At 70.5% G+C, this 57671-nt stretch carries 42 protein-coding genes (2 of these 42 cut by a window edge); 17 read left to right on the forward strand and 25 right to left on the reverse strand.

Annotation, left to right across the window (positions count from 1 at the left end):
- A protein-coding gene (gene cglD, locus NR810_RS22170) for an adventurous gliding motility lipoprotein CglD (RefSeq protein WP_257455233.1) crosses the window boundary here: on the forward strand, positions 1–2585 show its 3' portion. Its footprint begins 1015 nt before the window's first position; 2585 of the gene's 3600 nt are visible here — the last part of the coding sequence; the start codon falls outside the window, past its left edge; its stop codon occupies positions 2583–2585.
- 131 nt (positions 2586–2716) lie between these two features.
- Positions 2717–3478: an SDR family NAD(P)-dependent oxidoreductase gene (locus tag NR810_RS22175; RefSeq protein WP_257455234.1), complete on the forward strand. Its 762-nt coding sequence runs from the start codon at positions 2717–2719 to the stop codon at positions 3476–3478.
- 8 nt (positions 3479–3486) lie between these two features.
- On the opposite strand, the gene NR810_RS22180 is transcribed toward NR810_RS22175, so the two are convergent.
- Together NR810_RS22180 and NR810_RS22185 are read right to left on the reverse strand one after the other, a co-directional pair.
- The gene (locus NR810_RS22180) at positions 3487–3966 is read right to left on the reverse strand and encodes a heme-degrading domain-containing protein (RefSeq protein WP_257455235.1); all 480 of its coding nucleotides are present in this window, start codon (positions 3964–3966) and stop codon (positions 3487–3489) included.
- A gap of 4 nt (positions 3967–3970) precedes the next feature.
- Positions 3971–5920, reverse strand: coding sequence for a PAS domain-containing hybrid sensor histidine kinase/response regulator (locus NR810_RS22185; protein ID WP_257455237.1), 1950 nt, complete (start codon positions 5918–5920; stop codon positions 3971–3973).
- A 386-nt stretch (positions 5921–6306) separates the two neighbouring features.
- Here NR810_RS22185 and NR810_RS22190 point away from each other — a divergent pair, with 386 nt between their 5' ends.
- Positions 6307–9252, forward strand: a complete 2946-nt coding sequence (locus NR810_RS22190; protein ID WP_257455238.1) for a DEAD/DEAH box helicase — start codon at positions 6307–6309, stop codon at positions 9250–9252.
- Between the two features lie 16 nt (positions 9253–9268).
- Here the strand turns inward: NR810_RS22190 and NR810_RS22195 are convergent, their stop codons facing one another.
- Positions 9269–9928 (reverse strand): HAD hydrolase-like protein, encoded by a 660-nt coding sequence (locus NR810_RS22195; protein ID WP_257455239.1) that lies wholly within the window; start codon positions 9926–9928, stop codon positions 9269–9271.
- An 85-nt stretch (positions 9929–10013) separates the two neighbouring features.
- On the reverse strand, positions 10014–11408 hold the full coding sequence (hemG, locus tag NR810_RS22200; protein ID WP_257455509.1) for a protoporphyrinogen oxidase: 1395 nt from the start codon (positions 11406–11408) through the stop codon (positions 10014–10016).
- Between the two features lie 215 nt (positions 11409–11623).
- Here hemG and NR810_RS22205 point away from each other — a divergent pair, with 215 nt between their 5' ends.
- Positions 11624–12088, forward strand: coding sequence for a hypothetical protein (locus NR810_RS22205; protein WP_257455240.1), 465 nt, complete (start codon positions 11624–11626; stop codon positions 12086–12088).
- Here the strand turns inward: NR810_RS22205 and NR810_RS22210 are convergent.
- Complete coding sequence (locus NR810_RS22210) at positions 12066–17081, reverse strand: hypothetical protein (protein ID WP_257455241.1); 5016 nt, start codon at positions 17079–17081, stop codon at positions 12066–12068. The two genes, NR810_RS22205 and NR810_RS22210, sit on opposite strands and share 23 nt — an antisense overlap.
- A gap of 116 nt (positions 17082–17197) precedes the next feature.
- Between NR810_RS22210 and NR810_RS22215 the strand changes: the two genes are divergently transcribed.
- Complete coding sequence (locus NR810_RS22215; protein WP_257455243.1) at positions 17198–19030, forward strand: vWA domain-containing protein; 1833 nt, start codon at positions 17198–17200, stop codon at positions 19028–19030.
- A 101-nt stretch (positions 19031–19131) separates the two neighbouring features.
- A complete protein-coding gene (locus tag NR810_RS22220; RefSeq protein WP_257455245.1) occupies positions 19132–20385 on the forward strand; it encodes a GAF domain-containing sensor histidine kinase in 1254 nt (417 codons plus the stop codon).
- Here NR810_RS22220 and NR810_RS22225 read toward each other — a convergent pair.
- Genes NR810_RS22225 through rdgC form a run of 3 tightly spaced genes read right to left on the reverse strand, consistent with a single transcriptional unit; the run spans position 20368 to position 22647 of the window.
- On the reverse strand, positions 20368–21309 hold the full coding sequence (locus NR810_RS22225; protein ID WP_257455246.1) for a hypothetical protein: 942 nt from the start codon (positions 21307–21309) through the stop codon (positions 20368–20370). The two genes, NR810_RS22220 and NR810_RS22225, sit on opposite strands and share 18 nt — an antisense overlap.
- 17 nt (positions 21310–21326) lie before the next feature.
- On the reverse strand, positions 21327–22001 hold the full coding sequence (locus NR810_RS22230) for a hypothetical protein (RefSeq protein WP_257455247.1): 675 nt from the start codon (positions 21999–22001) through the stop codon (positions 21327–21329).
- Complete coding sequence (gene rdgC, locus NR810_RS22235) at positions 21988–22647, reverse strand: recombination-associated protein RdgC (protein WP_257455248.1); 660 nt, start codon at positions 22645–22647, stop codon at positions 21988–21990. The genes NR810_RS22230 and rdgC overlap by 14 nt, the downstream gene beginning before the upstream one ends.
- Before the next feature lie 159 nt (positions 22648–22806).
- On the opposite strand from rdgC, the gene NR810_RS22240 reads away from it, so the two are divergent.
- Together NR810_RS22240 and NR810_RS22245 are read left to right on the forward strand one after the other, a co-directional pair.
- Positions 22807–23898: a hypothetical protein gene (locus NR810_RS22240; RefSeq protein ID WP_257455249.1), complete on the forward strand. Its 1092-nt coding sequence runs from the start codon at positions 22807–22809 to the stop codon at positions 23896–23898.
- 159 nt (positions 23899–24057) lie between these two features.
- The gene (locus NR810_RS22245) at positions 24058–24801 is read left to right on the forward strand and encodes an Imm52 family immunity protein (RefSeq protein ID WP_326522515.1); all 744 of its coding nucleotides are present in this window, start codon (positions 24058–24060) and stop codon (positions 24799–24801) included.
- On the opposite strand, the gene NR810_RS22250 is transcribed toward NR810_RS22245, so the two are convergent.
- From NR810_RS22250 to NR810_RS22265, 4 genes are read right to left on the reverse strand one after another with little or no spacing between them, the layout of a single operon-like run.
- Entirely contained in the window at positions 24770–25684 is a 915-nt protein-coding gene (locus tag NR810_RS22250; RefSeq protein ID WP_257455251.1) for an ATP adenylyltransferase family protein, read from the reverse strand. The two genes, NR810_RS22245 and NR810_RS22250, sit on opposite strands and share 32 nt — an antisense overlap.
- Entirely contained in the window at positions 25681–25947 is a 267-nt protein-coding gene (locus NR810_RS22255; RefSeq protein ID WP_257455252.1) for an acyl-CoA-binding protein, read from the reverse strand. The genes NR810_RS22250 and NR810_RS22255 overlap by 4 nt, the downstream gene beginning before the upstream one ends.
- 32 nt (positions 25948–25979) lie before the next feature.
- The gene (locus NR810_RS22260) at positions 25980–26969 is read right to left on the reverse strand and encodes a hypothetical protein (RefSeq protein WP_257455253.1); all 990 of its coding nucleotides are present in this window, start codon (positions 26967–26969) and stop codon (positions 25980–25982) included.
- Positions 26970–27005: 36 nt separating this feature from the next.
- The gene (locus tag NR810_RS22265) at positions 27006–28502 is read right to left on the reverse strand and encodes an amino acid permease (RefSeq protein WP_257455254.1); all 1497 of its coding nucleotides are present in this window, start codon (positions 28500–28502) and stop codon (positions 27006–27008) included.
- 141 nt (positions 28503–28643) lie between these two features.
- On the opposite strand from NR810_RS22265, the gene NR810_RS22270 reads away from it, so the two are divergent.
- From NR810_RS22270 to NR810_RS22285, 4 genes are all read left to right on the forward strand, one after another.
- Positions 28644–28949, forward strand: a complete 306-nt coding sequence (locus tag NR810_RS22270; protein WP_257455255.1) for a hypothetical protein — start codon at positions 28644–28646, stop codon at positions 28947–28949.
- Between the two features lie 105 nt (positions 28950–29054).
- The gene (locus NR810_RS22275; RefSeq protein WP_257455256.1) at positions 29055–30287 is read left to right on the forward strand and encodes a TolC family protein; all 1233 of its coding nucleotides are present in this window, start codon (positions 29055–29057) and stop codon (positions 30285–30287) included.
- Entirely contained in the window at positions 30284–31474 is a 1191-nt protein-coding gene (locus tag NR810_RS22280) for an efflux RND transporter periplasmic adaptor subunit (RefSeq protein WP_257455257.1), read from the forward strand. The genes NR810_RS22275 and NR810_RS22280 overlap by 4 nt, the downstream gene beginning before the upstream one ends.
- A gap of 12 nt (positions 31475–31486) precedes the next feature.
- Entirely contained in the window at positions 31487–34600 is a 3114-nt protein-coding gene (locus NR810_RS22285) for an efflux RND transporter permease subunit (RefSeq protein ID WP_257455258.1), read from the forward strand.
- Positions 34601–34624: 24 nt separating this feature from the next.
- Here NR810_RS22285 and NR810_RS22290 read toward each other — a convergent pair whose 3' ends face one another.
- The 3 genes from NR810_RS22290 to NR810_RS22300 are packed head-to-tail and all read right to left on the reverse strand — an operon-like array spanning position 34625 to position 38945.
- Complete coding sequence (locus NR810_RS22290) at positions 34625–36322, reverse strand: sodium:solute symporter family transporter (protein ID WP_257455259.1); 1698 nt, start codon at positions 36320–36322, stop codon at positions 34625–34627.
- Complete coding sequence (locus NR810_RS22295; RefSeq protein WP_257455261.1) at positions 36319–36462, reverse strand: hypothetical protein; 144 nt, start codon at positions 36460–36462, stop codon at positions 36319–36321. The genes NR810_RS22290 and NR810_RS22295 overlap by 4 nt, the downstream gene beginning before the upstream one ends.
- Positions 36459–38945: a PIG-L family deacetylase gene (locus NR810_RS22300; protein ID WP_306818410.1), complete on the reverse strand. Its 2487-nt coding sequence runs from the start codon at positions 38943–38945 to the stop codon at positions 36459–36461. Before NR810_RS22300 ends, NR810_RS22295 begins: the two co-directional genes overlap by 4 nt.
- A 146-nt stretch (positions 38946–39091) precedes the next feature.
- Here NR810_RS22300 and bshC point away from each other — a divergent pair, with 146 nt between their 5' ends.
- From bshC to bshA, 3 genes are read left to right on the forward strand one after another with little or no spacing between them, the layout of a single operon-like run.
- A complete protein-coding gene (bshC, locus tag NR810_RS22305) occupies positions 39092–40720 on the forward strand; it encodes a bacillithiol biosynthesis cysteine-adding enzyme BshC (protein WP_257455264.1) in 1629 nt (542 codons plus the stop codon).
- Complete coding sequence (gene bshB1, locus NR810_RS22310; protein ID WP_257455265.1) at positions 40717–41514, forward strand: bacillithiol biosynthesis deacetylase BshB1; 798 nt, start codon at positions 40717–40719, stop codon at positions 41512–41514. The genes bshC and bshB1 overlap by 4 nt, the downstream gene beginning before the upstream one ends.
- Before the next feature lie 5 nt (positions 41515–41519).
- The gene (gene bshA / locus NR810_RS22315) at positions 41520–42683 is read left to right on the forward strand and encodes an N-acetyl-alpha-D-glucosaminyl L-malate synthase BshA (RefSeq protein WP_257455266.1); all 1164 of its coding nucleotides are present in this window, start codon (positions 41520–41522) and stop codon (positions 42681–42683) included.
- Between the two features lie 2 nt (positions 42684–42685).
- On the opposite strand, the gene NR810_RS22320 is transcribed toward bshA, so the two are convergent.
- The 9 genes from NR810_RS22320 to NR810_RS22360 all read right to left on the reverse strand — a co-directional run bounded on the left by NR810_RS22320 (position 42686) and on the right by NR810_RS22360 (position 53167).
- Positions 42686–43531 carry a DUF2911 domain-containing protein gene (locus tag NR810_RS22320; protein WP_257455267.1) on the reverse strand — a complete coding sequence of 282 codons (846 nt, stop codon included), beginning with the start codon at positions 43529–43531 and terminating at the stop codon, positions 42686–42688.
- Between the two features lie 82 nt (positions 43532–43613).
- Positions 43614–46736, reverse strand: a complete 3123-nt coding sequence (locus tag NR810_RS22325) for an efflux RND transporter permease subunit (RefSeq protein WP_257455268.1) — start codon at positions 46734–46736, stop codon at positions 43614–43616.
- Positions 46737–46752: 16 nt separating this feature from the next.
- On the reverse strand, positions 46753–48351 hold the full coding sequence (locus tag NR810_RS22330) for an efflux RND transporter periplasmic adaptor subunit (protein WP_257455270.1): 1599 nt from the start codon (positions 48349–48351) through the stop codon (positions 46753–46755).
- Positions 48348–49631: a TolC family protein gene (locus tag NR810_RS22335; RefSeq protein ID WP_257455271.1), complete on the reverse strand. Its 1284-nt coding sequence runs from the start codon at positions 49629–49631 to the stop codon at positions 48348–48350. Before NR810_RS22335 ends, NR810_RS22330 begins: the two co-directional genes overlap by 4 nt.
- An 18-nt stretch (positions 49632–49649) precedes the next feature.
- Positions 49650–50639: a M56 family metallopeptidase gene (locus NR810_RS22340; RefSeq protein WP_257455272.1), complete on the reverse strand. Its 990-nt coding sequence runs from the start codon at positions 50637–50639 to the stop codon at positions 49650–49652.
- Positions 50636–51028 carry a BlaI/MecI/CopY family transcriptional regulator gene (locus tag NR810_RS22345; protein ID WP_257455273.1) on the reverse strand — a complete coding sequence of 131 codons (393 nt, stop codon included), beginning with the start codon at positions 51026–51028 and terminating at the stop codon, positions 50636–50638. The genes NR810_RS22340 and NR810_RS22345 overlap by 4 nt, the downstream gene beginning before the upstream one ends.
- A 35-nt stretch (positions 51029–51063) precedes the next feature.
- Positions 51064–52290, reverse strand: a complete 1227-nt coding sequence (gene chrA / locus NR810_RS22350) for a chromate efflux transporter (protein WP_257455274.1) — start codon at positions 52288–52290, stop codon at positions 51064–51066.
- A 27-nt stretch (positions 52291–52317) separates the two neighbouring features.
- Positions 52318–52632, reverse strand: a complete 315-nt coding sequence (locus tag NR810_RS22355; RefSeq protein ID WP_257455275.1) for a type II toxin-antitoxin system RelE family toxin — start codon at positions 52630–52632, stop codon at positions 52318–52320.
- 109 nt (positions 52633–52741) lie between these two features.
- Positions 52742–53167, reverse strand: coding sequence for a hypothetical protein (locus NR810_RS22360; protein WP_257455276.1), 426 nt, complete (start codon positions 53165–53167; stop codon positions 52742–52744).
- A gap of 69 nt (positions 53168–53236) precedes the next feature.
- On the opposite strand from NR810_RS22360, the gene NR810_RS22365 reads away from it, so the two are divergent.
- Complete coding sequence (locus NR810_RS22365; RefSeq protein WP_257455277.1) at positions 53237–54298, forward strand: LIC_10091 family protein; 1062 nt, start codon at positions 53237–53239, stop codon at positions 54296–54298.
- Between the two features lie 23 nt (positions 54299–54321).
- Complete coding sequence (locus NR810_RS22370; RefSeq protein ID WP_257455279.1) at positions 54322–55188, forward strand: formylglycine-generating enzyme family protein; 867 nt, start codon at positions 54322–54324, stop codon at positions 55186–55188.
- Positions 55189–55198: 10 nt separating this feature from the next.
- Here the strand turns inward: NR810_RS22370 and NR810_RS22375 are convergent, their stop codons facing one another.
- Positions 55199–57671, reverse strand: partial view of an ATP-binding protein gene (locus NR810_RS22375; protein WP_257455280.1) — the 3' portion only. It continues 884 nt past the right edge of the window; only the last 2473 of its 3357 coding nucleotides appear in the window; its start codon lies beyond the right edge, outside the window; its stop codon occupies positions 55199–55201.

Here is a 57671-nt window from a genome sequence, read left to right on the forward strand (position 1 = left end):
GCGATTGCGGCCCGAACAGGTACCCCGATGCGGACCTCGACGGGGTGCCGGATTTCATCGAGGACGCCACGGGGACGAACAAGCTGAACCCGGACACGGATGGCGATGGGCTGAAGGACGGTCTCGAGGATCGCAATCACGATGGACGCGTGGGCCCCAACGAGACGGATCCGCGCAAGAAGGACTCCGATTGTGACGGCCTCCTGGACGGTGCGGATCAGGGTGCCTTCCGCGGTGAGGACCTGAACGCCAACGGCACGCGTGAGCCGGCCGTGGAGACGGACCCGACCCGCCCGGATACGGACCTGGACGGCATCCTCGATGGCGTGGAGCGCGGCATTCCCGCCGGGGCGGCGCCCGACTCCACCTGCGGCTACCCCGGTGATGCGGACCCCTCCATCACCACGGACCCCACCAACGCCGACACCGATGCCGATGGCATCCCGGATGGGGCCGAGGACACCAACCAGAATGGCCGCGAGGACCTGGGCGAGCTGGACCCGCGTGACGGCAGCGACGGCGCGTCCAACACGCTGCCCGGTCAGGCCTGTGCGCCCCAGAACCTGCGGCAGGTGACCTTCAAGGATGACAATGGCGGTGATCTCCGCCTGGCGCTCCGGCCCTCCTTCCAGGAGGTGCGGCAGCTCCTCGTGGGCGGCAACGGCCGCGGCTTCATCGGCTATGACGACACCCACAAGGTGGCCTTCATCGCCTACAAGCGTGGGCAGGCGGGTACCTCGACGACGGCGGTGGGGGACGAGGCGTACGTGCGCGGCCAGCTCAGCCCGGCCGTGACGTCGTCCACCGTCACCACCCAGACCTTCACCACCTGGGATGGTCATCCGGCGGTGCTGGCCAACTATGACCAGCTCGCGACCACCAACCTGCGCGACTACGCCAACGCCGTGGCCAACACGCTCGTCGGCTCGGGGGCGGGGGTTCTGTCGGGTGGGGCGGGCGTGAACGGGCCGTACAAGATCCAGGCGCAGTACGTCCACCGTTCCAACCAGAGCGTCGTGGTGGTGCTGGCCATCACCCCCGCCAACCGCTTCGTGGAGCCGGGGCTCTTCGTCATGGGTGACACCGCGAAGGGCTCGGCACTGGCCCAGTTCGGTGACACGGATGCGCAGCAGTGCGAGGTCTTCACCTCGGGCAACGGCGTGACCGACTTCCTCTTCGTGGTGGACGACAGCGGCTCCATGGAGGCGTCCCAGAGCTCGCTGGGTGAAGCCGCCACGGCCGTGGCCAACCGGCTGGCCAACTCCCAGCTCGACTGGCGCATTGGCATGGTGACCACGTCCTACACCCAGACCGGCTATGGCATCCCCAACGCTGGAGTGTTCCGCGGCTTCACCCGCGACATCAATCAATTCAAGGCGTGGCTGCAGAGGAACGCGCCCTGCCCGGACACCACGGCGCTGTGTTGGGTTGGCGTCAGCGGCTCCTCCGACGAGAAGACGCTGGCCAGTGCGCGCGGCGCGGTGGACTACATGGCCAACGCCAGCACCCCCACGGACAAGAAGTATCGTCCGGGTGCGAAGCTGGTGGTCATCATCCTCACCGACGTGCGTGACACGAACGACCTCACCCCCGTCAGCACGTACATCAACTACTTCAAGGGCGCCAACCCCACCGGCCAGCTCATCCAGATGCACGGCATCGTCTGCGACGCGGCCGGTGGCGAGTGCTACCCGGGAGAGCCCGTCAACGACCAGCGGCACGTGGAGGTCATCCAGGCCACGGGCGGCATCATGGGCAGCATCCGCAACAGCACGTCCCTCCAGGCCACCATCAACGCCATCTTCGACAGCGTGATCGCCGCCTCGGGCCACCGCACGCTCAAGGCGCCCATTGGCGCCTCGGTGCGGGTGGCGTTGGAGTCGGTGTTGGATCCCTCGCTGTGCAACGCGAGCGACCTGCCGCGCAGCCGCGTGAACGGCTTCGACGTGGACGGTCTCAGCCGGGCGCTGTCCTTCTATGGCGCGTGCCGTCCCGCCGTGGTGGGCACGACGAAGGGCGCCATTTCCTACCGGTACTGGACCGACCGCACGCCGAACAAGGATGGCTCGCCGCCGCCGTGCTCGACGGACATGGCCTATTACGACCCGAGGGAGCCGGACTTCTGCCGGGGCAGGCTGGCGTGCGACCTGGCGTCGGGCCAGTGCGCGTGCCCCTCCGACTGCGGGGGAGGTGGCTCGCCCGGCAAGGTGTGCAACACCGACCCTGCCGTGTGTGACTTCACCTGTCCCTCGGACTGCAATGGGCAATGCGGCCGCTTCGAGGAGTGCAATCCCAACACGTGTGCCTGTCAGTGCGTGCAGAGCGCCACCTGCCAGCCGGGCATGCGGTTCGACCCGGCGGTGTGCGGCTGTGTCTGTGACACCGCGGCGCTCGGGTGCGGGCCGACGTACCAGGCGGACCCGAACCTGTGCGCCTGTGTCTGCAAGCCGGACTGTGGTGGCTGCGGGACGGGTCAGCAGTGCAACGCGGACTTCTGCCGGTGCGAGGACACGGGTGCCTCCGCCGCGGACGCGAGCGCGTTGACGTGTCTGGACCCGCTCGCCGCCTCCCCGGTGGGGCGGTAGGGAGCGGGTAGGGGCGCCGGAGGCTCTGTTCACCTCCGGCGCCTTCGGGCCGTGCGGCGCACTCCGCGCGACGCCTTCGCTGGTGGCATCCGAACCCCTGCGCTAAGCCTCCGCGCCAGGGGAGGGTGTTCATGACGGAGATGCCTTATCGGACGGCGCTGGTGACGGGCGCCTCCAGCGGTCTGGGCCGGGGTCTGGCGTTGTGGTTCGGCAAGCGCGGCGTGAAGGTGTTCGCCGCCGCGCGGCGCCTCGACAACCTCGAGGCCCTGGCCCGGGAAGCCCGGGTGTCCGGCGCCGACATCGAGCCCGTGGCGCTGGATGTCTCCGAGGCGGAGGCCACGCTCGAGCGCGTCCGTGAGCTGGACGACGCCTGCGGCGGGTTGGATCTGGTGGTGGCCAACGCGGGCGTGGGGGGACAGACCGACGCCCGGAACTTCCCCTGGGAGCACGCGAAGCGGATCATCGACGTGAACGTCACCGGGGCCGTGGCCACGTTGTCCGCGGTGCTGCCGCGGATGGTGGAGCGCAACCGCGGACACCTGGTGGGCGTCTCCAGCCTGGCGAGCTGCCGGGGCCTGCCCCAGAACGCGGCCTATTCGGCCTCCAAGGCCTTCCTCAATACCTTCCTGGAGAGCCTGCGGGTGGATCTCCAGGGCACCCGGGTGCGCGTCACCTGCATCAAGCCCGGCTTCGTGAAGACGGAGATGACGGCGGGCATCCGGCACTTCATGCCCTTCCTCCTGGAGTCGGAGCCGGCCGTGGAGTTGATGGGGCGGGCCATCTCGCGCGGAGCCGCCGAGTATGGCTTTCCCTGGCCCATGGACCGTGCCGTCGGCCTGGCGAAGCTGGTGCCCAACTTCCTCTTCGACGCCGTCGCGAGCCGGGTGCTCTGAGGCGGGCGCTACGTGTCCCGGCGGGGCTGGCCCGCCAACCACTCGCGGAGCACGCCCACCACCAACGCGTGGTCCTCCTCCTGCGGCAGCCCCGACACGGTGATGCTGCCGATGCAGCCCGTCCCCCGCAGCAGCAGGGGGAAGCTGCCCCCGTGGTCCGCGTATTCAGCGGGGTCCAGATGGGGTTTGCCGGCCAGGCTCGTTCCCTTGCTGGCGTAGTAACGGCCCATGTAATACGAGCTGTGCCAGAAGCGGGTCACCATGTTCCGCTTGCGCCGCACCCAGTCGTGGTTGTCGGGGCGGCTGCCGGGGAGCGCGCATTGCAGCACGCAGAGCCCGGCGAGCGTCACGTCCACCACCACGGGAAGGCGCTCGCGCCGCGCGCGCTCGAGCAGCCGCAGTCCCAGGGCGAGCGCGTCCTCGTGGCCCAGGTGGTCGAACTGCAACGCCTCCTCCTCTTCCAACAACTGCTCCAGCAGTCCAGTCATGTCCCTACTCCTTCCGCGCTTCCTCCAACGCCCTGATCATCGCATCCAGCTCGCCGTGGATGGTGTGAAGGGTGGCATGGATGCTGTCCGGCGCGCGCTCCTTCTCCGCGAGGAGCTTCTTGCCCTGTTGCAGGGCCGCCTTCAACGCATGGGCCTGCATCAGCTCCAGGGTCACCTTGATTTTATGGGCATGGAAGGCGAACTTCTCCAGGTTGCCCGTCTCGAGCGCCTCCTGGAACTCGCGCTTGTAGACCTTGTAGCTCTCGAGGGTGATGGTGCTCAGCTCCACCAGGGCCTGACGGTCGCCCGCGGTCAACCGCCTGAACTTCTCGAGGCTGAAACCCGGCGGGGGACGCACCGGGTCCACGGCTTGTTCCTGCTGCTCCTCATCGGAGCGGCTGGCCGCGGTGGTTGACGAGGGCCGGAAGCCGTACAAGGTGATTTTCGTGAAGAGCTCCTCCGGCTTGAAGGGCTTCCCGATGAAGTCGGTGAAGCCCGCGGACGCGAGCCGGTCTCCCAGGCTGATCCTGGCGGAAGCGGAGAGCGCGAGGATGGGCAGCCGCTTGAGCCGCTCGGAGGGAAGACTCCGGATGAGCCGGGTGGCTTCGAAGCCATCCAACCCGGGCATCTGCAGGTCCATCAGCACCAGGTCGTAATCGCGCCCGGTGATCTTCTCCAGGGCTTGCCGGCCATCTCCCACCACGTCGAATTCGATGCCCCACTTCCGGAGGAAGCGCGAGAGGACGAACACGTTCACTTCATTGTCTTCCGCCACCAGGATCCTGCGGCCCTGGAGCGACCGTTCGTCCGGAGGGGTCTCCGCCGTGAGCCTCGCTTCCCCTGGTTCCTCTCCAATCATCAGACGCAAGCGGAAGGAGAAGGACGAGCCCCTTCCCGGTGTGCTCTCCACGACCATCCGGGTGCCATACAGCTCCAGCAGCTTCTGGCTGATGGTGAGCCCCAGGCCGGTGCCCCCGTATTTCAGATTGATGTCGTAGCTGGCCTGTGTGAATTCCTCGAAGATGTGGGGCAGGCGCTCGCGCGCGATGCCGATGCCCGTGTCGGTGACCCGGAACTCGAGGGCGGCGGAGTCGGGGAACAGCTCGCCCAGCCGCAGCTCCACCGTGACGGCTCCCTTCTCCGTGAACTTGATGGCGTTGCTCACCAGGTTGGTGAGGATCTGCCCGAGCTTGAGTGGATCTCCGACGACGTAGGCCGGCACCTGCTCGTCGATCTCCACCCGGAGGGGCAGGTTCTTCTCCTCGGCCTTGAGCCCGAGGCCGTAGACGGTGTCGTAGAGCAGCTGGCGGACATCGAAGCTCCGCTCCTCCAGCGTCACCTTGCCCGCGTCCATCTTGTTGAAGTCCAGGACGTTGTTGATCAGGTTCAGCAGGCTCGCGGAAGAGAAGCCCAGGATGCGGACATACTCTTCCTGTTGGGGCGAGAGTTGGGTGTCCCCCAGGAGGTTCGAGATCCCCATGATGGCGTTCAGGGGAGTGCGGATCTCGTGGCTGATCATGGACACGAAATCCGTCTTGGTCTTGATGGCCTCCTCGGCCTTCCGGCGGGCCAGCAGCAACTCCCGCTCGTACTTCTTGCGGTCGACGAGATGGAAGAGGGCGGTCCGGTTCAAGAGGGGTCTGCCGTCCGCGTCCTTCTTCTGGATGGAATTGAGCAGGAACGACAGGGAATGGCCGTCCCTGTGTTTCAGCTCGAGGTTGATTTCATTGACGAAACCCTGCATCCGCAGCAGGGGGGCGTAATACGTCTCGTAGAAGATCTTGCACCCGACGGTCAGCAGATCCTGGAACCGTTTGCCGGAGAGGAGCTCCTCGCGCGAGTAGCCCGTCCAGGTCAGGAATGTCTGGTTGAACCTGATGAAGGTTCCATCTGGACGCGTGGAGACATGACCACAAGGCGCGCTCTCATAAAGCTCCTCGGCGCTCTCCTCCATCAGGCCCTCACAGGAAGGCCCGCATGGCGGAGATGGTGCTGATCGCAGCCGTAACCATGGGCGAAGATCAGCGCCTTCCTACCTTTTCCGAGGAGCTTGACGTTGTTCTTCTCGAGGGCGCTCATGTATCCGAGGGTCTAGTTCCCAGGTACCATTGCGTGGCTGGGAAAACTCTTGGAGAATACCCGGTTCGCGGTGGCGGCTGATGCGGGTGCCGCGCGCGAGTGGGGGCATTGTCCCAAACTGGGCTTTCATCGCCTGGGTCGAAGTCCTCCACGCCCGTTTCCGGGGTGGGGGAGGGGGCGGCCTCCTGTCCCTTGTGCCCCCCGGTGGGCACATCGGCGTTGCGCGGCGCCCCCCTCGGAGCGTAGGGAGTCGCATCTCCCATGTCCGCGACCGCTCAGCTGCTCGAAGCCGTTCGAAAGGAAGCCCGCCCCGGAATCTGGTCCAACGGGGTGAACCTCGCCCGCGCCGGTGCCGTCTCGCTCCAGGCCCAGACCGCGAGTGAAATCGAGCTGAGGGTGAAGACAGCAGGGCGTCCGGTCCCCCTCACGGTCATCCTGTACCCGAGCGACGAGGCCTGGGAGTGCGACTGCCCCGGCCGGGTGGATCCGTGCGAGCACGTGGTGGCGGCCGCCATCTCCATCCAGCAGGCGGAGAAGCAGGACACCCCGATGGAGTCCACCGCGAACAAGTGGTCGCGCGTGGTGTACCGGTTCTCGCGCGTCCCAGGAGGGTTGGAGCTCCACCGCGCGCTCGCCCACGCCGATGGGACCGAGGAGCCCCTGGAGGACACCCTCGCCTCCCTGCTCGCCAGGCCCGCCCAGGCCGCGAAGCTGCAGGTCGAGCAGTCGGACCTCCTCGCGGATCGGCTCCTGGAGCGCCGCACGCGCGGAGCGCTGCCTCCCGAGCGGCTTGACGCACTGCTCCAGGTGCTCCAGCAGGCGCGCAACGTCCTGCTCGACGGGCGGCCCGTCGCCGTCTCGGAGGAGGCCGTCTTCCCGAGGGCGGTCGCCGAGGATCGTGGCGCGCAGCTGGTGGTGACGGTGACGAAGGACCCGCGCGTCACCGAGGTCGTGAGCCCGGGGGTCGCCCTGTGCGGTGATGCGCTGGCGCGCCTGGGGGAGACCTCGATGACCGGGCCGTGGCTGCAGAACCTGCCGATCGTCCGCACCTTCGCGCCCGAGCAGATGGGGGAGATCTCCTCGAAGGTGCTCCCGGATCTGGGCCGCCGCATGCCGGTCGAGGTCCGCAGTCGGCGCCTGCCGCCCATCGACCGCGAGATGAAGCCGCGCATCCTGCTGGAGCTCAACCAGCTGGAGTCGGGGCTGTCCATCCTGCCCACCCTCGTCTACGGGGCGCCGCCGTCGGTGCGCGTCGACAACGGCCGGATGGTCTACCTGCGCGGGGCCGTCCCCCTGCGGGACGAGGCGGCCGAACAGCGGCTCATCCACCAGCTCCGGGACGAGCTGAACCTGGTGCCCGGCCGGCGGGTGACGGTCCAGGGCCAGGAGATGGTGCGCTGGGCGGACAAGCTGCGGCGTTGGCGCGGGGACCTCGCCGGAGACTCGGCGGGCGTGGTGAGCCCGGACGTCAAGCTCCGGCCCTCGCTCCGGGTGGAGTCCTCCACCGGGCCGGGCATCCCCGAGGTGCGCTTCACGCTCGAGTTCCAGGTGGAGGGCGGCAAGGGCGAGGCGCAGTCCGTGGACGCGGCGGCCGTCATCCGCGCGTGGAACGAGGGGCTGGGACTCGTTCCCCTGGAGGGTGGCGGCTGGGCGCCCCTGCCCCGGGCCTGGCTGGACAAGCATGGCCAGCGCGTCGCGGACCTCCTGGCCGCGCGTCAGGCGGATGGCCGGGTCTCCAATCACGCCCTGCCGGAGCTGGGCGCCCTGTGTGAGTCGCTCGAACAGCCGCCTCCGCCGGGACTCGACCGGCTGGCGCCGATGATCGAGGGCTTCGAGAAGCTCCCGCCCCCGGCCCTGCCGGCGGATCTCTCCGCGACGCTGCGCCACTACCAGCAGCAGGGCGTGAGCTGGCTCGGCTTCCTCCGGAGCGCGGGGCTCGGCGGCATCCTCGCCGACGACATGGGCCTCGGAAAGACGCTCCAGACCATCTGTGTGCTGGGGCCTCGTTCGCTCGTCGTCTGCCCCACCAGCGTGCTCCCGAACTGGGCCGCGGAGCTCAAGCGCTTCCGCCCGTCGCTCAAGGTGTGCGTGTACCACGGGCCCGGCCGTGCCCTGGACGAGTCCGCCGATGTGACGCTCACCACGTACTCCATCCTGCGGCTGGACGCGGCCGTGCTCGGGGCCCGCACCTGGGAGGCCGTCGTGCTGGACGAGGCCCAGGCCATCAAGAATCCGGAGAGCCAGGTCTCGCGCTCGGCGTTCGGCCTCAAGGCGAACTTCCGGCTGGCCTTGAGCGGCACGCCGCTCGAGAACCGGTTGGAGGAGCTCTGGAGCCTGATGCACTTCACCAACCCCGGCCTGCTCGGGGGACGGAGGCAGTTCGAGGAGAAGACGGCCCGGCCCATCACCGAGGGCAACGCCGAGGCGGCGGATCGGCTGCGCAAGCGCATCCGGCCCTTCGTCCTGCGGCGCCTCAAGCGGGATGTCGCGCCCGAGCTGCCGCCGCGCACCGAGTCCGTGATGCACGTGTCGCTGGATGAGCGCGAGCGCTCCGTCTACGACGCCGTCATGGCGGCGACCCGCAAGGAAGTGGTCGCGCTGCTCAACGAGGGGGGCAGCGTCCTCAAGGCGCTGGAGGCCCTGCTCCGGCTGCGTCAGGCGGCCTGCCACCCGGCGCTCGTCCCGGGCCAGCAGGCCAACACGTCGTCCAAGGTGCAGACCCTCGTGGAGGCGCTCGGCACCGCCGTGTCGGAGGGGCACAAGGCGCTGGTGTTCTCTCAGTGGACCTCGCTGCTCGATCTGGTCGAGCCGCACTTCAAGGCGGCGGGGATTGCCTTCGAGCGCCTGGATGGGTCCACGCCCAACCGCGGGGAGATCACCACGCGCTTCCAGTCACCCGAGGGCGCGCCGGTGCTGCTGATGTCGCTCAAGGCCGGCGGCACCGGTCTGAACCTCACCGCGGCGGACCACGTGTTCCTGATGGATCCGTGGTGGAACCCGGCGGTGGAGGCCCAGGCGGCGGATCGCGCGCACCGCATCGGTCAGGAGCGTCCGGTGATGGTGTACCGCCTGGTGTCGCAGGGCACGGTGGAGGAGCGCATCCTCGGACTCCAGGAGAAGAAGCGCGCCCTCTTCGAGGCCGCCCTGAGCGAGGCGTCGGCCGCCACGGCCATCACCCGCGAGGACCTGCTCGAGCTCTTCTCCTGAGGGAAGGGCCCGTTCGTCAGGGATGCGCCGCTGGCGCCGGTTCCGACCAGCGGCCCAGGCACTCGGCGACCTCCGCCGGGTGCTCGGCGATGTAGTCCGGCCCGGCCTGCTTCAGCAGCTCCTCGGCGTCGGCACCCCACCGCACGGCGATGACCCTCACGCCGACCTGCTTGCAGGCCACCACGTCCCTGTGCTCGTCGCCCACGTAGACGATCTGCTCCGGCCGGAGCCCCGTCCGTTTCAACAGCGCGCGCAGCCGGCGGGCCTTGCCGAAGACTCCTCCACCACAATAGAGGTCCTTCACCCACTCCTCGGCCGAGTGCCGCTTCAGGAAGGCCCGGATGTTCTCCTCGTCGTTGCTGGACAGGATGAGGAGCTCCAGCCCCCGGCTCCTCAGCTCCTTCAGCAGCTCGGGGACGCCCTCGTTGAACTCGATGGACTGCATCGCGCTCCGGAAGCTCCTGCCGATCCGCACCCCCATCCAGGGCAGCATGTAGAGCGGAACCCCCAATCGCTTGCACCGCTCGCGCACGGTCATCTCGCGCAGCTCCGGGAGGATGTCGGCCGTCATCTTGCCGTAGCGTTTCTTCTCGGCGATCTCGTTGTAGAGCGCGATGGCCACGTCCAGTGAGTTCGCCAGCGTTCCATCGAAATCGAACACGACATGTGTAATCACGGCTCCACCCCCTACCCGGTTCGTCTTTCGTGGGCGGGACACTCCCCCCACGAGGACGCTCGGGAACTGTACGAAGGCGACACGCTCAGGCCTGCTGCTGGGAGCCCAACCCCAGGGCGCCGCCCGTGGGCGCTACCCGGGCCGCGAGCCGTTCCGCGAGTGAGGCGGCGTCGCGCACACAGTCCGCCATGCTGATGCCGCGATAGGCATTGCCGGTGAGGTGCAGCCCCGGCCAGCGGGCCACGGCCCGGTCGATGGCGGCCAGGCGCTCCTCATGGCCCACGCTGTATTGGGGCATGGCACACGGCCAGCGCACCACGTCGGTGACGACGGGCTCGGCGCGCACCCCGGTGATGTCCGCGAGCTCCTCGCGCACCAGCGTGACGAGCTCCTCCGGGGGCAGCGAGGCCAGCTCCGGCTGCCGCGGCCCGCCCACCATGCACGTGTAGAGCACCCGCTCCCCCTCGGCCCGCCAGGGGAACAGGGTCGAGGAGTGGATGGCCCCGAGCAGCCTCCGCTTCTCGCTGGCGGGCACGAGGAAGCCCGCCCCCTCGGGTTTCGGCACGGACTCCGGGGCGAAGCCCACGTGCACCACCGCCACCGGAGCGTAGGAGATACCCCCCAGCAGGGAACCCAGCTCCGCGTCCACCTCGCGCAGCAGTCCGGCCGCCGTGTTCGCCGGGGTGGACACCACCACCTGCGAGGCCTCCAGCTCCGTGCGCTCCCCCTGCTCGCGCACCACCACGCGCCAGCCTCCCGGGATGGGGATGAGCCGCTCCACGTGGACCCTCGTGCGGGCGATGGTCGCCAGGCGCCGGGTGAGGGCGTCCACCATGCGTTGCAGCCCTCCCCGGAAGGAGCACAGCGTGCCGGGGCGGGACTCCTCCTCGCGCTCGGAGCTCCCCCGGACCAGCCCCAGCAGGCCGCCGCGGGGGCTCCGCTCCAGCTCCGCCAGACGCGGCATGGCCGCTCGCGCGCTCAGCGTCTCGAGGTTTCCCGCGAACAGCCCGCTCTGGACCGCGTCGAGCACCACGGACGTGGCCGTGTGTCCGGAGTGCCGGTGGCCGAAGCGGGCGAGCGACTTGTTCGCGTCACGGGCGGCCCGGCGGGTGAACAGGTTTCCCAGCACGCCCGCGCCGAGGACGGAGGAGGGGGTGCGATGCAGGGCTCGCAGCCGGCCCCGGGTATAGATGTAGTGCTTCCGGGCCGCGTCGGTGGCCGGCTGGATGAGCGCCTCGACCCCGAGGGCCCGGGCCAGCTCGCGCATCGAGGGCTCGTGGTCGAGGAAGCTGTTGGGCCCGTTCTCCAGGAGGAAGCCGTCGCGGACGTGCGTCTGGATGTTGCCTCCCAGACGGGGGGCGCGCTCCAGCAGCACCACCGGGATGCCCCGCTGCCTCAGGTGGAAGGCGGCCGCCATCCCACTGAGTCCTCCTCCGATGATGATGACGCTCATGGGCCGGCTCCTCGGGTCTTCTCTGATTTCGATACCAGCCGGGGCCATGTACGCGGAATCGCCACGGGGGGCAGATGACCAGGATCAACACTGGCGCATGACGGGGTGTGTCATGGGTTTATATGAATTCCTGGAAATCCAAGTCAAGCCCAGTCGCTCGTCGCGGGAGCGGGCACACCCGGGCGGGCAGGAGGGCGCCTGAGGGGAATCCGGAGCACCGGACCTGGTGTAGAGGAGGACGCATGGCCGACAAGCGTCGCTTCGACCTCTTCGCCCAGTTCATCACCGAGCGTTTCGCCGCCCCCCGCATCTTCGACATCGCCGGAGGGCAGGGACGGTTGAACGAGGCCCTCTCGCGGCTGGGGCGCACGGTCACCACGTTCGATCTGCGACACAAGCACCTGCCCGTGCGCTACGCCCAGCGCATGTTCACGCTGGAGGAGCCGTGCGAGTGCGACCTGCTCGTGGGCATGCACCCGGACGGGGCGACGCGGATCATCATCGAGTACGCGGCGAAGTACCGGCTGCCCTTCGCCGTGGTGCCGTGCTGCTCGGACAACAGCATGCCGTACAACCCGTGGCGGCGGCACCTGGCGGACCTGGCGCGCGAGCGTGGCTTCACCTCCGTGGAGGAGCATGCCCTCCCCATGGAAGGCCGCTCGCTCGTCGTGCTCGGGGAGTTCGCTAGTCCCAACCCCGGAGCGTGACGCGCACGCGCCGGACGAGCAGCTCCAGCTCCTGGCGGCGCAGGGTGGCCAGCACCCGGCCTCCCACGATGGTGAGGCCGGTGAGCGTCATCACCACGAAGCCGATGCGGTGGTCCCTCAGCCCGGCGTGGACGAGCGTGGCCGCCACGTCCAACGTGAGGAACAGCGTCCCCAGCGCCAGGTAGGCGCGGATGTGCAAGGCCATGCCCGCGGCCACGCCCAGCAGGCACACCGCGCCGAACACGAGGGCATACGTCCCATCCGCCGCCTGTCCGAGCTGGAGCGTCAGCTTCGACGCCGCGGGCACGTACAGCAGCAGACCGCCCACGATGCGCACCGCGTTCCTCGCCGCGTGCGGCAGACTGCTCGTGAAGAGCTGCCCCAGCATCAGCAACAGCATGCCGAGCGGCGCCAGGTAGACCTCGATGCCCTCCATGTCCACCGAGAGCGCGCCGATGAGGAGCGCCACGTTGCAGGCGGTGGCCGCGAGCGAGCCGAACAGCCGGCTGCGCTCCACCGCGCCCAGCACCGCGTACAGGAGGCCCGAGCCGCCCGCCAGCAGCGCGGCCTCGCCCGTGGCCTCGCTGGGAAGCACCAGGGCCATGCCCACGGGTAGCAGCGCCGCGAACCGGCGGGTCGCCTTCTCCACCGGGGCGACGCCCGCCCGCCGCGCCAGCACCGTCACCCCCACCAGCGCGAAGCCGAGCGCCAGGGCGAAGAGGGCATCGTGCTCGGGACGCAGGCCCCGCGCGTAGAGGGCCCTCACGAGCGCGTACACGCCCACCACCGCCACCTGCACGAAGTACACGTGCCGGCCCGTCCGCTCGCGCCACGCGCAGTGCAATGACACGGCCACCGAGAGGCCGATGGCCGCGCCCGCCAACGGGAGCGCCCGCTCGTCCGGTGTGCTCACCCACGCCGCCACCAGCGCGAGCTGGCCACCCGTCACGATGAGCCACAAGTCCCGGCCCCATGCGAGCCCCCGGGCCACGTCCTCGCGTCCGGTGCGAATCCATCGGTTGGCGGCATGCGCGAGCGCCGCCACTCCCGCCAGGCCGAGCGCCAGCGCCGTCCCGTGCCGCGAGAGGAGGGCTTCGTACGCCGCGGACCTCCCGGCTTCGTCCGCGCCCCCCAGGAGTCCCACCGAGAGGCCCGTCGCGGCGGCGAGCCCCGCCATCATCGAGGCCCACCCCGCGCCCAGCTTCGACAGCGCTCCCTTCCACTGGTACGCGCCGGTGAACAGCGCGGCGGCGACGAGCGCCGAGGTCACCGGCAGGGCGGCGGAGCTCGTCCAGAGTCCACCGAGTCCGTAGAGGACGTCGAGCAGCAGGCGGGGAACGGCCATCAGCGGGTTGGCCTTGCCACCGCTGGCCAGGGCGTACACCGCCGCGTTCAGGGCGAAGAACAGCGCGCCCAGTTGCGCACGGGCCCGCGCCGCACCCTCGTCCATCCCACGCCAGCGGGCCACTCGCGGGCTCAGCGCCACCAGCAGCAACCCCACGAGGGCGAGCACCGGCCCCGGCCACGCTCCGATGGTGGGCTCGCGGTGCGCCAGGGCATGGACGACCAGGAGGATGCCCATTCCCGCCACCAGCCGCGCCCGGCTCTTCGCCCGGCCCGCGATGAGCACCAGCCCGGAGGCGAGGGTGAGCACTGCCGCCTCCAGCCCGGGCTGGAGGAACGCCGCCGCGAAGACGAGCCCCGCGGCGATGCCCGACCAGTGGTGCAGCGCCTGCGTGAGCTGCTGGCCGAAGGAGTCGGGCTCGTTGCCCAGGAGGGCTCGGAGGATGTCGAGCCGCTTTCCTAGTGGAGACAGCACCAGCCCCGCGCTGGCGTACACGAGCCCCGCGGCGGCGACACCCGCGAAGGCCCGGTACCACAGTTGGGGCACCGTCTCTCCCGAGGTGAGCCAGGCCTCGGACGCGAGCCATCCGAGGCTCTGGGCGGCTTCCATCAACCCGGCGCGCAGCCACTGCCCGCCCGGCGGAGTGAACGCCACCAGCGCATGTCCGAGCACGGTGCGATGGACGGCCCACAGCGCGGCCCCTGGAATCCCCAGGAGCAGCCCCAGCCGGACGAGGCCCGGGGCCCTGAAGGAGAAGGAGAGCAGCAGCACCAGGAGCGCCGCGCCCAGCGGCATGAGCGGTGGCACCACCGTCAGCGCGCGGGATAGGAGCGGCCCGCCGACGATCCAGGCCTGCACCGCGAGCACGGTGCCCAGCGCGGCCACTCCGGCGTGCGGAACGAGGTGGTACAGGCGGCCCTGGCGCTCGTTCTCCAGGCGGCGGGCGAGCCACGGCCCGAAGCGCCGGGTCACGAGCGCCAGCAGCCAGAGTCCCACGCCGATGAAGGGGAGGCGCAGGGCCACCACGTCGGGCGGCAACGGCCGGCCCGCGCGGTTGAGCACCGCCGTGAGGGCGATGAAGAGCCCCGCGACGGCGAGCGTCACCACCGCGCCGCGCAGGTGCCACGTGACGAAGCCTCGCGTGAGGAAGGCGAGCACCGCGCTCCCCGTGAGGAGCGCGCCCGCGAGCACGGCATGGGAGCGCGTGACTTCGTCGGGCGCCGGCATCCAGTTCACGAGCATGACGAGGGCGAACGTGGCCGCCAGGAACGATACGGCGGCGAAGCCATCGGTGTAGAGCGGGCGGCCCCGCTCGGCGAACGGCAGCTCGAGCCACCCGATCAGGGGCCGTCCCTTCCTGGCGGGAGTGGTGGGCTCGGACCCCCGGCCCCGCAGCGCCGCGAGCGCGGAGAAGCCGAACGCCACCAGCGCGAGGAGCAGGGCCCGGTCGGAGAGGACCGGTAAGTTCCTCAGCTCGACGAACTGCACGACCGAGAACGCGAGACCCCATGCGGCCAGGGCGCTGACGAGCCGGCTGCGGTCCCGTCCCACACGCAGCAGGAGGAGCACCGAGGCGAGGAGGGCCGGAGCGCAGAAGATCGCGACATTCAGGAGGCCCACGCCGGTGTCCAGGAGCTCCGGAAGGGTGTCCCCATCATGGGAGCCGATCTGCACGCCCGGGAGGGCGCGCAAGACGGCCAGCGTGGCCATCGCGAGTGACAGGTCGTCCAGCGGGAGGAGCTCGAGCGTCTTGCCGTTGCGACGCATCCACGCTTCCTGGATGAGCCCGGTCACGGCGTAGAGACCCGAGGCCAGGGTGAGCGCGGCCACCAGGGTCCAGGTGTAGGCATTCGCCCGCGAGGCCTCGACGGCGCAATAGACGAGCGCGGCGCCTCCCAGGTAGTGCATGGCCCGCCACCGATGACCGGCGACGAGGTGCGCGGAGACAGCCACCAGCGCGCCCGCCGCGGCCTTCGGCCACATCGCTCCCGAGCCCCAGACCGAGGTGGCCAGCGAGGTGAGTGGCAGCGAGGCCAGCGAGAGCACCACGCCCCAGACGCCCAACCAGACGCGGAGCGAGCCCTGGGGACTCAGCCGCGCGATGGGCAGCAGGCCCGCCCCCACCGCCGCGAGGCCCACCATCCACCAGCCCGCCTCGGAGGGCATCTCCAGGCGCGCCAGCAGCACGCCCGCCAGGGCCATGGCGAGCACGGCCGGATGGACCAGCGCCCGGCGCCTGGATTCCAGCACGAAGAAGACCAGCGCCGCCGCCGCGGGTGTGAAGGCCGAGGCCACATCGACCCACCGCTCCACCCCGGGCGGCACGGAGAAGGCCGCGAGCGCCCCGGCGAGCGCGCCACACGCCACCACCGCGTGCGCGAGCGTCTCCACGGCGGGGGCCGCTCGGGGATGGGCCTCGCGTACCGGGGCACGGGTCGCTACTCCCGCCACCACCGAGGCGAGCGCCACCGCCCAGAGCGTCATCCCCGCGAAGAGCGGGCTCCCCGGCACCAGGGCATCGAAGCCCGACGGTGCGCTGGCGACGGAGAAGACGGCCAGGGCGGCCGCTCCATAGAGGCCCGTGGTGAGGACGGACAGCCCGGCCCGGCCCGAGGTCTCGCGGCTGGCCCGCCACGCCGCCGCCCCGAGCGCCGCCACACCGCCGAAGGCACAGAGGGTGCGCGTCCAGGGCGCATCGTCCAGCCCCATCAGGGGGAGCCCCGCCAGCAGCGAGGGGAGCAGCGCCACGCCGAGTGACACCGTGGAGGCCCCATACAGCAGGCGGCCCGCGGGCCTCAGCGTGAGCAGGCACAGGCCGGCGGCCACCGCCGAGACGGCTCCTCCCAGCGCCGGGTGCAGGCCCATCAGCGAGGACAGCGCGACGAAGACCACGGGCAGCAGCGCGAGGCCGATGCTCGCGAGCACCCGCCCGGCCGACGCCGAGCGCCGGGCGAGGAACACGCCGAGCCCGATGAAGCCCGCGTGGTAGGCGAAGAGGGCGCCCGTGACGAGCAACTGGCGCGGCACACCTCCGAGCGCGCGCCACGCCTCGCGCACGCCCATGAGCGAGCCACCGAGCACCAGCACCGCGCCGAGGAACCACCAGACGTACTCGTGCAGCTTCGGAGCCTCTCCTCGCGCGTCTCCGGCGTCATCGAGCGCCACCATGGCATCCAGCCCGCCGCCGAGCGCGCCCGCGTCCACGCGGTGGAAGAGCGCCTGCCCCGACTCGGAGGCGAGGCCGACGTCGAGCTCCTCGTCGTCGGACGCGCGCTTCGCTTCCCGCTCCGCGCGCGCCGCGTTCTCCAGCGCCTGGAAGAACGCCTGGCCCCAGCCTGGCCGCCAGTCCTCGAGCTGCTCCAGCTTCCCGGCGAGCGCATCCGCCTTTCGTTCCAGGGTGCTCGCGTCCTCGAGCAGCGGCACGGCGGCGCTCGCGGCGGGCGCTCCCGCGAGGGACTCGGTGAGCCGGGACGCGGTGCGCTCGTCGAGCAGCCGTGTGGCGTGCCAATCAGAGATCCGCCGTCGCAGCTTCTCCTGGACGAGCGCGTCGAGGTGCTCCGGGGTGGCGGGTACGAGCCCGGTACCGCAGCTCGGGCAGTTGGTTCCGGCGTCCGTGGCACGGAGCTCGGCACAGGCCAGGCAGATCAAGGTGCCCCCCTCTTCTTGGCACGCGGGTCCGACCTGGTGGGGCGGGTAGGCCCGAAGTGACTCATGACAGACAGGGAGACTAGGCTGTGTCGCATACTTCACGAAAGGGCCCGCCCATGAAGGCCACCTATACCCTCAGCCGTCCGGTGCTTCCCGTTGGTACGTCCTCGAAGATCGACCTGGTGGTGTCGTTCCAGGCCGATGCCCCGGCTGCGTCCACGCGGCGCCCGCTCAACCTGGGCCTCGTCATCGACCGCTCGGGCTCCATGGCGGGTGCTCCGCTGAAACACGCCCTGCAGGCCTCGCGGCAGCTCGTGGAGCGGATGGGCCCGGAGGACTGGCTCTCCATCGTCACCTATGACGACGCGGTGTTCTCGGTGCTCGCGCCCACGCGTGTCACGGACAAGGCGGCCATCGGCGCGGTGCTCTCCAGTGTCCGCGCGGGCGGGTGCACCAACTTGAGCGGTGGCTGGCTCAAGGGCGTGGAGCACGTGGGCGTCAACAAGTCCCCGGAGCGCGTCAACCGCGTGCTCCTGCTCACGGACGGCCAGGCCAACATGGGCATCACCGACCCGGGCGCCCTCGTCTCCACGGCGCGGCAGAAGTCGGCGGACGGCATCATCACCACCACGCTGGGGTTCGGCTCCAACTTCAACGAGGACCTGCTCATCGGCATGGCCAACGCCGGTGAGGGGCACTTCTATTACATCCAGACGCCGGAGGACGCCGAGGGCGTCTTCGGCATCGAGATGGAGGGCCTCGGTTCGCTCGTCGCGCAGAACCTGGAGGTGACGCTCAAGCCGGCGCCCACGGTGAAGGTGGCGAGCGTGCTCAACCGCTACCGCTTCGAGTCCCGGGGCCAGGAGGTGGCGGTGGGGCTGGGCGATGTGTACGCCACCGAGGCGCGGCAGCTCGCGGCGGAGCTGTCCGTGGACGCGGGGAGCGCCAGTGGCCCGGTGACGCTCGCCACGCTGGTGTTTCGGGCGCAGGCGGTGGTGGAGGGGGTCATCCGGGAGATCTCGGGCGAGGTGCCCATCGTCGCGAACCTGGCCTCGGCCTCGGAGTCGGCGGCCGTGTCGGCGGACAAGAACGTGCTGGCCCAGACGAGCCGCCTGCGCATCGCGCGCGTCAAGGACCAGGCCGTCGAGCTCGCCGACAAGGGGGACTTCGGCTCGGCCTCGCAGCGGCTGCGGCAGGTCATCGCCGAGGTCTCCGCCCACCTCGACAAGGCCTCCTACGACATCGCCGAGGAGGTGGAGCAGCTCGCGCACTACGCGCAGCGCCTGGAGTCGAGGAAGTACGACCCGGTCATCCGCAAGGAGATGAGGGATCAGTCCTACCAGGCGGGCACGCGCAGCCGTGGCGATCTGGCGCTGCGCGGGACGGCGGGTGGCTCGGCGGACAGCCTGGAAGCGGTGTCCAGCGCGGGCATCGGTGTCCTCCTCAAGTGCGTGCGCGAGGGCGGCAAGCTGCGCGTCCATGCCGCCTCCGAGGGGTACGACCCAGGCTTCAACGTGCAGTTCCCCCGGAGCGTGCGCGAGGAGGGCGTCACGTACGTGGTGGACAAGCTGGAGCCGTCGGGGGACGGCACGTTCTACCGGGTGGGCGGCACCATCAAGCGGCTGGTGATGCCGGGGCAGGAGCGTGGCGCCCGCCCGGCGGAGGGCGCGAAGAAGAAGGGCAAGCCCACCGCGTCGAAGGTGACGGGCTCGGCGGCGGATCTGCCCACGACGAACACGGTGGGCACCGGCGTGCTCGTCCAGTGCGTCAAGGAAGGGAGCAAGCTGCGCGCCCGCGTGGTGTCCGATGGCTACGACCCCAACCTCAACATCCGCTTCCCGCGCGACATCCGCGAGGAGAACGTGCTGTACGTGGTGGAGGAGATCATCACCACCGGCAACGGCGGCTCGTACATCGCCTGCGGGGACATCCACCGGCTCGTCCAGTGATGCTCCGCCGCACGCCTTCCAGGAGGGTCTGAAGCCCACACGGAGAGTGTGTGCCCCCCTGCCCGGTGTTCATCGCCTCCGGGGTACACACCTTTTGTTTCGTGTCCTCGGAACGACCCCAGAGCGAGAGTGGGCGGCGCGACCTGCTCCTGCAGGCGCTCGAGAAGTTGCTCGAGCTCCAGGGGGCCGAGCTCCGCCCGACGATGGACAGCGCGGCCCAGCTCCTGGTGGAGCTGCTCCATGCCGACAAGGTGGACGTCTTCTTCCTGGAGCCAGAGACCCAGACGCTCGTGGCCAGGGGCATCAGTGACACCCCCATGTCCCGCAGGCAGAAGCGCCTCGGCCTGGACCGGCTACAGCTCGCCAATCGAGGCCGGACCGTGGAGGTCTTCGAGACGGGACGGTCCTGGCACACGGGCCATCAGGACGAGGACCCCGAGGAGCTGCCCGGCATCAAGTTCGGGTTGGGTGTCCGGTCCGCCATCGGGGCGGTGATCGAGGTGGGCGGGGAGCGGCGAGGCGTCCTGGAGTGCTCCTCGGAGAAGCCGGAGTTCTTCTCCAAGGATGACCTCCGTTTCCTGGAGGCCGTGGCCCGGTGGGTGGGCGTGGTGGCGCACCGCATCGAACTGGTGGAGCAGTTGACGAAGGCCGCCACCGAGCGGGGCCGCCGGCTCGCCGCCGAGGAGCTCATCACCGTCTTCGCGCATGACGTGGGCAGTCACCTGTTCTCCCTGCGCGCGCGCATCGATCTCATCCGCCGGCGGGCGGTCCGGCAGCGGGCGGTGGACGACATCCGGGACGCCGAGGCGGCGGCCGTGAGTGTGGTGGCCCTCACTCGGATCACCTCGGATCTGCTCGACGTGGGCCGGCTGGAACAGGGGCTCTTCTCCCTGAACCCGCGGCCCCTGGACGTGATGCTGCTGGTGGAGGATGTGGCGACGACCGCGACGGCTCCCGGGCGCGAGGTGCGATTCCGGGGGCCGGAGGAGCTCGTCCTCGTGGCCGACCCCGACCGTCTTCGTCAGGCGCTTTCCAACCTCGTGGCCAACGCGCAGAAGCACTCGCCCTCGGGGCTGCCCGTGACAGTGGAGGTCGAGAGCCGGACGCGCACGGACGGCACCTGGGCCGTCCTCGCCGTCGTCGACCAGGGCGCCGGGGTGGCTCCCGATGTGCTCCCCAGGTTGTTCGAGCGTTTCACCCGCGGTCCCAAGTCGTCGGGATTGGGGCTCGGGTTGTACCTCGCACGGCAGATCGCCCTCGCTCACGGAGGGACGCTCGAGGTCCACTCGTCACCGGGGAAGGGCGCGCGGTTCGAGCTCTCCCTCCCCATGTCTCCGTCAGAAACCGATACGTAGAACCAGGCTCGCGGCCCGCCGCAGCCCGTCCAGGCGCCGGGCGGACGCGGGAGGCGCCTCGGCCGGCACCGTCCAGTCGAAGTCCCGGAGCCGCGCGAGGAAGCCCTGCCGTACGCAGCCCTCCAGGCTGAAGACGTGGAGGTCCTCCGTCCACCGCCGCGCCAGCCGCAGGTCCCGGGTGAATTCCTCCCAATCCAGCGGGGGCACCTCGATGAGACCCGGCACGTCCACGCCGCCTCCGGTGACTCCCACCCCGATGGAGCGCGCGTCCGGGCCGTAGCTCCACGCCAACGCCGGGCCATGGGGCCGCACGAAGCTGGAGTAGAGCATCAGCACCTCGCGGTCGGCCTCGAGGTCCAACACGCCGCCCAGGCGCTGCAGGAGGGTAGAGCCCGCCCGGCGCTCGTCCACGATGAGGGGGAGCTGGTAGCTGTCCACCCGGTACCCGTCCGCGCGGATGCGGGCCATCAGGGCGCCGTACCGGGCCCGGGCCTCGCGCAGCTGCCCGCCGCGTCCGAGCCGGGGCAGCAGCGCGGGCAGCAGGCGCCACCGGCTCGCCAGCAGGCGCCGCATGTCGTGGATGTCCGGCTCGATGTCCAGGCCCACGCCGTCCCAGCGCAGGCAGTGCCCGGCCGTCCACGCGCGGAAGGCCTCGTAGCGGGCCTCGGCCTGGGGGGCGTTGCCCAGGTGGAACCAGTAGCCCTCCGCCTTGGGCAGCAACTGCCAGGCGATGACGGGCACGCCGGCCTCGTTCAACCGCCGCACCACGGCGGCGCGCTCCGGGCCGAGATCGAGCACCCCGAGGCTGACGCTGGCTCGCAGCGCCAGGAGGTGCTCGACGACGGCCGGGCCGGCGAAGAGGGCCACCAGCGGCTCCGGCTCCAGCTCGCAGAAGAAGGTGAGGCGAGGCGGGGCGGGAGCCACGGTGTCCCTCCGTCAGCTCAGCCGCGCGCGGCGCGGGCCAGCTGCACCTTGGTGGCGCGGGGGGCCTCGTCCTCGCCCTTCATCCAGCTCTTCATCGCCGGGACGACCTTCTTGCCCCAGTTGCGGCTCGCGCGCACCTCGAGGAAAGCCTGCACCAGGGTGTCCACCATGCCGGAGAGCTGCTCGGTGAGGTAGAGGCGCTCCAGCAGGCGGTCATCCTCCTCCTCGGCCATGAGCTCCGGCAGCTTCGCCGCGCGGATGTCGAGGAACTCGGCGTCCAGCGTCACCTCGTACACCTTCTCGCCGTGGGTGAGGCGCAGCCGCGCCTGGTGGACGAGCAGCCCGCGATCCAGCGAGTGCTTCACCTGCTCCGAGTACGGCGCGAGCGCGCCCCGGGCGGACATCTCGGTCACGTCGCCGCTGATGCCCTTGAGGGTGCATCGGCCGGTGTAGAGCACCACGAGGCCGGTGTTCTCGAAGTCCACCAGCGCGTCGCCCGACTCCGAGCGCCACAGCAACCAAGTGAGGAACTCGCGGCCCAGGTAGGCCCGGCCGCGCAGCAGTTGCTCTCGGGCCTTGTCCTTTTCGACTTCGGCTTCGTCTCGCGTGTCCTCCTCGGTGGCGGCACCGTCGACACCCGTGTCGCCCCGCATGAAGGCCGCTTCGATCCTCGCCTGCTCACGCTTCCCCATGGGCCACCTCGCTGCTCGGAATCTCGTTGTTGGCGATCTCCACGCCGATGAGCTCCGGGGTGGGGATGAGCGCGTCGTCGGGGATGCCGGCGCGCGCCGCCAGCGAGGCGGGCACCAGCGGCTGGAGCTTCACCTCGAAGGCCGTCTCCATGGCCAGGAGGATCTCATCCACCGCCTTGCGCGAGGCGGCCCAGAGCTGCACCTGGCTCGTCTTCAGGTTCCAGCTCACGTCGTGCACCTTGGTGGTGGGCACGGCGCGCTGGCGCAGCATGTGGCGGAGGGAGGCACGGTTCTCGGCCTTCTCGCCCCGGGTGGGGGCCCGGCCGTTCTGCTTCTCGAAGGCGGTGGCCCACTTGTCCAGCTCGGCCTTGAGCACCGGCGCGGGCACCTTGACGGTGTCGACGCGGAAGCCGAACAGCGCGTACTCGCCATAGAGGACGCTGCCGGTGGAGAAGTCCACGGACTCATGGTTCTCCAACTCCACGAAGCCCGCGGCCCGCTCGTCCTCGGTCTTCTTGAGGTCGATGGGCTCGAAGGCCCCGGACTTCAGGCCCTTGGCGAGCCAGCGTTTCACATCCGAAGGAGCGTTCCCCGTCGGCTCGGACCGGAAACGCGAGAAGGTGACTGCACCACTGAGGACAGGCATGAAGCCCGGCAACATGGGCAAGCCGGGCGCCGCCGTCAAGGTACTGCTGGTGTGGCCCTCGGCCGCCCCTGGCGTGCCTCGTGGCGTGGCTGTCAAAACGGCCGGGCTGCTGGTACATCGCCCGTCTCTCCCGTGGACGACTCCCGAGGAACCCCCTCCATGTCCAGCATCCTCGACAGCCTGCCGGTCCTCTACCGCGACCTGTTCCCCGACTTCTTCCAGAAGGAGATTCCCGTCGAGACGAAGGCCACGTGCGCCTCGTGCGCCATGTGCCAGACCTCGGGCCCGGGAACCGTCGAGTCCGTGGATGGGGTGAGCCGGCTGTTCCGGCCGGACACCAAGTGCTGCACCTACTACCCCAAGCTGCCGAACTACCTGGTGGGCGCGCTCCTGTCGGACGCGCGGGACGAGCTGGACGAGGGGCGGCGGCGCGTGGAGGAGAAGATCGCCAGCCGCGTGGGCGTGACGCCGCAGTGGGTGAGGCCCTCGGCGCGGTACAACCTGCTGTATCGCAACTCGCGGCAGTTCTTCGGCCGGGCGGCGTCCATGCGCTGTCCGTACTACGAGCTGGAGCAGGGGGGCTGCACCATCTGGCCCTACCGCGAGGCGGTGTGCTCCACGTTCTATTGCAAGTACGTGGCGGGGGCCGACGGGCGGAAGTTCTGGATGACGCTCAAGACGTACCTGGCGCTCGCGGAGATCCAGCTCTCGCGCTACGCCGTGCTCCAGTTGATGCCCGAGTTCATCCTGGCCGGGAAGGACAAGCCGGACCTGTCGGAGACGCCGACCGTCGAGGACCTCGACGACAAGCCGCTGGCGGCGAAGGAGTACGCGGCGCTGTGGAGCCGGTGGGCGGGCCGTGAGGGCGAGTTCTACCGGGGTTGCTTCGACATCGTCCGGGGCCTGTCCGCGGAGCAGATGGAGAAGATCATGGGGCTCGATGGAGTCATCGAGCTGAAGGTGTTGGAGAAGAGCCACCGGGACGCGGTCGCGCCCGCGCTGCCGAAGGTGCTCAAGCTCAACCCCGAGGCCACCGTGAAGTGGCTCCCGGATGGGAGCGTCGCGCTGGGGGCCTACAGCGAGTACGACGCCGTCGCGCTGCCGGGGATTGCCTACGGACTGCTCGTGGAGTTCACGGGCCGGGAGCCCGTCGAGGCGGTGCGCCAGCGCCTGCGCCAGGAGAAGCAGGCGGACCTCCACGAGGACATCCTGCTGGAGCTCTACCGGCACCGGATCCTCATGGAGGCCTGAGCGGCTGGACGCATGGGCCTGCTGGGTTCACGTGAGGGGCCGCGCCCGACTCCGGGCCTCTTTTTCCTGATGGCGCTGGTGTTGCTGGGGGGTTGCGCCACGGGCCGTGCGCCCACGCGGCCGGATTCTCCTGTCTGGGTAGCTCGGTGAGGAGTACGCATGCAGGAGCGGTACTACGTAGGGGCGTATTGGGGACCTCGCCAGGAGACAGCGTTGGAGTGTGCCCAGCGCGCGGAATTGTTCTTTCGCATGCTGGCGCGGTGTGACCCCTCTTTTACGCAATGGTACAGGGCGGGTCGTGGCTTCCCCCGCGAGCTGCCGGGCTACCCGGTTCCGCTAGATGTGAAGGAATTGGAGAAGCTCCTGCTGAACAGCAGGAATCGCACGGATGTTGGCAAGAAGGTTATCGAGGATCTGGGGTTCAGCCGGATCCTGTGGAATGCCAAGAAGGCCGCTACCGAAATCCATCTGTCTTGCGGCAAATACTCGCCGTGGGGCGGGCCCAATGTGTGCCTGCTCTATCCCACTCTCGAGAGCGAGGTGCGGGAGCGCCTGCTGCGCGCACCCGTGCTGACAGGGGTGCTCACCAGCATGGTCAAGGCGTGGGACCCCGACTTCGCCATGGTCACTTCGGGCGAGATGGTGAGCCTCGTCGAGAAGCGGAAGCAGAAGTGGGAGGTGAGGATGGGCTGGTTGACGTACCTGTCGCGCCGGCTGGGTACGCTGCCGCCGCTGCCCGCGCCCGTGCGCATCGAGCCGGTGGACGAGTTGGGGTGGCTCCTCGTCCTCTCTCCTGAAACCATGACGGCGAGCAACCCCGAGCACGTGGCGTTCACCGCTCACGTGCGCGAACTGTTGGACCGCGCGGGTCTCATCGCGCTTCCGGATCCGGCGGCTCCGTAGACGCGGGCCGCGACACCTGCCGCAGCAGCTCCAGCGGGCCGAGGGCCCCGACCTGCTGCATCTGCTCCTGCGTCTTGACGAGCAGCGAGCCGGCGAAACCCAGGGCGTTGACGTTGATGCCGTGGGCCTCGGCGCGCGGCCTGGGCACCAGCAGCATCCAGTCCCGCGTGGCGAGCAGGTTGTACGGAGACAGCTCCTGCTTCATTCCCAGCGTGCCTCTCAGCGCCTCGTAGGCCTCCAGCATCCGTGCCGCGTCCTCGCCGGGCACACCCTCCCAGCGCCCGAGGCCCGTCACCGCGTGGGCGAAGCCCAGGGCCGGCACCGTGGTGACGTGGCCCCGCGCGGGCGGCGGTGAGAGCAGCTTCTCCATCGGCGCGCGCAACCCCTCGGGGCCGAGCGGCGGCGTGAGCTGGAGGTGCTTGTGTCGCTGGCTGGCTCCGGACGTCTCGCCCGAGTTGTAGAAGGCCAGCCCGTCCAGTCCCTCCATGCAGAGCGCGAGCGCCTCGAAGTCGGCGAACGTGAGCGGCGACTCCTGCTCCTCGAAGGCGCGCGTCACGATGAGCAGGTGGTGCTCGACGACGTTGAACTTGTTGAGCAGGCACAGGTGCGTGGGCGTGACATCCCCCACCGTGAGGTCCGGCTCCGGGTTCTCGAAGGGATCGAACCCGGGGCGGGGCGGCTCCTGCTTCCGGCGCTCCTTGAGCTGCACCCGGCCGAGCACTCGCACCTGGAAGGGCACCCCGTGGTGCTCCACGGTGTGGCACTCGGTCGCGATCGGCTGGAGGGCGCCGGTGGCCAGCCCGTGCCGGGTCGTGCTGACCATCCGGGACCACAGGTCCTCGGGACGCAGGGGCGGCCGATGAGAGGCGGGAGGCGTTTTCATCGCGACGCAGATTGCAACAGCCGCTCCACCAGCGCCACGTACTGCTGCATGGCCGCCTCGCGCCCCAGGCCCTTGCGGCCCGCCCAGGCGTCGTACTTGGCGCGGCCCTTGATATCGAGCATCCCCGGGCGCTTGCCCTGGACGTCACCCTCGGTGGCCTGCTTGAAGAGCGAATACAGCTCCAGCAGCGAGTCGTTGGAGGGGCGGGTGGTGAGTGTCTTCACGCGCTCCTGCGCGGAGCGGAAGTCATCCTCGAGTGCCATGGTGTGTCTCCTGGTTTCGCAACGGGGTGGCCTTACTTCACCTGTGTCAGCTCTTCCAGCCAGCGCGCGAAGGGCTCCGAGGCCACCACCGGCGCCAGTCGCCCGCGCAGCGACTCCCGGCCGAGCTTCTGGAAGGTCTCGAGCAGGCCGAGTGTCCCGAGCACCTCGCGCACCGGGCGCTTGCCGTCCCGCTCCATCGCGCGGGTGAGCCAGCCCTCCAGCTCCGCGGTGACGTCCCTGGAGCCCAGCCACTGGGAGAGCGCCTTGCGCACCACCGCCGCGCCGCCGGGAACGTCCGCGCGCGACAGCTCGCGCCCGAACCGCTCCAGGGGCAGGCCCAGGATTCCGTCCAGGATGGCCACGCGCATCTCCGCCTGCTCCGAAGCCCGGCCCGGATCGCTCAGCGCGTCGGCGAGCTGCTGGAAGATGCCGGTCAGCGCCGAGTCGGTGAAGTCGCGGGCGCGCTTCTCCACCTGGCGTTCGATCTCATCGGAGAGCGCGCTGGCGATGCCACCCAGCGCCCCTCCCGAGCCCTTCGCCTGCTCGGCCGCGAGCTTCGCCAGGCCGGAGAAGCCCTTGGCGATGCGGTTCTCCGTCACGGGGGCGCTCACCTTGCGGCTGAACTCGATGAGCACGTTGAGCAGCAGCCCGCGCGCCAGGGCGCGCACGGGGGGCCGGTCCAGCACCGCGAGCACCATCGCGCGGTCCGGCGAGTAACGGCGCGAGGCGAGCTCCGCCAACCCCTTGGCGAGCTCCGGGGGCACGGCCTCGCGCACGGTCCGCTTCTCCTGGGTGAGCTGGAGGTGGAGGTGCTCGAGGGCGGAGGCGAGCTCCCGATCGGCGGTATCGGAGGCGAGCCACCCCTCGAGGGCGGCCTTCAGCGCGCGCGCCAGCAGGGGAGGGGGGAAGAGCGTCTCGAGCGGCTGGGACAGCTCGTGCTCCACGACGAGCGCGGCGAGGCGATCCAGCGGGCCATCGGGAGAGGCGTCCTGGAGTCGAGCGAGGAGGTCCTGGGTATTCATGGGCGTGTGCGATCTACCATCAACCATTCAACGGTTTCAGAGCGGTCCGCCGAGGTCGGCCGGTGGTGGCTCGGAGGGGGTTGTCTCTCCACGCGCGAGGCGCGAGTGCTTGTGGCCATAGCCGAAGTAGATGAGGAGCCCGAGCGCCATCCAGCCGAGCAGCCGCAGCCACGTCGCCACCCCCAGGCCCACCATGAGGGTTCCGCAGGTGAGGACGCCGAGGATGGGCACCACGGGCTTGAACGGGGTGCGGAAGGGCCGGGGAAGGTCCGGCCGCCGGTAGTGCAACAGGAGGATGCCCCCGCAGACGACGATGAAGGCGAACAGGGTACCGATGGAGACCAGCTCCCCCAGCAGGCCGATGGGGAACAGCCCCGCCACCGCCATGGACACCACGCCGGTGATGAGGGTGGCGATGTAGGGGGTGTGGAAGCGCGGGTGCACGCGGCCGAAGAAGTGGGGGAGCAGGCCGTCGCGCGCCATGGCGTAGAAGATGCGCGGCTGTCCCATCAGCATGACGAGCACCACCGAGGCCAGTCCGGCGATGGCGCCCAGGCTGACGATGGGCCTCAGCCAGGACAGCGCGGGCCCCGCGCGGGCGATGGCCACGTACACGGGCTCGGCCACGTTGAGGGTGTGGTAGGGCGTAAGGCCCGTCAGCACCAGCGACATCAGGACGTACAGCAGGGTGCAGATGGCCAGCGAGCCCAGGATGCCGACGGGCAGATCCTTCTGCGGGTTGCGCGTCTCCTGCGCGGTGGTGGAGACCGCGTCGAAGCCGATGTAGGCGAAGAAGATGATGCCCGCCCCCGACAGCACTCCGCTCCAGCCGAACTGGCCGAACTTCCCCGTGTTCTCCGGCAGGAAGGGCGTCCAGTTGGCGGGCTCCACGTAGAACGCGCCGAAGCCGACGACGAGCAGGACGACGCCCACCTTCAGGAAGACGATGATGTTGTTGATGCGCGCCGACTCGCGGATGCCGATGACGAGCACCCCCGTGAGGAGCGCCACCAGCAGCACGGCTGGCAGGTTGATGATGGCTCCGGTGGCGTGGAACAGGTGCCCGCCCGGCTCCACGTCGAAGGGGGCGCTCGTCAGCTCCGGCGGCAGTTGCAAGTGCAGGTAGTCACGCAGGAAGGCGGTGAAGTAGCCGGACCAGCCCACCGCCACGGCCGAGGAGGCGAAAAGGTACTCGAGCATGAGATCCCACCCGATGAGCCAGGCGACCAGCTCTCCGAGGGTGGCGTAGCCATAGGTGTAGGCGCTGCCAGCCACGGGGATCATCGCCGCGAACTCGGCGTAGCACAGCCCCGCGAAGAGGCAGCCCACTCCCGCCAGCACGAAGGACAGGACGATGGCGGGCCCCGCGTGTTGCGCCGCCGCCGTGCCCGTCACCACGAAGATGCCCGCGCCGATGATGGCGCCTACTCCCAGCAGCATCAGGTGGACGCCACTGAGCGTGCGGTGCAGCTCGTGCGTCTGTCCTTCCTCACCTCGCAGCTGGGCAATGCTCTTCTTCGACCAGATGCCCATGGGCGGCACTCAACCCCGCTTTTCCCTCTCACGAAAGGAGAAACGGGCCGCCGCCTTCATCCAGGTTTCTGCATGACATTTCCGTGCCCCATGAAGGGTTGTACGCGCGGACTCTTTGCCGACGTGCTACAAGGGCTCCCGGTGCTTCGGATCTGGTTCTTCCTCTCGCTGCTGCTGTTCGCCCCGGTAGGGGGTGGCCTGGTGCCGCCCGCCAGTCCGGGGGTCGTGTGCACGCAGCGCTGCGAGGATGATGACGAGCGCGGGCAGTGCGCTCCGGATTGTCTCGATTGCACCTGCTGCTCCCACCTGCGCCAGGTCGTCCTGACGCCCACCCTCTCGAGCCTCCCGAGGGCTCCGAGGCCTCCTCCCGTCGAGCACGAAGAGGACGAGCCCACCTCCGTCGAGGTGGGGGACATCCTGCACATTCCAATAGTCGCCCTCGCGTAAGGCCCTGTCCGTCTCCCTGCCTCGAGCGCCATCGGGAGAGGTGTGCCCCGGTTTTCCCCGGTGCCGCCTCGTCCCCGACGCTCGCCTTCATTCGCGAGGTTCTTTGTGTTCCATCGTCTGACGACGGCGGCCCTCGGGCTCGCCGCCGTGCTGCTCTGTCCGCGTCCGGGTGCGGCCCAACCCGTGTCCGAGCTCACCCTGGAGGAGGCCCTGGCCCTGGCCCGCCAGCGCGCCCCCGCCCTGCTGGAGGCCGCTGGCCGCGTGGCCGAGGCGCGAGGGCCCGTCGCGGGTGCCTCGCCGCTGTTGCATGGCAATCCCACGTTGGAGGTCGAAGCGGGCCCCCGCACCCAGGCCACCGGAGCGCGGGCTCTGGATGTCGCGGTAGGGCTTGCTCAGCCCATCGAGTTGGGCGGGAAGCGGGGGGCGCGCCTCGATGCGGCTCGTGCCGGCCTCGCCCGGGAGACGGCCCTCCAGCAGGACACGGAGCTGCGGGTGCTCGGAGAGGTGGCGGGCACCTTCCTGCGGGCATTGCATGCCCGGGAGCGGCTGCGCCTGGCGCGAGAGGCGGAAGCGGCCGCCCGGGACGTCTCCCAGTCCACCCAGCGGCGCTTCGAGGCCGGGGACGTGCCCGTGGTGGACGTCAACGTGGCGCGCGTGGCCCTGGCCCGGGCCCGGGCGGACGCGGCGAGCGCCGAGGGAGACGAGGCGGCACTCCTCGGGGAGTTGAGCGGGCTGCTCGGCCTGCCCGTGGAGGCCCCCCTGGGTGTGCGCGGTGAGCTGAGCGCCCTGGCCTCCCGGTCCGAGGAGCTTCCGCCCACCCCCCCGGAGCGTCCGGACATCGCCGCCCTCGAGGCGGAGCTGGAGGAGGCGAGGGCCGAGCGGCGCCTGGGAGAAGGCTCCGCGTGGCCCGATCTCAACGTGGGGGTGCGCTACGAGCAGGAGGGGGATGAGCGTGTGCTCCTCGGCGCGCTGGGCGTGTCCCTGCCGCTCTTCGCCCGGGGGCAGTCCGCCCGGGTGACGGGAGAGGCCCGGGTGCGGCGTCTCCAGTTGGCCCTGGAGGCCGCCCGCCGGGGGCGGTCCGTCCAGGTGCGCACCGCCCTCGCCCGGTACCACAAGGAGCGCGAGGCGGTGGAGTTGCTGGAGCGCGAGGCCCTCCCGCTGCTCGCGGACAACGAGCAACTGGCGCGCAAGTCCTACGAGGCCGGGGAGATGGGGCTGGCCGAGTTCCTCCTCGTGCGCCGTGATGTCCTCGAGGCCCGCGCCGATTACCTCGACCGCCTCCTGCGAGCCGCCCTCTCCCGTGTCCACCTCGCCGTCCAGGCCGGAGTCCTTCGATGAAGCCCCTCCACATCTTCCTGGTGTGTCTCCTCGGGGTCTGCGCCTGCAAGCGCGAGACGCCTCATCACGAGGAGGGACATGACCCCGAGCGGGAAACCCAGGCTCACGACCACCGTGAGGGCGAGGAAGAGACCCTCGTCCACATCGACCCGGAGATGCTGAGGGATCTGCGCATCACCACGGCTCCGGTGCAGCAGCGCCCCGGTGGAGAAGGAGTCACCGCCCTGGGCGAGCTGGGGGTGAACGAGAACGCCTATGCCGAGGTGGCCTCGCCCATTCCCGCCCGGGTGCTCTCCCTGCAGGCCTCGCCGGGCCAGCAGGTGAAGAAGGGCCAGCCGCTCGTGGAGCTCCAGAGCCCCGAGCTGGGCAGGGCGCGCGCGGCCCTCCAGGCCGCCCAGGCCCGCGCCGGTGCCGCCCGGCAGGCGGCGGAGCGCAAGCGCACCCTGGGGGCCGAGCGCATCGTGGCCGCGAAGGACGTGCAGGCCGCCGAGGCCGAAGCGGCCGCCGCCGAGGCGGAGGTGGCGGCGGCGCGCTCGGAGCTCCTGGCGCTCGGCGTGGATGAGCAGGAGGCGGCCCGGGGCAGGGCGGCCGCGGCATTCACCCTGCGCTCGCCCCTCGACGGCACTGTCATCGAGCGCGGCGCCGTGGTGGGGCAGGTGGCGGATCCCTCCCGGGCCCTCTTCCACATCGGAGACCTGTCGCGGCTGTGGCTCACCGTCCATGCCTTCGAGCGGGACGCGGTGCGCATTCCGCTCGGCGCCTCGGCACGTGCCTCCTTCGCCGCGCTTCCTGGCAGGGACTTCGCCGCGAAGGTGGGCTTCATCGGCCAGCGGGTGGACCCTGCCTCGCGCACCATCCCGGTGCGGCTGGAGGTGGACAACCCGGACGGACTGTTGAGGCCGGGCATGTCCGCCTCGGCCTTCATACCCCTGGGCGATTCGGGGACGCCCATGACCACCGTCCCGGCGGCGGCCCTCCAACGGCTGGAGGATGGCTGGTTCGCCTTCCTTCCCAAGGGTGATGGCACCTTCGAGCGGCGGGCGGTGGGGCGTGGCCGCACGCTCACGGGCGACGTGGAGGTGCTCTCGGGCCTGAAGGCTGGCGAGCTGGTGGTGGTGGAAGGGGCCTTCCTCCTGAAGGCCGAGGTAGAGAAGTCACGCGGAGGGGGCGAGCGCCATGAGCACTGAAGGGAGCCTCTCGTGATCTCACGCATTCTCAAGGCGTCCTTCGCGCGTCCCGGCCTCACGGTGGTGCTGGCCCTGGCGCTCTCCGCTTTCGGCGCGGTGGCCTTCGACGGTCTGCGCCGCGACGTCTTCCCCGACCTGTCCGCGCCGCTCTTCAACGTCATCGTGCAGAACCCGGCCATGGGCGCGGAGGAGCTCGAGACGGCCGTGGCCATTCCGATGGAGGTGGCGCTCGCCGGCCTGCCAGACGTGCGCCGCGTCCGGTCCACCTCGCAGCTGGGCGTCACCCAGGTGACGGTGGAGTTCGAGCCGGACGCGGACTACTTCCGCAGCCGCCAGTTCGTCGCGGAGCGCGTGGCGGCGGTCACCAGCGAGCTGCCACCCGGGACGGACGCGCCGCTCATCTCCAGCCTCACCGGCCGGCTCAATGAGATCTTCGAGTTCACCCTGGAGGCCGAGCCGGGGGCGGCGGATCTGATGACGCTGAGGGACCTGGCCGAGTTCGAGGTGAAGAACCGGCTGCTCGCCGTGCCCGGTGTGGCGGGCGTGGAGCGGCTGGGAGGCTACCTGCGCCAGTACCAGGTGCAGCTCGACCCGGAGCAGATGGCCGCCCGGGGCATCTCGCTCGACGAGGTGCAACACGCGCTGGAGGGCGCCAACCTCGACGCCTCCGGAGGCTTCGTGGTGCGGGGGCCCGTGGAGTGGACGGTGCGGGCGATGGGACGGGCGAAGACGCTGGAGGACCTGCGCGGCACGGTGGTGGCCCTGCGCGGGGGGACGCCCGTGCTGCTCGGGGACGTGGCCGACGTGCGGGAGGCGCCCGCCATCCGCCGGGGCATGGCCCACCGGCTCGAGGGCGAGGTGGTGAGCTGCCGCGTCATCAAGCAGTTCGGCGCGGACACCTTGAAGGTGGCGGAGGGCGTGCGCCAGGCCCTCACCGAGGTGCGGGCGGGTCTTCCGCCGGGCGTCCACCTGCGCCCCGTGTATGACCAGTCGGAGCTGGTGTCCTCCGCGTTGGGGGGCGTCGGCCGCGCCATCCTCATCGGGGCCTTCCTGGTGGTGCTCGTCCTCTTCGCGCTCCTGGGAGATCTGCGCGCCGCGGCCATCGTCACGCTCACCCTGCCGCTGTCCCTGGCGCTCGCGGGACTGTTCTTGAAGGCCACGGGCGTCGGCATCAACACCATGACGCTCGGAGGCCTGGCCATCGCGGTGGGCCTGCTGGTGGACGCGGCCATCATCGTCACGGAGAACATCGTCCACCGGCTCCGGGGCGAAGGCGATCCGGGTAGCCGGAAGGCCCAGGCACTGAAGGCGGCGCGCGAGGTGGCCCGGCCCATCACCTTCGCCACCCTCATCGTCGTCTCCGTCTTCATCCCCCTCTTCGCCATGTCGGGCATCGAGGGGCGCATGTACCAGCCGCTCGCGGCGGCGGTGGTGGCGTGTCTCGCCGCCTCGCTGTTGCTCGCCCTCACGCTGGTGCCGGTGGCCTCGGCGCTGCTCCTGCGGCCCCGGAAGGATGGTCAGCCGGAGGAGGACGTGTGGCTCATCCGAGTGGTGAAGGCCCGCTACGCCGTGCTCCTCGATGCCTGCATGCGCAGGGCGGGGCTCGTGCGCGTGGTGGCGCTCGCCATCACGTTGCCCGCCCTGGGGCTCGCCTTCGCGGTGGGCAGTGACTTCATGCCCAGGCTGGACGAGGGGGCGCTGCTCCTCCAGACGATGCTGCCGCCGGAGGCCTCGTTGGAGGAGGTGGACCGGCTCAACCACCGCGTGGAGGACGAGCTGCGCAAGTTCCCCGAGGTGGAGGACGTGGTGCGCCGCACGGGACGGGCCGAGCGCACCGAGGACCCCATGCCGCACACCGTCTCCGACGTGCTGGTGGTGCTGAAGAAGGACCGGCGGCACGACCTGGAGGAGCTGGAGTCGGAAATGCGCGAGGCCGTGGCGAAGGTGCCCGGTGTGTCCGTGCTCTTCACCACGCCGTTGGGGATGCGCATCGACGAGGGCCTGGGCGGGAGCCCCGCCGACGTGTCGGTGCGCATCTTCGGACCGGACCTGGAGCGGCTCGCCCAGCTCTCGGAGCGGGCCCGAGCCATCATGGCGCGGGTGAGGGGAGTGGAGGACCTGCGCGTGGAGAAACTCAGCGGGCTGCCCCAGCTCCGCATCGACGTGAACCGCGCCGCGGTGGCCCGGGTGGGCCTCACTCCCGGCGACGTCATCCGCGCGGTGCGCGTGGGGCTCGTGGGCGAGGAGTCCTCCCAGGTGTGGCAGGGTCAGCGCCGGTTCGACCTCGTGTTGCGCCTGGCGGACCACCGCCGGGGGGACGTCAACGCCATCCACAACCTGCTGGTGGACGGGCATGACGGCTCCCGGATTCCCCTGAGCCAGCTGGCCACGATCGAGGAGACGACCGGTGCGGGCAGCGTGCGCCGGGAGGCGGGGAGCCGCCGCATCGCCATCGAGGCGAGCGTGGTGGGACGCGATCTGGGAAGCACCGCCGAGGAGGTGCGCGAGCGGCTGGCGGCGGAGCTGCGGCTGCCCACGGGCTACTTCCTCGACGTGGGAGGCCGGGTGGAGAGCCAGGAGCGGGCCGCGAAGTCCCTGATGCTCGCCATCGCGGTGGCGCTGCTCGCCGTCTTCCTGCTGTTGTACCTGGCGCTGGGCTCGTTGGCCGAGACGCTCGTCATCCTCGCCACCCTGCCGGATGCCTTCGTCGGCGGCATCCTCGCGCTGCTGCTGGCTGGAGAGACGTGGAACGTGTCCAGCCTCGTGGGCCTCATCGGCCTGTTCGGCATCGCGGTGCAGAATGGCCTGGTGCTGGTGGCGCAGACGAAGGGCTTGATGGCGGAAGGCAAGCCCTTCGATGAGGCCGTGCGCGAGGCCAGCATCGGCCGCGTGCGGCCCAAGCTGATGACGGCGGGCACGGCCATCCTCGGCCTCCTGCCACTGCTGGTGCTGCCGCTCCACGGCACCGAGGTCGAGCGTCCGCTGGCAGTGGTGATGGTGGGCGGCCTGCTGACCTCCACGCTCTTCACGCTGCTGGCCCTGCCCACCTTCTACGCGCTCGTCCACGGCGTGCGCGAGCGCATGGGGTGGCGCCTCGCCTTCTGGAAGGCGCCACGTCTGAAATGAGGGCCGCCCGGCCCCGGTCCGGTGTCAGGCGCTCGCCGGCCGGGGCATGACGGCCTGGATGGCCAGGCCCAGGGAGACCACCAGCGCACAGCCGATCACGTTGAACCAGAGGTAGCCGATCCCGCTGAACATGAAGAGGGCGATCACCGTGGTCTGCGAGATGAGCGCGGCGAGGAAGACGGCATTGCCCCTCACGTGCTTGAGGAAGAAGGCCACGAGGAAGATGCCCAGCACCGTCCCGTAGAAGATGGAGCCCAGGATGTTGACGGCCTGGATGAGGTTGTCGAGCAGCGACGCGAAGCTCGCGAAGGCCACCGCGACGATCCCCCAGAAGACGGTGAACAGCTTGGAGGCCACCAGGATGTGGTGGTCCGAGGCGTCGCGGCGGACGACCCGCCGGTAGAAGTCGACCGTGGTCGTCGCGCCCAGGGCGGTGAGCTCGCTGGCGATCGAGCTCATGGCCGCCGCGAGGATGACGGTGATGAGCAGCCCCACGAGCCCGCTGGGCATCCAGTCCTTCACGAACGAGATGAAGATGTAGTCCGAGTCCTTGGTCTCCATGCCCGGCAGGGCGCGGGACACCACGGCCTTGGCCTCCTTGCGGACCGAGTCGGCCGCGCGGGCGGCGGCCTGGAGCTGCTCGCGCGCGCTGGCCTCGGCGGAGGCATCACGGGTATCGAGGGCCGCCAGGTAGTTCTCTGCCTCGGCGCGCTTGTCGGCCTGGACGCGCGTCCACTTCTCCTCGAGGGCCGCGAACTCGCCCGCCTGCGCGGTCGCCTGCACCTTCGCGCGCAGGGGCTGGTTGAAGAGCAACGGCGGCGCGTTGAACTGGTAGAACACGAAGACCAGGAGCCCGACGAAGAGGATGAGGAACTGCATCGGGATCTTCAGGACGCCGTTGAACAGCAGCCCGAGGCGGCTCTCGGTGATGGAGCGGCCCGACAGGTAGCGGCCCACCTGGGACTGGTCGGTCCCGAAGTACGACAGCGACAGGAAGAGGCCGCCGGTGAGGCCGGACCAGATGTTGTAGCGGTCCTGGAAGTCGAGATCGAAGCTGACCACGTTCATCCGGCCGAGCGCTCCGGCGACATCCACGGCGCGCCCGAAGGACACGTTCTCGGGCAGCCGCCACACGATGACGAGGGCGGCCACGACCATGCCCCCGAGCATCACCACCATCTGCTGCTTCTGCGTCTGGCTGACGGCCTTGGAGCCACCCGTCACCGTATAGAGGATGACGAGTGCCCCCATCGCGATGATGGTCGGCTCCAGCGGCCAGCCGAAGATGGCGGAGAGGATGATGGAGGGCGCGTAGATGGTGATGCCGGAAGCGAGCCCGCGCTGGATGAGGAAGAGGAACGCACCGAGCAGGCGCGTCTTCAAGTCGAAGCGGGACTCCAGGTACTCGTAGGCCGTGATGACATTCAGCCGGTAGTAGATGGGGACGAAGATGGCGCTGACGATCACCATCGCGAGCGGCAGTCCGAAGTAGAACTGCACGAAGCGCATTCCGTCCTCGTAGGCCTGGCCCGGGACGGAGAGGAAGGTGATGGCGCTGGCCTGCGTGGCCATGACCGACAGGCCGATGGTGGGCCAGCGCAGATCCTGGTCACCCCGCAGGTAGCTGCTCGCGGTGTCGCGCTCGCCGCGCGTCCGCCAGAGCCCCCAGCCCACGATGAATGCCGTCGTCCCGATGAGGACCAGCCAGTCGAGCAGTGTCACGAATAGGCCCGGGTGAGTGCCCAGAACAGGGCGATGAATACGGCAAGGGAGCCCAACACGAGGAAGTAGATGTTGCGCCAGGAGCCCAGCAGGGGAGGCGCGTCGTCGAGCTCGGGCCGTGGCTTGGAGTTATCGTTCATTGAGCGAGGAGGTTCGCGAGCAGGCGGTAGGCCCCGGGTACACCCGAGGGGAGCTGACGGAAGAAGGCGAGGCCCGTGTAGACGAAGGTCCCCTTGCCGTGGCGTGCGACGAGCAGCCCGCCGCGGAGCGGTTCCTCGCCAGCATCATTCATGGCGAACACGGGCTTGTAACGCTCGTCCCACTTCGAGGCGAAATAGAGGCCCCGCTCCTGGACCCAGCCCTGGAAATCGGCGGCCTCCAGCCGGTTGGGGCCCTTCAGGATCGGGTGATTGGGGTCGACGGGCGTCATCGCCGCGGTCTCGTCTGTCACGCGATCGCGTCCGATCTCCAGGGGGTAGGGGCCGATGGAGGAGTTGAGCGGTCCCACGCGGCTGTTGGTGTTGTACTGCACCAGCAACCGCCCTCCCTGCTCCACGTACTTCATGAGCCGCTCGTGGTGGAGCGCGAGGCGCGGGTTGGCGTTGAAGGCGCGCACGCCGACGAGGATGGCCTCGAAGCGCTCGAGCTTCTCGGAGGCCAGGCGCTCCTCGGGCAGCAGCGTCACCTCGTACCCGACGGCCGCGAGGCTCTCGGCCACGCGGTCTCCCGGCCCGGGGATGTACCCGAGCCGCCGCACCTTCGTGGCCAGGGTGAAGGGCACCAGCGCCGCCTCGGAGGGCTGGCGTACCGTCTGCGGCGGGATGTGCTCGTGCGTCACGGTGCGCACGCGCCACGACTCGGAGCGGCCTCCGCTGTCGACGACGACGCGCAGCCGGCCCCGCTCGCTCGCGCCCTTGGGCGGGGTGACCTGGAAGCGGACCGTGCGCTCGTCGCCGCGCGCGGCGATCTGGAACGGCACCTCGGCGGGCTCGGCGCGCCAGCCCTTCGGCATCTCCAGCCGGACCTTGCCGGCCGCGTCCGCCTTGCCCGCGGCCAGCACCACCGCGACGGACTGCGCCGTGCCATTGGGGAACATGAGGACATCCCGCTCGAGCGTCGCCGTGACGGCCGGGGCGATCTCGAAGGCCCGGTACAGCTCGCCCCGCACCGGATCCGTCCACGCGTAGACCACCGGCCGTACCACGGAGAAACGCTTGCCGCCGACCTCGTAGACGAAGGTCACCGTCAGGGCGGGCTCTCCCTCGGGCCTGCCCACGAGCGCGCGATCCTGCTCGTCCAGCGCGTAGAGGCCGCCCGCGACGGGCTTGCGGAGCCAGTAGGGCGTGGAGATGCGTGCGTCCCCAGGAATCGCCACCGGCCTGGAGAGCTTGAAGGGCTTGTTGTCGGCGAGGTTGGCACCGGCCGCCACGGACTCGCCGCCCGGGAGCGTCACTCCCACCAGCCGGAGCGCGGCGGGCGAGCGGTTCAGCGCCACCAGGTTCAACGCCACCTGGCTGCCCGGGACGGCCGCCGTCTCCGCTGCACGCGCCTCGAGGAACAGGCCCGCGCACGCGGCCACGAGCGCCTCGGTCTCACGCAGCTTGAGCGCCTTCCACGGGTTGCTGTCCGGCAGGGCGGAGATCGCCTCGTGCACGCGCAGCAACGCCGGGATGCTGCGGTGGGGGGCGCGCGCATCGAACCCGTTCACCGCCTCGTCGATGCTCCGTACCACCTGCTCCGTACCGCTCCACCGCCGCCACGTGAGCTCGAGTCCCTCGAACAGGTCGGACTTCGGCTTCGTCCCGGCCAGGGGCGTGAAGTACTCCAGCTGCGTCCCGCGCTCGGCCGGCACTCCGAAGCCCTGGCTCTTGTGCTGGCTGCGGCTCTCCGCGGAGATCTCTCCCCAGGAGCGGCCCAGCAGCGGGTCGTAGCCGCCGACATCCAGCGCGAGGTAGCCGGACATGTCCGCGTCCGGCTTCAGGTTCCACGTCGAGGTGTTGTTCAGCAGCCTGTCGGCCTTCCACGGCTTCAGCTCCCCGAGCTGCTCGGGGTAGCGCGCCGGGTCGGCCGCCGCCGTGAAGGCCGCCTCCGCCAGGATCGCCGAGGAGGTGTGGTGCCCGTGGTTCGGCGGCTTCGTGGTGAAGCGCGTGATGATGACATCCGGCTGGAAGCGGCGGATGGCGAGCACGACGTCGGCCAGCACCTCGTCGCGGCCCCAGATGCGCAGCGTCTCGTCGGCGCTCTTCGAGTAGCCGAAGTCCCTCGCCCGCGTGAACAGCTGCTCGGCGCCGTCGACGCGCCGCGCCGCGAGCAGCTCGTGCGTGCGGATGAGCCCGAGCAGCTCATCCTGCTCGGTCCCGATGAGGTTCTGCCCGCCATCTCCACGGGTCATCGAGAGATAACCCGCGCGCACACCCCGTCCACCAGCCAGGTAGGCCAGCAGCCGCGTGTTCTCGTCGTCGGGATGGGCCGCCACGTACAGCACGCTCCCGACCACGCCCAGGCGCCGGATCCCCGCGGCGAGCTCCCCCGCATGGGGCTGCCGGGCGGGTTGCGCGAGTGCCGTCGACCAGATTCCGAGGCTCATGGCCAGTGCCGTTCCAAGAAGGACCAGGTTCCGCATTCGGGCGGACCCTAACAAGGAATGGGACCGCGCTGATGCGAGGATTCCTTATGCCCACCGGGCCATGACGCCCTGAGCCATGACTGGCCGTGCGAGCCGGGTCCATCTCCGTCGCCCCGGTGCCCCGGACTTGTTATCACCTGCCCGTGGCTTCCTCCTTCTCCGCCTCCTGGCTCCGCGGCGATCCTCGCGCGCTCGAATTCCTCCCCGACCGCTTCCGGCACCGGACCGCCCGCGCCGAGGCTGTCGCCGCCGCGGCCTCGCGGCCTCTCGCCCCGGCGATCCACGACGTGCTCGTGGCCCGCAATGCGCGCCTCGCGCCGAGCCCCGCCCGCGAGCGGAACCTGGAGCTGCTCGCCCGTCCCGGCACGACCGTCGTGGTGACCGGCCAGCAGGTCGGGCTCTTCCTCGGGCCGCTCTTCACGGTCTACAAGGCCGCCTCGGCCATCGTCGCCGCCCGCGCCCTGGCCGAGGAGGCCGGCCGGCCCTGCGTCCCCGTCTTCTGGTTGCAGACCGAGGATCACGATCTCCCCGAGATCGATCACTGCTTCACTCCGCGCTCCGCCGGTGGGCTCCTGCGCGCGTGCCTGGAGCTGCCCGACGCGGCGACCTCGCGCGTCCCGGTCGCCCACCGCCGCCTGGGCCCAGGGGTCACCGCCGCGCTCGCCGCGCTGCGCGCCGAGCTGGGCGACAGTCCTCACGCGAGCGAGCACCTGGCGCTCCTCGAACGCGCCTACCGTCCCGATGCGACGCTGGCGGACGCCTTCGCCGAGGTGCTGTCGGCCCTCTTCGCGGACGAGGGGCTCGTGTTCCTCGACCCGCGGGACCCTCGCCTCGCGCCCCTGGCCGCGCCCCTCCACCGCCGCGCCATCGAGGAGGCCTCGGCCATCGCCGGCAAGCTCGCCCAGCGGGGCCAGGCCCTCTCCGAGGCGGGCTTCTCCGAGCAGGTCCACATCCGCCCGGGCTCACCGCTGGGCTTCTTCTCTCCCGATGGTATCGACGGCGCGCGCTACCGCATCGATCCCGCTTCCATCCCCGGCACCTGGAGCCTCGTGGGCCACCCGGAAGGTGCCTCCGTGACGACGGCCGAGCTCCTCTCCTGGCTGGAGCGCGAGCCGCTCCGCTTCACGACCTCGGCCCTGTTGCGTCCCATCCTCCAGGACTCCTGGCTTCCCACGGCGGCCTACGTCGGCGGGCCGGGGGAGATCGCCTACTTCGCGCAGCTCGCACCGCTGCATGCGCACGTCGGCCTGCCGATGCCGCTCATCGTTCCGCGCGCCCGGTTCCGCGTCATCGACGACCGCGCCCGCCGCCTGCTCGACACGCTCGGCCTCTCGCCGGATGACGCGGCCGCCCCGCGTGACGAGCTGCTGGCCCGCCTCGCCGCCCGCGACGCCGGGGGAGGCTTCGAGCCGCCCGAGGCCGTCGAGGCCCGCCTCCTGGGCGACTTCGCCTCGGAGCTCGCCCGCCTCGGCGAGCGCATGGCCGCCATCGACCCGACCTTCGCCCGGGCCGTCACCCGCACCGACAAGACAGTCCGCCGAGGCATCTCCCGTCTCGCGGCCCGGTACGGCCGCGCCATCACGCAGCGGGATCAGGTGATGGTCGATCGCGTGGACCGCCTGCGGGCCTACCTCGCCCCGGATGGCGCACCGCAGGAGCGCATCCACGGGCTGCCGTACTACGCGTGCCGCCTCGGCTCCCAGGCCTTCACGCGCCTCGTCCTCGAGGCCTGTGAGCCCTTCTCCGGCAACCTGAAGGATCTGAAGCCATGACCGCGGCCAATTCCACCTACGGGCTCGACGTCCTCGCCTTCGGGCCGCACCCCGACGATGTCGAGCTCTTCTGCGGCGGGTTCCTGGCCCGAATGGTCGACCTCGGCTACCGCACCGGCATCGTCGACCTGACGCGCGGCGAGAAGAGCTCGCGAGGGACTCCCGAGTCGCGCGCCGCCGAGACCGAGGCCGCTTCCCGGGTGCTGGGCCTGTCGGTCCGAGAGAACCTCGGCCTGCCGGATGGGTGGATCGACCCCTGGGCCGGCTTCGAGGCGCCCGAGGCCGAGCGCGCGCGGACCGCGCCCGTGGCTCGCGTGGTCGAGGTCCTCCGCCGCCTCCGCCCCGAGCTCGTCCTCGTCCCCTGGCAGCAGGAGCGCCACCCGGACCACGAGGCCACCAGCGCCCTGGTGACGCGCGCGTTGTTCTTCGCCTCGGTGCGCAAGTTCGAGACCGAGCCTCCCAGCGCGTCCTTCACGCCGAGGCAGGTCCTCTACTACCCCATGCGCCACCTGGCCGAGCCGAGCTTCGTCGTCGACGTGTCGGCGGCCCACGAGCGGAAGATGGCCGCCATCCGCTGCTACGCGAGCCAGGTGGAGCCCCGGGCGGAGGGTCCGCAGACCCTGGTCGGCTCGCCCCTGTCGCTCACCTCGCTCGAGGCGCGCGACCGCTTCTACGGCGCGCGGATCGGCGTCTCCCACGGCGAGCCCTACGTCCTGCGCGAGACCCTGGGCCTGAGCGATCCCCTGGACCATTTCCGCCGGAATAGCTTCGCGCGGCCCCTGTTCTTCCCCTAATGCCGATGAGCGACCGCCTCAACCTGGCCATCACCTGCTTTCCCACCTTTGGAGGCAGCGGCATGGTCGCGACCGAGATCGGTCTGGCCATGGCGGAGCGCGGCCACCGCGTCCACTTCATCGCGAGGGACCTCCCGGTACGCCTGCACGGGATGACGCGCAAGGTCATCTTCCACGAGGTGGTGGAGAGCGACTACCCGGCGCTCGCCCACTCGGGGACGTACCCCCTGGCGCTCGCCTCGAAGATGATCGAGGTCGCCAGCTACGAGCAGCTGGACATCCTGCACGTGCACTACGCGGTGCCCCATGCCACGGCGGCCTGGATGGCCCGCGAGGTGCTGGGGGATCTGGCGCCGCGCATCGTGACGACGCTCCACGGCACCGACACCACGCTCGTCGGTACGGATCCCACCTACCTGCCCATCACGCGCTTCTCCATCCTGCGCAGCGACGCGGTGACCACGCCCTCGGAGTTCCTGCGGCGCGCCACCTGGGACGGCTTCCGGCTCCCGGAGACCGTCCCCATCGAGGTCATCCCCAACTTCGTCGACACGGAGCGCTACGCCCCGGTCCGCGACCGGACCCTCCTGCGCCAGCTCTTCCCCGGGTTCACGGATGACGAGCCCGTGCTCATCCACGTGTCGAACTTCCGGCCGGTGAAGCGCATCGGCGACGTGGTGTCCATCTTCGAGGAGGCCCACCGCGCACGCCCCTGCCGGCTGGTGATGATTGGTGACGGCCCCGAGCGCTCACCCGCGGAGCGCAGGGTCCGGGAGCTCGGCCTGGAGGACCGCGTGGCCTTCCTGGGCAAGCAGGAGAGCTTCGTGGAGATCCTCGCCTCGGCGGATGTCTTCCTCCTGCCGAGTGAGCAGGAGAGCTTCGGCCTCGCCGCGCTCGAGGCGCTGAGCTGTGGCATCCCGGTGGTCGCCAGCAACATCGGCGGCATCCCGGAGCAGGTCGATCACGGGACGACGGGCTTCCTGGCGCCAGTGGGGGACGTGGAGGCCATGGCGGGCCACGTCCTCGAGCTCGTCCGGGACACGGGGCGCTGGCGGAGTTTCTCCCGCCGCGCCCGCGAGAACGTCCTGGCCCGCTTCCAGCTCGGGCCGGCCATCGACCGCTACGAGGCCCTCTACCGTCAGCTCATGGCGGGGGCCTCGCGCGGCTGAGACTACTTCTTGCCCTTCCAGTCCTGCAGGGCCTTGGCGACCTGATCCTTGAAGAAGAAGTTCGGATCCTTCTGTCCCAGGTCCCAGGCGATCTGGGCGAACTTGCGGGCGTCGGCGATCTTCCCCGAGCGCGCCAGGATGTCGGCCTTGATCCAGTTGTTGTACCAGTGCGACTGGATGGCGAGCGAGTTGTCCGCGTACTTCAGCGCCGTGGGGTAGTCCTTCGACGTGTCGGCCACGTAGCGGGCCGCGTTGGCCAGCGAGCGCCACGAGCCGTTCACCGCGGACTGGATGTTGGCCTGCGCATGCGTCTTCGTGTCGACGGTGATCGGCACGGAGACGCGCAGCTTCTCCCACTCGAAATCGAGCGAGGTCTGGTCGTCGGTGGTGTTGGAGAAGAGGAACGTCAGGCGCTCGCGGTGGGGAATCTCGGTGGGCGTCGCGGTGACGCGCACGACGTCGTCCTTGGCGTCGTAGCTCTTTCCGCCGCCGAACAGGCCCAGCTCCTTGTTCAGCACCACCGTCCACTCCTTCTGGGTGGGCACGGAGACGATGGAGTAGGTGCCCGCCGGGACCGGCTTCCCGCCGAACGTCACATCCCTGCTGAAGGTGATCTTCGTGGCCGCGTTGGCACCCGTGCGCCACACCTGATCAAAGGGGACCAGCGCGCCCCATACCTTGCGCCCCTTGACCGCGGGGCTGGAGTAATCGACCGAGATCTCGGTCAGTCCCACGCTCTGCACCACCTTCGCCGAGGGGCTCGCGGCAGGCAGCTCGAGCTGCGCCGCGGCGGGCAACGCGGTGAGGGCCATGGCCACCGCGACTACGCACCCAAGAAGCTTCTTCATCGTCCTCACGTTGTCCTTTCGCTCCGAGACGTCGGGAGCGGCCGGAATCTATAGAGCGGCCCTCCGCCGCACCAAGTCTTTCTCAGTTCCGTTCGACGCCGCGGCCGAAGAGCTGGAAGAGCACCGGCACCACCAGCATGTTGAGGAAGGTGGAGGTGAGCAGCCCGCCCAGGATGACCACGCCCATGGGGGCCTGGATCTCGTTGCCCGCCTCGTGCCCGGCGATGACGAGCGGCACCAGCGCGAGCCCCGCCGACAGCGCCGTCATGAGGATGGGGGCCAGGCGCTCCATCGAGCCCTGCGCCACGGCGTCGGGGAGGCTCTTTCCTTCCTCCGTCATCAGGTGCTCGAAGTGGCTCACCATGAGGATGCCGTTGCGCGTGGCGATGCCGAACAAGGTGATGAAGCCCACCAGCGAGGCCACGCTCACCACGCCGGAGGTGAGCGCCACCGCCACCACTCCGCCGATGAGCGCCAGCGGCAGGTTGATGAGGGTGAGGAGCGCGTTGCGCACCGACGCGAAGGCCACCACCAGCAGCAGGAAGATGCCCACCACCACCCCACCACTGAGCAGGATGATGCCACGGGCCGCCTCCTCGGCACTTTCGAACTGCCCGCCATAGACGATGTAGTACCCCTCGGGGAACGTCATTTCGCGGGCCACGCGGGCCTTCAGCTCGTCCACCACCGAGGACAAATCCCTCCCCGCCACGTTGGCCTGCACCACCATCTTGCGCTGCACGCCCTCGCGGCTGATGGTGTTGGGGCCGGTCTCGCGCGTGAGGCTCGCCAGCATCTTCAGCGGAATGCGCGGCCCCGCGGGCGTGTCGATGAGCGTGGAGGCGATGGCCTCCAGGTCCGCCCGGGAGGCGTCGTCCAGGCGCACCACCAGGTCCACCGCCCGCTGGCCCTCCAGCACCGAGCCCACCGTCTGCCCGGCGAAGGCCCGCTCCACCGCCTCGGCCACCTCGCCCGTGGTGAGGCCGTAGCGCGCCACCGCGTCCCGGTCGGTGCGGATCTCCAGCTCCGGGATGTCCACCTGCTGCTCGATGGAGACGTCCACCGCGCCCGGGGTTCCCTCGGCCACCTTCTTCACCTGCTCGGCCAGCTCCCGCAGCTTCTCCAGGTCGTCCCCGAAGAGCTTCAGCGCGATGGCCGATCGGGAGCCCGAGAGCATGTGGTCGATACGGTGCGACAGCGGCTGGCCGATGGTGATGATCGCCCCCGGCACCTGGGCGAGCGACTTGCGCATCGCCTCCAGCAACTCCTCCTTGCTCCGGTCCCCCTTCGACAGATCCAGGCTCACGTCGAGCTCCGCCGCGTTGACGTCCTGGGCGTGCTCGTCCAGCTCCGCGCGGCCCGTGCGCCGGGAGGTGGAGGCCACCTCGGGGAGGGCCAGCAGCGCCTGCTCCACCCGCCGGCCCAGCTTGTCCGACTCCTCCAGCGACGTGCCCGGCAGGGTGACGACGTTGAGGGTGAGCGTCCCCTCGTTGAACTCGGGCAGGAAGGCGCGTCCGAGGAAGGGGATGATGGCGAGCGTGGCCAGGAAGGCCAGTCCGGCCCCGGCCAGGATGGCCTTCGGCCGCGCCAGCGCCCACGCGAGCAGTGGCTGGTAGCGCACCTTCAGCCAGCGCAGCACCGGCCCCTCTTCGGCACCCAGTGAGCGCGCCCGGGGCAGCAGGTACGCGCACAGGGCAGGTGTGACCGTCACCGCTACCACCAGTGACGCGGTGATGGCCACGATGTACGCCAGCCCCAGGGGCGCCAGCATCCGTCCCTCCAGGCCCGAGAGGAAGAAGAGCGGCACGAAGACGAGGACGATGATGAGCGTGGCGAAGACGATGGAGGTGCGGACCTCCACCGAGGCCCGGTAGATGACCTCGAAGGCGGACCGGCGCTCCGCCTCGGGCAGGTGCGCGTTCTCCCGCAGGCGCCGGAAGACGTTCTCCACGTCGATGATGGCGTCGTCCACCAGCGCCCCGATGGCGATGGTCAGCCCGCCAATGGTCATGGTGTTGAGCGTGACGCCGAACGCCGCGAGCGCCAGTACCGCCACCACCAGCGACAGCGGAATGGCCATGAGCGAGATGAACGTCGCCCGCAAGTTCATCAGGAAGACGAGCAGGATGACGGCCACCAGGATGGCGCCGTCGCGCAGCGCCACGGACACGTTGTGCACCGCCACCGAGATGAAGTCCGACTGCCGGAAGATGTGGCGGTTGATGACCAGCCCCTGGGGCAGCGTGCGCTGGATGTCGTCGAGCACCGCGTCCAGCCGCCGGGTGAGCTCCAGCGTGTTGGCATCCGGCTGCTTCATCACCGCGAGGATGACGGCGGGCTTCGCGTTGGCGCTTCCTTCTCCGCGCTTGGGTCTGGCGCCCACCCTCACGTCCGCCACCTGTCCCACGGTGATGGGCTGGCCCCCGCGCACGGTGACGACCGTGTTGGCGATGTCCTCCAACCCCCGCGCCCGTCCCACGGCCCGCAGCAGGTACTCCTGTCCGCCCTCCACGTAGAAGCCACCCGAGGAGTTCTGGTTCGTCGTCCGAAGCGCGTGCGCCACCTGCTCGAAGCTGACGGCGAGCGCCTGGAGCGACTCGGGCCGCAGCAGCACCTGGTACTGCTTCACCGCTCCGCCGATGGGGACGACCTGGGAGACGCCCGCCACCGACAGCAGGCGCTTGCGCAGCACCCAGTCCGCCGCGCTCCTCGCCTCCATCATCTGGGCCTCGCGCCCCGCCGCGTCCGGCGCCAGCGCGTCCTCGTTCCAGGAGACGGACAGGAAGAGGATCTCCCCCATCACCGAGGAGATGGGCGCCAGCGTGGGCGGCGGTACGTCCGGCGGCAGCTGCGAGGCGACGAGCTGCAGCTTCTCGTTCACCACCTGCCGCGCGGTGTAGATGTCCGTGCCCCAGTCGAACTCCACCCAGACGATGGAGATGCCCACCCCGGACGCCGAGCGCACCCGGCGCACGCCCGTGGCGCCATTCACCGACGTCTCGATGGGGAAGGTGACGAGTGTTTCCACCTCCTCGGGCGCCAGTCCATGCGCCTCGGTGAGGACGGTGACGGTGGGGGCGGTGAGATCCGGAAAGACGTCCACCGGCATCTTCCGGGCGGTCTCCACCCCCAGCACGAGCAGCAGCACGCAGGCCGCCACGACCAGCAGGCGGTTGTCGATGGACCAGCGGATGAGGTGATTCATCGTCGGGGGCTCCGCCTCAGTGCTGGTGGCCGTGCTCGGGGATGGCCCCCGTGGCGGTGGACAGCTTGAGCTCGTAGGCGCCCCGGGACACGACCCGCTCGCCTTCCTTCACACCCTCGAGCACCTGCACGTAGCCGCCGGAGCGCACGCCTGGCCGGACCGCCCGCTTGAAGAAGGACTCTCCTCCGTCCATCACGAAGACCGTGGGCCTGCCGTTGTCGTCCACCAGGGCCGACTCGGGGATGGCCACTCCTCGGATCGTCTGTCCCGTGTAGAGCGTCACCTTGGCGAACATGCCCGGCTTGAGGACGCCGTCCGGGTTGGGCAGCTCGAAGATGACAGGCACCGTGCGCGTCGCCCGGTCCACCACCGAGCCCACCGCGACGCGGCGCCCCGTCTTCTCGTCCACGGAGAACTCGTGCTCGAAGCCCGCCACGGAGAAGGACGCCCCGGGCGAGCGCTCCACCTTGGGCGCGTCCGCCTCGAACACGCGCGCCTCCAGCCAGAGCCGCTCGGGGTTGACGACCGAGACGAGCAGCCTTCCCGCCTCCACCACCGCTCCGGGGATCACGTCCGCGAAGGACACCACCCCGTCCAGGGGGGAGCGCAGCTCGAACGCCGCGCCGCTGGGGCCCGCTCCTCCGCTCTGGGTGCTGCGGTAGAGCGCGAGCTGTCGCTCGGTGGCCGCCACTCGCGCCGCCGCCACCTCGCGCGCCACCCGGGCCGCGTCGAGCTGCTTCTCGGGGATGGCCTTGCCCGCGAACATCTCCTCCGCGCGCTTCACCTCCCGCTCCGCCAGGCCCAGCTCCGCCCGGGCGCGCGCCGCCTCCATCTCCACGGAGGCCAGGTCCGTGCCGCTCGCCGAGCTGGTGGGCACCAGCCGCACGAGCACCTCGCCCTTGCGCACGCGCTGCCCCAGGTGCGCCACCTTGTCTCCCACGGAGATGCGCCCGGCCACCGGAGCCGACAGCTCCGCCGACTGGCCCGCCACCGGCTTCAGCTCACCGTTGGCGCGCACCCCTCCCTGGAGGACACGCGGCTCGGCCGGCGCCGTCGCGTACTGCGTCTTCCACTGCTGCTCCTTGAGGAAGGGCACGGTGGCCTCACCCGTCTCCTCGGGAGGCGCGGCGGCCACCGCCGCGGCCACGGTGGGGTACACCACCACCTTGCCCGCCTCCACCGTGCCCGACACCTGCTCTCCCTCGAGCCGCAGGGTGAGCGTGCCCTCTCCCGCCCGGGTGGGTTGCACCACCGGCTTGAAGATGCCGTCACGCAGGAGCTTGTCGGCCACGAAGCGCTCCTCCGTGCCGTCCGCGTAGCGAAGCGTGGCCGTCACGCGCCCCTTCGTCACCACGCGGAAGCCGTTCGGATCTCGCGCGTCGGTGAAGTGGGCCACCAGGGGAGAGGGCTGGCCCACCACGAGCGCCGGGTACTCCATGAAGAGCTCCAGGCCGTCCTGGTAGACGGTGACGGTCTGGCCCGGGCGCTCCGGCTCGCTGGCGGGCGCGGCGCCGTGCTCGTGGTCTTGCCCGGGGCCATGCTCGTGGTCGCTCGGAGCCCGCTTGCAGGCGAGCGTGCACGCCAGGGCGAGGACGAGAAGGAGAGGACGGCTCATCGGGTGGCACTCCGGGGCGTGGTACCCTCTGGGGTACCCGCGAGAAGAAGAAGGTCCGTCTCCGCCTCGATCAGGGACTCCGTCAGCTCGACGGCGGTCAGCCGCGCCTCACGGGCGGCGCGCTCGGCATCCACCAGCACGAGGAGCTCGGCACTGCCTCCCCGGTAGGCGGTCGCGGCGATCTGGCGCAGCTCCTCCGCACGTTCGAGCACCTCGGTCCGGTACTTCGTCAGCCGCTCCCGCCGGCCGGACACCGCCTCGAGGGCGGTCGCGAGCCGGCTCCGCGCCTCGTGGAGGAGTGCCGCGTGGCGGGCCCGGGCGAGCTCCCGGCGCGCTTCCGCCCGGGCCGCCTCTCCCTGGCGGCGGTCGAAGAAGGGCAGCGGCAGTCCCACGCCCACCACGTACCCGGCCCCCGCGCCCGGCAGTCCCACGTCGAGGAATTGCGCGCCCGCGCGGAGGGAGGGCTCTGGAATCCAACCCCGGCCCGCCGCACGCCGGGCGGCCTCCGCTCCACCGGCCTCGAGCGCGAGGGCGCGCAAGTCACCGCGCTTCTCCTCCAGCTCCGCCAACAGCGCGGCCCCGTCCGGCAGGGGCCTCTCCATCTGGAGCGAGCCCTCGAGCGGGGGAAGCGCCGTTACTCCGGGCCCGAGCAGCCGCAGCGCCTGGGCCTCGGCCCGATGCGCGTCCAGCCCGGCGCCGCGCAGTGCATCCCGCACCGTCGCCGCCTCCAGCTCGATGCGCAGCCGGTCGTAGCCCGCGGCCTCTCCCGCCCTCTCGCGGGTGGCGATGGCCTCGGCCAGGCGCAGCAGCTCGGCGAGCGATTGCTCCAGGATGGACCGGCGCTCCCGGGCCGCCAGCACCGCCGCGAAGGTCCTCGTCGCCTCATGCCGCAGACCCGCCCGCGCCCATTCGTGCCGCGCCTCGGCGGCCCTCGCGTTCCGGTCCGCCGCCTCGGCCTCCAACCCCAGCCGTCCGGAGAGCACCAAGGGGATGGAGGCCATCCACACGTCCTGGCTCTCTCCGTCCCGGGTTCCGGAGGTCGTCTTCTGGCGCTCCCACTCCAGCGCGGGGTTGGGCCACGCGCCGGCACCCACGGCTTCGGCCCGGCCCAGCCTGGCCTCCTGCTCGGCGACGCGGCCTTCCAGGCTCGAGGCGAGCACCCGCGCCACATATTGCCGCTCGTCGAGCGCGGGCTGGGCCAGGGCCGTCGTGCCAGCCAGCAGCAGGGAGATACTACCCAGGATAGTAGAGGCGGCCGGACTCCGTGGAGGTGAGCGCATGCGCGGGGCCTGGGGTTCTCAGAAGAGGATGTGGAGGGCCGTCTCCACCGCGTGATGGAGGAAGGCGCTGTGAGCGAGTGAGAGCAGCCCGGTGGCCAGGGCCACTGCGCCGGTGACGCGAAGGGCGTGCGCCGTGGTGGCGCGTGCGGCCTCATCGAGCAGCAGCCGGACACGGCGCTCCAGCGCGAGCGCCCCGAAGGCGGGTGCATCCCCCGTGACGTGGGAGAGCCGCTGCTGCAGCGCCGCCACCTTGACGAGCGCGCCCGCCACCAGCCCGCCATCTCCCACCGCCGCCGCCGCTTCGGCGTCGCACGCCTCCTCCGCTGCCATCTGGTGGGCGGCCGCGCAGGCGCGTGAGAGGAACGGCGCGGCGAAGAGCCCGGCCACCCCGAGGAGCACGCCGAGCAACGGGTCTCGACGGCGCAGGTGGGCCTCCTCGTGCGCCAGCGCCGAGCGCAGCTCCGCCGGGGTGAGCGACTCCGCCAGACTGGCGGACAGCAGGATGCGCCGGCGCACGAGCCCGACCGCATGGCAGAGCCGTGGAGCACCGGGGACGGCGACGATGGGGAAGCGCCCTGGTCGCCGGGTGCCGAGCGACTCGAGGGCGGACAGCCGCGCCCGCATCCGCAGCAATCGGAGGACGGTTTCCCCGGCCCGGAAGAGGAACACGGCGAGCGAGAACGCCCCCACCGTGGCGAGGACGGGCCTCACGTGCGCCGAGTGGAGGAAGCACAGGTGCACGTGGTGTCCATGGCCCAGACAGTGGTCGGCCGCCAGACCGAGCGCCGCGGCGAACGGAGGCGCGGCCGCGGCGGCCACCACACCCAGCGAGGCCAGGGCGGGCAGCGTCCCGAGCACGAAAGCCAGGTCCGCGCGGAGCGCCGGAACACGCTGCAACGCCTGGCCTTGGAGGAGCCGGAGCGCCGGCCACACCAGCAGCGACACGGCCATCCCGATGAGGGCCGCCGTCGCGGAGCACTCCAGCAGGAAGGCCAGGGCCGCCATCATCCGTGCCCCTTGCGCCGTTGGGAGATGAGCTGTGCCAGCCGGTCGAGCAGCCCCTCGTCGACCTGGGCCGCCGCATCGACGAAGGCCGAGAGCGCCACCTCACCGTGAGACTGGAGGATCTCCGCCGCCAGGCTGTCCGCGAGCGCCTTCTCGAACTCGGCCTTGCCGAGCGCGGGCACGTACCGCCAGGCCGGGCCGTCCTTCTCACGAACGAGCAGCCCCTTGCGGTGGAGCCGATCCATCGTCGTCATGATGGTGGTGTAGGCCCGCTCCTCGTCCCCCGTCATCCGGTCGCACACCTCGCGCGCCGTGACCGGGGCCCGGGCCCAGACCACCTCCATGACGATCGCTTCCAATCGGCCCAGCGGTTCCCAGGTGCGCTTCTTCACGATGCCTTCATCAAGCCCCGGGTCCGCTACTATCGTCAATAGTACTGGAGCAGGAGTCCGGCCACGGCCGCCCCGGCGATGACGAGCGGCACGAGGAACTTCGCGTTCCACCGGAAGAGCACTCCGAGTGTGACGGCGAAGATGGCCACCGTGGCGGGCCGGGTGAGCCCGGCGCGCAGCAGCCCCACCGTGGTCGCCGCGATGAGCCCCACCACGCCCGCCGTCACCCCGTCGAGGAAGTGGCGGAAGCGCGGATGGTGGAGCACCCGCTCGAAGAAGTCGTGACCGAGGAGCGAGAAGGAGAAGGCCGGGAGGAAGATGCCCGCCGTCATCACCAGCGCCCCGGCCCATCCCCCGCCGAGGTAGCCCACGAAGGTGGAGAAGATGATGAGCGGCGCGGGGATGAGCCCCGAGAGGGCGAGCCCGTCGAGGAACTGCGCGTTGGTCATCCACGCGCCCGTCACCACGGCGTCCCGCTGGATGAAGGGGATGGCGGTGTAGGCCCCGCCGAAGGTGAGCAGCCCGCCGCGCAGGCCCGACACCAGCAGGGCCAGGAGGGAAGGGCGCTCGGTGGCGGTCCCCTGCCCGACCTCGGCCCCGCCCGCGCCCATGGGCGCGAACCCGTGGAGGATCAGGAAGACGGCCACGGCCACCACGCACGCTCCGGCGAGCCCCAGGGCCGGCAGCCGCAGCCCCTTCTTCGCCAGCAGGACGATGAGCCCCGCGGCCACGAGCGTGAAGCCGAAGTGCACCCCCGCGCCCTGCGCGAGCGCCGCGAGCCCGGCCACACCCCACGACCAGCGGTCCTCGAGGGTGTGCTGCGCGATGCGCACCACCGCCCGGACGATGAGCGCCGTCACCGCCGCCTGGACGGCACCGAACACGGCCAGGAGCCGCGGCGAGCCCAGGCCGTACCGCAGGTAGAGCCACGAGAGGCCGAGCATCAGGACGAGGCCCGGCAGCATGAAGCCGAGTCCCGCCAGCACTCCGCCCAACCGGCCGCGCGCGAGCATCCCGAAGTAGACGCACAGCTCGTGCGCCTCGGGCCCCGGCAGCACCTGGTACACGGCGAGCGCCCGGTTGAAGTGCTCGCGGGTGACCCACTTCTCCTTCTCCACCAGGTCGTGGCGGATCATCGCGATCTGCGCCACCGGTCCACCCCAGGCGAGCAGGCCGAAGTGGAGGAAGCGCAGGAACAGCTTCCCGTAGGATTCGTGCGGGACCCGGGCCTCCGGTCCACCGTCTGTCTGGGTGGTGCTCATCGAGGCCCGGAGACTACCCCCGGGCCCTTACGTGTCGTGAGGAAGACGGCGTGCGACCTCGCGCAGGGTGAGGTATCCGCGATCGGGCTCCATGTCGTAGAGAACGATGTACTCCCCCACCATGATTGACAGGGACGTGACCTGGCAGACGATCTTCAAGAGGGACAGGGTGGGCGTCCCCATGCGAACGAGCCTGGCGGCGACCGTATCCAGCTCGCCACGGATGCGCTGGTAGATCTCCAAGGGCAGCTGGGAGAGCTGCTTCCAGGCCGCCGCGCTGACTTCGACCGCATAGGCGGTGGTGTGCTCGGAGTGGTTCATCTCGGACTGGACGTGAGGCACGAATCACGCCAACCCTTTTCCCTGTCATATTCGCGACTTGGAAGGTGGGGAGGCCTCTGGAGAAGGGAAGTTTCTCCAGAGGCATACGTGAAAAAACTACCGGCTCCCTTCACTTCCGTGGTGCTTCTTCCTTCAGCTTTCCGCGCTCGCAGCCGCAGCCGCAGTCATCGAAGAACGGCTGGAAGCCCGGGGCACAGATGAACTTGATGGTCGCGCACTGCTTGGGGCTCTTGCTGACATATTGCTTGAGCGGATTCTTGTAGTCACAGACCGGGGACTTGCACTCGCTCTTCTTCACGCAGATGCCGATGCAGTCGGCGCCCCCCTTGTCCGGATCGCAGTCATCGCCGGGGTCGTCGACGCAGAGCTGGTTCTCGGGACATGGCGTGCCAGGGAAACCGCCGCAGGACCGGGTGAGGTGCTGGAAGACGTCGCGCGGGGGTGGCTTCGGCGTCTGGGCCCATGCGGTGCTGGCCACACCGCAGAGGGCACAGGCGAGGGCGAGCGCGCTCGCGGTGGGGAATCGGATGGGCATGGGGGGCTCCTTGAAAGGTTTCATCTTCATGGAGTGCCCAACCCGCCGATGTGACCGGGGCGAGGTATCATGCCCGCGATGCGTGTCTTCGCCCTCCTCGTCGCCCTGGCTGGAGCCGTGGCCTCCGCCAGCGAGCCAGCCCTCTCCGCCTTCGCCAGCCTGCCAGCGGATCCCGCTCCCCCGGAGCTCGTGCGCGGCCTCCACTACTGGATCTCCAACGAGAACGACCTCCACCTCTTCCACGACACGGTGAAGGACAAGGGCGGCGTCTACATCGGGGTGGGCTCCGATCAGAACTACCTGCTGGGGGCCTGGGCGCGCGCCGAGGTGCTCGTCCTGCTCGACTTCGACCAGTCCATCGTGGATCTGCACCGCGTCTACCGCGTCATCTTCCTCGCGGCGGAGACGCCCGAGGAGTTCCTCCGGCTGTGGCAGTTGAAGAGCCGCAAGGAGGTGCGCCGCCTCATCGAGGAGGGCTACCCGGACAAGGCGCAGCGGGTGGGCGCGCTCCGGGCCTACGGCACGGCCCGCTGGGCGGTGGAGCGGAGGCTGAAGCGCGTGGTGGCGCAGATGGAGAAGGCGTCCCTGCCGAACTTCGTGGTGGATGCCGCCGAGTACGCCCACCTCCGCCGCCTCTTCCAGCAGGACAAGGTCTTCATGGTGCGGGGAGACCTCACCGCCCAGCGCACCGTGAGCGCGGTGGGCCGGGCGGTGGCACAGGCGGGGAAGAAGGTGGGGGTGCTCTACCTGTCGAACGCCGAGCAGTACTTCCCGTATGGCGCGCGGTACCGGAGCAACATGCGCGAGCTCGCCCTGGACGAGGGCAGCGTGGTGGTGCGCACGAGCGGCCAGCGGGGCGTCTCGCACGTGAAGGGCACCTACTACCACTACAACACCCAGTCGGGTTCGAGCTTCCTGGCCTGGCTGGCGGACGAAAAGACGCGGGACGTGCGCCGGATGCTCCGCTACGCGCCGGACAGCGGCACGGTGTACGGGCTGTCGCGGCTGGACATCGGGCCCGAGGAGGCGCGCGAGGCGGCGAAGCAGCGGCTCCTGGCGAAGGTGCAGGCGAAGAAGGTGAAGCGGGGGAGGGGCTTGTCGCGGGCGGCGCACGGCGAGGCCGTGCGGTGAGCTCGAGGGCGGGGTGGGCCGTCGTGCCCCTGCTCCTGGTGGCGCGCGTGGCGGTGGCGGAGGAGCCGTTTCCCGGGGCTCCGGAGGTGCGGCCCTGTCTCGAGGCACCGATCGCCGGCATGGCCTGCATTCCCGGTGGCCCCTTCCTCCGAGGTGTGAACGGGGGGCGGCACGCGCCGGCCAGGCCCCAGGCGAAGGTCTGGGTGGGGACCTTCTACATGGACACCCACGAGGTGACGTACGGGGCCTACAAGGCGTGCGAGAAGGCGGGCCGGTGCCGGAAGGCCGGGCCCAACTACCGCGACTTCGACAACCCCCGGCAGCCCATCAACGGGGTGAGCTGGTACGACGCGAAGGCCTTCTGCGAGGCCCAGGGCAAGCACCTGCCGACGGAGGCCGAGTGGGAGAAGGCGGCGCGCGGCACGGACGGGCGGCTCTACCCGTGGGGCGATGCGCCCGCCACCTGCGAGCGCGCCGTCATCATGGACGGCCGGGGGCGGAGCTGCGGACACAAGCAGCGCTCGCGGACGCACGCCGACGTGGGGCGTCCGGAGCCGGTGGGCTCGCGGCCTCCCAATCCCTACGGGCTCCACGACATGTCGGGCAACGCCTGGGAGTGGGTGGCGGACTGGTTCACCCCTTCGTGGAAGGCGTGTGGTGAGGCGTGTCTGGGGGTGGAGCCGAAGGGCCCGTGCGAGGGCCGCGAGCCTTGCGAGGGCCACACCGAGAAGGTGGTGCGGGGCGGCTCGTGGTTCTGGCCGGGCTCGTACGCGACGACGGTGTACCGGCGGCCCCACGTGCCCGCCAACCGGCCCGTCTTCCACCACTTCGGTTTCCGCTGCGCGGCGAGCCTCGCGGAGGCGCGGGCACTCGCGGAGGGGTCCCGGTGAGCCGGGCGGGTCAGTGCCGGGACGAGGGCCTGGAGTCGCGGGGCAGCCTCACGGTGAAGGTGGTGCCCTGGCTCCCGGTCGAGCTGGCGGAGACCGAGCCCCCGTGCGCCTCGACCAGGTGCTTCACGATGTAGAGGCCGAGGCCGATGCTCCGCGTCGCCCGGTCCATCTGCGCGGTGCCGCGTTGGAGCGGCTCGAAGAGGCGGGGGAGGACGTGGGGAGGGATGGGGGGCCCCTCGTTGTGCACCGACAGCACCAGCTCCTCGTCCCAGGCGCGCAGCTCCACGCTCACGGGCGTGTCCGCGGGGCTGTACTTGAGGGCGTTGGTCACCAGGTTGGACACCACCTGCGCCATGCGGTCCGAGTCCCACTCGCCCCAGGCGCTGCCCTGCTGGCGCACCTCGAGGTGCCGCTCCGGCCAGGCCAGCTCCACCTCTTCCAGCACCTGCTGCACCAGCAGCCGCAGGTCCGTGGGCTGGCGCTCCAGGGAGATGCCTCCACCCAGCCGTGCCTGGGTGAAGTCGAGCAGGTCGCGGATCATCCGCGTGGCACGCTCGGCCGAGGAGAGGATTCGGCTGGCGGACCGGGTGACGTGCGGATCGAGCTCCTCGCGCCGCAGCAGCGCGTGGGCCGCCAGGGTGATGGCGTTGATGGGGTTGCGCAGGTCGTGGCTGACGATGCCGAGGAGCTGCTGTTCGAACTCCACGCGGCGGTGCAGCTCGGCCTCCTGCTCCTTCTGTTTCGTCACGTCCTGGGTGATGACCACCCCCGCGATGATGCGGCCCTCGTGATCCCGCACCGGGCTGGCGCTCATCCGGACCATCGCGCGAGTGCCGTCCGCGCGCCGCAGTTGAAGCTGCTCGTCCACCACCACCTCGCCGTGGAGCAGCGAGCGCGCCAGGGGCCACTCGTTGGGCTGGAGGCGGTGGCCATCCATGCGGAAGGCCTGGTGCCCGTTGTACTCCTCCACGCTGTTGGCGGTGCCCATGGGGCCGCGCAGCAGCTCCTCCTGCTGGTGGTTGAAGAACGTCAGCCGGCCCGAGGGCTCGGCCACGATGACCCCCGCGGGCATCTGCTGGAGCACCGCGTCCAGCAGCCGCTGCCGGGCTTCCATCTCGGACACATACCGCTGCTCGCGGCGGAGCGCCTCCCGCCGGAGCCGGGCGATGGCGAGCGCGGCGCCCACGCGGGCCACCAGCTCGCGCGCGCTGAAGGGCTTGGTGAGGTAGTCATCCGCTCCCGCGTTCAGGCCTTCCACGGTGGCCTCCTCGCCCGCGCGGGCGGACAGCAGGATGAAGGGCACGGTATGGGTGCGCGCGTCCTCGCGCAGGGCGCGCAGCAGGCCGAAGCCGTCCAACCGCGGCATCATCACGTCGCTGAGGATGAGGTCCGGCGGGCGGGCGCGTGCCACCTCGAGCGCCTCGGCTCCATCCCTGACGGCCTCCACCTGCCAGCCTTGCGTGCGCAGCAACCGCTCCACGTAGGCGCGCATGTCCGCGTTGTCGTCGGCGAGCAGGAGGCGGGCCTCGCGTGGGACGGAAGGTGGCAGTGGCGCCGCGGTGACCGGAGCCGGAGTGGGGGCGGGCCCGGGCACGAGGGCGGGCGCCAGCCACCCGGAGCTCTCCTGGAGGAAGGCGTCCGCTCCCATCGACGTGGAGTCCTGCGTCCGGGCCGCTCCGAGCCGCTCGGCCGGCAGGTGCGCATGGCCGGTGGGAAGGCACACCGTGAAGGTGGTGCCCTGGCCCGGCGTGCTCCGCACGTCCACGCTGCCCCCGTGCAGCTTCACCACCTCCTGCACCAGCGTCAGCCCGATGCCCGTCCCCTCGAAGGAGCGCCCGCGCGCGCCCTGCACGCGGTGGAAGCGCTCGAAGATGCGCGGCAGCTCCTCGGCGTCGATGCCCGTGCCCGAGTCGCGCACGGTCAGCTCCACGTGGCCGCCTCGCCAGCGCAGGCCCACCTCCACCTCGCCCTCGAAGGTGAACTTGAAGGCATTGGAGAGGAGGTTGAGCACCACCTTCTCCCAGAGCTCCGGGTCCACCCAGACGGGCTCGGGCAGGAGCGGACAGTCCACCACCAGCCGCAGCCCGGCGCGCTCCATCGCCGAGCGGAAGGTGCTCGCCAGATCGACGGTGAGGCTGGCCAGGTCCGTGGGGACGTAGGTGGACTGGATGCGCCCCGCCTCGATGCGGCTGAAGTCCAGCAGCGTGTTGACGAGCTTGAGCAGCCGCATGCCGTTGCGGTGCACCGTGGCCAGCTCTTCGCCCTCCAGGCACCGCCGCGCCGAGGTCAGCGCGTCCTCCATCGGCGCGAGCATCAGCGTGAGCGGGGTGCGGAACTCGTGGGAGATGTTGGAGAAGAAGGTCGTCTTCGCCCGGTCCAGCTCCGCCAGTCTCTCGGCGCGGCGGCGCTCGGCCTCGTAGGCCTGGGCGTTGGCCACGGCCGAGGCCACGTGCCCGGTGGCCATCTCGAGGAAGCCCCGGTAG

Origin of the sequence: Archangium lipolyticum (genome assembly GCF_024623785.1) — a bacterium.
GTDB classification, from domain to species: Bacteria; Myxococcota; Myxococcia; order Myxococcales; family Myxococcaceae; genus Archangium; species Archangium lipolyticum.

Coding starts and splice junctions, on each gene's coding strand:
- NR810_RS22175 (WP_257455234.1), top strand. CDS start 2,717: ATGACGGAGATGCCTTATCGGACGGCGCTGGTGACGGGCGCCTCCAGC.
- NR810_RS22180 (WP_257455235.1), bottom strand. CDS start 3,966: ATGACTGGACTGCTGGAGCAGTTGTTGGAAGAGGAGGAGGCGTTGCAG.
- NR810_RS22185 (WP_257455237.1), bottom strand. CDS start 5,920: ATGGAGGAGAGCGCCGAGGAGCTTTATGAGAGCGCGCCTTGTGGTCAT.
- NR810_RS22190 (WP_257455238.1), top strand. CDS start 6,307: ATGTCCGCGACCGCTCAGCTGCTCGAAGCCGTTCGAAAGGAAGCCCGC.
- NR810_RS22205 (WP_257455240.1), top strand. CDS start 11,624: ATGGCCGACAAGCGTCGCTTCGACCTCTTCGCCCAGTTCATCACCGAG.
- NR810_RS22215 (WP_257455243.1), top strand. CDS start 17,198: ATGAAGGCCACCTATACCCTCAGCCGTCCGGTGCTTCCCGTTGGTACG.
- NR810_RS22230 (WP_257455247.1), bottom strand. CDS start 22,001: ATGGGGAAGCGTGAGCAGGCGAGGATCGAAGCGGCCTTCATGCGGGGC.
- rdgC (WP_257455248.1), bottom strand. CDS start 22,647: ATGCCTGTCCTCAGTGGTGCAGTCACCTTCTCGCGTTTCCGGTCCGAG.
- NR810_RS22240 (WP_257455249.1), top strand. CDS start 22,807: ATGTCCAGCATCCTCGACAGCCTGCCGGTCCTCTACCGCGACCTGTTC.
- NR810_RS22245 (WP_326522515.1), top strand. CDS start 24,058: ATGCAGGAGCGGTACTACGTAGGGGCGTATTGGGGACCTCGCCAGGAG.
- NR810_RS22250 (WP_257455251.1), bottom strand. CDS start 25,684: ATGAAAACGCCTCCCGCCTCTCATCGGCCGCCCCTGCGTCCCGAGGAC.
- NR810_RS22255 (WP_257455252.1), bottom strand. CDS start 25,947: ATGGCACTCGAGGATGACTTCCGCTCCGCGCAGGAGCGCGTGAAGACA.
- NR810_RS22260 (WP_257455253.1), bottom strand. CDS start 26,969: ATGAATACCCAGGACCTCCTCGCTCGACTCCAGGACGCCTCTCCCGAT.
- NR810_RS22265 (WP_257455254.1), bottom strand. CDS start 28,502: ATGGGCATCTGGTCGAAGAAGAGCATTGCCCAGCTGCGAGGTGAGGAA.
- NR810_RS22280 (WP_257455257.1), top strand. CDS start 30,284: ATGAAGCCCCTCCACATCTTCCTGGTGTGTCTCCTCGGGGTCTGCGCC.
- NR810_RS22295 (WP_257455261.1), bottom strand. CDS start 36,462: ATGAACGATAACTCCAAGCCACGGCCCGAGCTCGACGACGCGCCTCCC.
- NR810_RS22300 (WP_306818410.1), bottom strand. CDS start 38,945: ATGCGGAACCTGGTCCTTCTTGGAACGGCACTGGCCATGAGCCTCGGA.
- bshB1 (WP_257455265.1), top strand. CDS start 40,717: ATGACCGCGGCCAATTCCACCTACGGGCTCGACGTCCTCGCCTTCGGG.
- bshA (WP_257455266.1), top strand. CDS start 41,520: ATGAGCGACCGCCTCAACCTGGCCATCACCTGCTTTCCCACCTTTGGA.
- NR810_RS22320 (WP_257455267.1), bottom strand. CDS start 43,531: ATGAAGAAGCTTCTTGGGTGCGTAGTCGCGGTGGCCATGGCCCTCACC.
- NR810_RS22325 (WP_257455268.1), bottom strand. CDS start 46,736: ATGAATCACCTCATCCGCTGGTCCATCGACAACCGCCTGCTGGTCGTG.
- NR810_RS22330 (WP_257455270.1), bottom strand. CDS start 48,351: ATGAGCCGTCCTCTCCTTCTCGTCCTCGCCCTGGCGTGCACGCTCGCC.
- NR810_RS22335 (WP_257455271.1), bottom strand. CDS start 49,631: ATGCGCTCACCTCCACGGAGTCCGGCCGCCTCTACTATCCTGGGTAGT.
- NR810_RS22340 (WP_257455272.1), bottom strand. CDS start 50,639: ATGATGGCGGCCCTGGCCTTCCTGCTGGAGTGCTCCGCGACGGCGGCC.
- chrA (WP_257455274.1), bottom strand. CDS start 52,290: ATGAGCACCACCCAGACAGACGGTGGACCGGAGGCCCGGGTCCCGCAC.
- NR810_RS22360 (WP_257455276.1), bottom strand. CDS start 53,167: ATGCCCATCCGATTCCCCACCGCGAGCGCGCTCGCCCTCGCCTGTGCC.
- NR810_RS22365 (WP_257455277.1), top strand. CDS start 53,237: ATGCCCGCGATGCGTGTCTTCGCCCTCCTCGTCGCCCTGGCTGGAGCC.